The 57,671-nt window shown below is 66.8% G+C and carries 38 protein-coding genes (1 of these 38 running past the window's edge); 24 read left to right on the forward strand and 14 right to left on the reverse strand.

Going from position 1 to position 57,671, the window contains the following annotated elements:
• Positions 1-345: 345 nt before the first annotated feature.
• Genes JW958_02005 through JW958_02020 form a run of 4 tightly spaced genes read left to right on the forward strand, consistent with a single transcriptional unit; the run spans position 346 to position 8,653 of the window.
• A complete protein-coding gene (locus tag JW958_02005) occupies positions 346-1,548 on the forward strand; it encodes a DNA polymerase IV (protein MBN1825009.1) in 1,203 nt (400 codons plus the stop codon).
• Entirely contained in the window at positions 1,511-4,588 is a 3,078-nt protein-coding gene (locus tag JW958_02010; protein ID MBN1825010.1) for a DNA polymerase III subunit alpha, read from the forward strand. The genes JW958_02005 and JW958_02010 overlap by 38 nt, the downstream gene beginning before the upstream one ends.
• 49 nt (positions 4,589-4,637) lie before the next feature.
• The gene (locus JW958_02015) at positions 4,638-6,683 is read left to right on the forward strand and encodes a tetratricopeptide repeat protein (protein ID MBN1825011.1); all 2,046 of its coding nucleotides are present in this window, start codon (positions 4,638-4,640) and stop codon (positions 6,681-6,683) included.
• Positions 6,680-8,653 (forward strand): tetratricopeptide repeat protein, encoded by a 1,974-nt coding sequence (locus JW958_02020; protein ID MBN1825012.1) that lies wholly within the window; start codon positions 6,680-6,682, stop codon positions 8,651-8,653. The genes JW958_02015 and JW958_02020 overlap by 4 nt, the downstream gene beginning before the upstream one ends.
• 4 nt (positions 8,654-8,657) lie before the next feature.
• Here JW958_02020 and larA read toward each other — a convergent pair whose 3' ends face one another.
• Complete coding sequence (gene larA / locus JW958_02025) at positions 8,658-9,917, reverse strand: nickel-dependent lactate racemase (GenBank protein ID MBN1825013.1); 1,260 nt, start codon at positions 9,915-9,917, stop codon at positions 8,658-8,660.
• 107 nt (positions 9,918-10,024) lie between these two features.
• On the opposite strand from larA, the gene JW958_02030 reads away from it, so the two are divergent.
• Positions 10,025-12,103: a tetratricopeptide repeat protein gene (locus JW958_02030; protein ID MBN1825014.1), complete on the forward strand. Its 2,079-nt coding sequence runs from the start codon at positions 10,025-10,027 to the stop codon at positions 12,101-12,103.
• Here JW958_02030 and JW958_02035 read toward each other — a convergent pair.
• Positions 12,100-14,964 carry an FAD-binding protein gene (locus JW958_02035; protein MBN1825015.1) on the reverse strand — a complete coding sequence of 955 codons (2,865 nt, stop codon included), beginning with the start codon at positions 14,962-14,964 and terminating at the stop codon, positions 12,100-12,102. The genes JW958_02030 and JW958_02035 overlap by 4 nt on opposite strands.
• Before the next feature lie 117 nt (positions 14,965-15,081).
• Here JW958_02035 and JW958_02040 point away from each other — a divergent pair, with 117 nt between their 5' ends.
• From JW958_02040 to JW958_02065, 6 genes are all read left to right on the forward strand, one after another.
• A complete protein-coding gene (locus JW958_02040; protein ID MBN1825016.1) occupies positions 15,082-15,555 on the forward strand; it encodes a PTS sugar transporter subunit IIA in 474 nt (157 codons plus the stop codon).
• Positions 15,556-16,929 (forward strand): tryptophanase, encoded by a 1,374-nt coding sequence (locus JW958_02045; GenBank protein ID MBN1825017.1) that lies wholly within the window; start codon positions 15,556-15,558, stop codon positions 16,927-16,929.
• A 224-nt stretch (positions 16,930-17,153) separates the two neighbouring features.
• A complete protein-coding gene (locus JW958_02050) occupies positions 17,154-17,966 on the forward strand; it encodes a M48 family metalloprotease (protein MBN1825018.1) in 813 nt (270 codons plus the stop codon).
• 67 nt (positions 17,967-18,033) lie between these two features.
• A complete protein-coding gene (gene dsbD, locus JW958_02055; GenBank protein ID MBN1825019.1) occupies positions 18,034-19,845 on the forward strand; it encodes a protein-disulfide reductase DsbD in 1,812 nt (603 codons plus the stop codon).
• 525 nt (positions 19,846-20,370) lie between these two features.
• Positions 20,371-21,315 (forward strand): MBOAT family protein, encoded by a 945-nt coding sequence (locus JW958_02060; GenBank protein MBN1825020.1) that lies wholly within the window; start codon positions 20,371-20,373, stop codon positions 21,313-21,315.
• An 11-nt stretch (positions 21,316-21,326) separates the two neighbouring features.
• Positions 21,327-22,211, forward strand: coding sequence for a hypothetical protein (locus tag JW958_02065; protein MBN1825021.1), 885 nt, complete (start codon positions 21,327-21,329; stop codon positions 22,209-22,211).
• A 207-nt stretch (positions 22,212-22,418) separates the two neighbouring features.
• On the opposite strand, the gene JW958_02070 is transcribed toward JW958_02065, so the two are convergent.
• The 5 genes from JW958_02070 to trpS are packed head-to-tail and all read right to left on the reverse strand — an operon-like array spanning position 22,419 to position 28,596.
• Entirely contained in the window at positions 22,419-24,533 is a 2,115-nt protein-coding gene (locus JW958_02070; GenBank protein MBN1825022.1) for a hypothetical protein, read from the reverse strand.
• Positions 24,512-24,994 carry a hypothetical protein gene (locus JW958_02075; GenBank protein ID MBN1825023.1) on the reverse strand — a complete coding sequence of 161 codons (483 nt, stop codon included), beginning with the start codon at positions 24,992-24,994 and terminating at the stop codon, positions 24,512-24,514. Before JW958_02075 ends, JW958_02070 begins: the two co-directional genes overlap by 22 nt.
• A complete protein-coding gene (locus JW958_02080) occupies positions 24,988-25,470 on the reverse strand; it encodes a sigma-70 family RNA polymerase sigma factor (GenBank protein ID MBN1825024.1) in 483 nt (160 codons plus the stop codon). The genes JW958_02075 and JW958_02080 overlap by 7 nt, the downstream gene beginning before the upstream one ends.
• 55 nt (positions 25,471-25,525) lie before the next feature.
• Positions 25,526-27,580 (reverse strand): hypothetical protein, encoded by a 2,055-nt coding sequence (locus tag JW958_02085; GenBank protein ID MBN1825025.1) that lies wholly within the window; start codon positions 27,578-27,580, stop codon positions 25,526-25,528.
• A gap of 41 nt (positions 27,581-27,621) precedes the next feature.
• Positions 27,622-28,596, reverse strand: a complete 975-nt coding sequence (trpS, locus tag JW958_02090; GenBank protein ID MBN1825026.1) for a tryptophan--tRNA ligase — start codon at positions 28,594-28,596, stop codon at positions 27,622-27,624.
• A gap of 123 nt (positions 28,597-28,719) precedes the next feature.
• On the opposite strand from trpS, the gene JW958_02095 reads away from it, so the two are divergent.
• Positions 28,720-29,985: an SPOR domain-containing protein gene (locus tag JW958_02095; GenBank protein ID MBN1825027.1), complete on the forward strand. Its 1,266-nt coding sequence runs from the start codon at positions 28,720-28,722 to the stop codon at positions 29,983-29,985.
• Positions 29,986-30,000: 15 nt separating this feature from the next.
• Here the strand turns inward: JW958_02095 and JW958_02100 are convergent, their stop codons facing one another.
• A complete protein-coding gene (locus JW958_02100; protein ID MBN1825028.1) occupies positions 30,001-32,037 on the reverse strand; it encodes a glycosyltransferase in 2,037 nt (678 codons plus the stop codon).
• Between the two features lie 220 nt (positions 32,038-32,257).
• Here JW958_02100 and JW958_02105 point away from each other — a divergent pair, with 220 nt between their 5' ends.
• The 3 genes from JW958_02105 to JW958_02115 are packed head-to-tail and all read left to right on the forward strand — an operon-like array spanning position 32,258 to position 37,767.
• The gene (locus JW958_02105) at positions 32,258-33,337 is read left to right on the forward strand and encodes a DUF4931 domain-containing protein (protein ID MBN1825029.1); all 1,080 of its coding nucleotides are present in this window, start codon (positions 32,258-32,260) and stop codon (positions 33,335-33,337) included.
• Between the two features lie 25 nt (positions 33,338-33,362).
• The gene (locus tag JW958_02110; GenBank protein MBN1825030.1) at positions 33,363-36,389 is read left to right on the forward strand and encodes a hypothetical protein; all 3,027 of its coding nucleotides are present in this window, start codon (positions 33,363-33,365) and stop codon (positions 36,387-36,389) included.
• A gap of 40 nt (positions 36,390-36,429) precedes the next feature.
• The gene (locus JW958_02115; protein ID MBN1825031.1) at positions 36,430-37,767 is read left to right on the forward strand and encodes a nucleotide excision repair endonuclease; all 1,338 of its coding nucleotides are present in this window, start codon (positions 36,430-36,432) and stop codon (positions 37,765-37,767) included.
• Here JW958_02115 and JW958_02120 read toward each other — a convergent pair.
• Genes JW958_02120 through JW958_02135 form a run of 4 tightly spaced genes read right to left on the reverse strand, consistent with a single transcriptional unit; the run spans position 37,736 to position 41,353 of the window.
• Positions 37,736-38,932: an O-antigen ligase family protein gene (locus tag JW958_02120; protein MBN1825032.1), complete on the reverse strand. Its 1,197-nt coding sequence runs from the start codon at positions 38,930-38,932 to the stop codon at positions 37,736-37,738. The two genes, JW958_02115 and JW958_02120, sit on opposite strands and share 32 nt — an antisense overlap.
• Positions 38,929-40,026: a glycosyltransferase family 4 protein gene (locus JW958_02125; GenBank protein ID MBN1825033.1), complete on the reverse strand. Its 1,098-nt coding sequence runs from the start codon at positions 40,024-40,026 to the stop codon at positions 38,929-38,931. The genes JW958_02120 and JW958_02125 overlap by 4 nt, the downstream gene beginning before the upstream one ends.
• Positions 40,023-40,946: a histone deacetylase gene (locus JW958_02130; GenBank protein MBN1825034.1), complete on the reverse strand. Its 924-nt coding sequence runs from the start codon at positions 40,944-40,946 to the stop codon at positions 40,023-40,025. Before JW958_02130 ends, JW958_02125 begins: the two co-directional genes overlap by 4 nt.
• Entirely contained in the window at positions 40,943-41,353 is a 411-nt protein-coding gene (locus JW958_02135; protein ID MBN1825035.1) for a hypothetical protein, read from the reverse strand. Before JW958_02135 ends, JW958_02130 begins: the two co-directional genes overlap by 4 nt.
• Before the next feature lie 185 nt (positions 41,354-41,538).
• On the opposite strand from JW958_02135, the gene JW958_02140 reads away from it, so the two are divergent.
• The 5 genes from JW958_02140 to JW958_02160 all read left to right on the forward strand — a co-directional run bounded on the left by JW958_02140 (position 41,539) and on the right by JW958_02160 (position 51,041).
• The gene (locus JW958_02140) at positions 41,539-45,342 is read left to right on the forward strand and encodes a putative Ig domain-containing protein (GenBank protein MBN1825036.1); all 3,804 of its coding nucleotides are present in this window, start codon (positions 41,539-41,541) and stop codon (positions 45,340-45,342) included.
• 69 nt (positions 45,343-45,411) lie between these two features.
• Positions 45,412-45,534: a lasso RiPP family leader peptide-containing protein gene (locus JW958_02145; protein MBN1825037.1), complete on the forward strand. Its 123-nt coding sequence runs from the start codon at positions 45,412-45,414 to the stop codon at positions 45,532-45,534.
• 160 nt (positions 45,535-45,694) lie between these two features.
• Positions 45,695-47,893 carry a hypothetical protein gene (locus JW958_02150; GenBank protein MBN1825038.1) on the forward strand — a complete coding sequence of 733 codons (2,199 nt, stop codon included), beginning with the start codon at positions 45,695-45,697 and terminating at the stop codon, positions 47,891-47,893.
• Positions 47,894-48,199: 306 nt separating this feature from the next.
• On the forward strand, positions 48,200-49,252 hold the full coding sequence (locus tag JW958_02155) for a tetratricopeptide repeat protein (GenBank protein ID MBN1825039.1): 1,053 nt from the start codon (positions 48,200-48,202) through the stop codon (positions 49,250-49,252).
• A complete protein-coding gene (locus tag JW958_02160; GenBank protein MBN1825040.1) occupies positions 49,242-51,041 on the forward strand; it encodes a tetratricopeptide repeat protein in 1,800 nt (599 codons plus the stop codon). The genes JW958_02155 and JW958_02160 overlap by 11 nt, the downstream gene beginning before the upstream one ends.
• 27 nt (positions 51,042-51,068) lie before the next feature.
• On the opposite strand, the gene lepB is transcribed toward JW958_02160, so the two are convergent.
• Entirely contained in the window at positions 51,069-51,680 is a 612-nt protein-coding gene (lepB, locus tag JW958_02165) for a signal peptidase I (protein ID MBN1825041.1), read from the reverse strand.
• Positions 51,681-51,873: 193 nt separating this feature from the next.
• Positions 51,874-52,755 (reverse strand): LysR family transcriptional regulator, encoded by an 882-nt coding sequence (locus JW958_02170; protein ID MBN1825042.1) that lies wholly within the window; start codon positions 52,753-52,755, stop codon positions 51,874-51,876.
• Positions 52,756-52,876: 121 nt separating this feature from the next.
• On the opposite strand from JW958_02170, the gene JW958_02175 reads away from it, so the two are divergent.
• From JW958_02175 to JW958_02190, 4 genes are all read left to right on the forward strand, one after another.
• The gene (locus JW958_02175) at positions 52,877-54,187 is read left to right on the forward strand and encodes an inositol-3-phosphate synthase (protein MBN1825043.1); all 1,311 of its coding nucleotides are present in this window, start codon (positions 52,877-52,879) and stop codon (positions 54,185-54,187) included.
• Between the two features lie 439 nt (positions 54,188-54,626).
• Positions 54,627-55,190: a hypothetical protein gene (locus tag JW958_02180; protein ID MBN1825044.1), complete on the forward strand. Its 564-nt coding sequence runs from the start codon at positions 54,627-54,629 to the stop codon at positions 55,188-55,190.
• Between the two features lie 352 nt (positions 55,191-55,542).
• Positions 55,543-56,133 carry a hypothetical protein gene (locus JW958_02185; GenBank protein MBN1825045.1) on the forward strand — a complete coding sequence of 197 codons (591 nt, stop codon included), beginning with the start codon at positions 55,543-55,545 and terminating at the stop codon, positions 56,131-56,133.
• A gap of 53 nt (positions 56,134-56,186) precedes the next feature.
• Positions 56,187-57,671, forward strand: partial view of an SPOR domain-containing protein gene (locus JW958_02190; protein ID MBN1825046.1) — the 5' portion only. The gene runs 81 nt beyond the window's last position; 1,485 of the gene's 1,566 nt are visible here — the first part of the coding sequence; the start codon lies at positions 56,187-56,189; the stop codon falls past the right edge of the window.

The raw sequence follows: 57,671 nt of genomic DNA on the forward strand, positions 1-57,671 counted from the left end.
CCTTCCGCGAATCCCGCCCCGGGAGTGCATGGGAAAGGGGGAGAGGGAAGAGGGGGAATAAGGATAGAGAAAAGAGAAAAGAGAGAAGAGGACCTTCCGCGAATCCCGCCCCGGGAGTGCATGGGAAAGGGGAAGAGGGAAGAGGGAAGAGGGAAGAGAGAAGAGAGAAGAGAGGGGAGAACCTTCCGCGAATCTCGCCCCGGGAGTGCATGGGAAAGGGGGAGAGGGGGAAAAAGAAGAGAAAAGAGAAAAGAGAAAAGAGAAAAGAGAGAAGAGGACCTTCCGCGAATCCCGCCCCGGGAGCGGGCTGTGAAGGGATATATGGAAGAAGAAGGGATAAGGCGAATGAGCTGGGTTCTGCACGTGGACTTCGACGCCTTCTTCGCCTCCGTGGAGCAGGCGCGGAATCCCGCGCTCCGGGGGCGGCCGGTGGTGGTGGGGAACGGGGTGATCGCCAGCTGTTCCTACGAGGCGAGGAGGCGGGGCCTTTTCAATGGAATGCCCCTCTCCCGGGCGCGGCGCTTCTGCCCGGAGGCGGTCTTTCTGGACGGCTCGCACAACACCTACCGGCCGATCGCGGAGACGATCTTTCGCTTCTGCCGGGACGTCTCGCCGAACGTGGAGACCTTCTTGGACGAAGCGTACGTGGAGCTGACCGGCACACGACGTCTGCACGGGCCGCCGCTTCGCGTGGGGCGACTGCTCCGGGAGAGGATCCGCCGTGAAACCGGCCTTCCGGCCACGGTCGGGATCGGCGGGAACCGGATGATCGCCAAGATCGCCGGCAAGCGGGTCAAACCGGACGGGCTCGGCGTGATTCGGCCGGGCGAGGAAGCGCGGGCCATCGAGAATCTCCCGGTCCGGGATCTCCCCGGCGTGGGCTACCGGTACGGCGCGGTGCTGGAGAGGCTCCGGATCCGCACGGTCGCCGATCTCCGCCGCCTTCCGCCCGGAGCGCTCTCGAGCCTCTTCGGGAGTAGCGGCGCACTCATCCACCGGCGCGCCCTGGGGGAGGACACGGCGGTCGTGGAGGAGAGGGAGATCCCCCGTTCCGTCTCCCGGGAGACCAGCTTCCATCGGGACACGGAGGACCGGCGGGAGATCGAAGGGATGCTCTTCTATTTGAGCGAGCGGGCGGCCCGGGCGGTTCGCTCGCTCGGCCTGGAGGCGCGGACGGTGCACGTCCGGGTTCGCTACTCCGGCGGGGGATCGGCGGCGGTGTCGCGCGCCCTCTCCCGCCCGACCGGGCTCCACGGCCCGATCTTCCGGACGGCGCGTCTTCTGCTCGACCGGGTTCACCGGCGCCGGGAGGGGCTCCATCTCGTCGGCGTGGCCCTCTCCCGGATCGGACGGCCCGAGCCGCGGCAAACCGATCTCTACGAGGAAAGCGCCACCCTCCGCGAGGAGGGACTTTCGCGCGCCCTGGACCGGGTGCGGGACCGTTTCGGTTTCGGGGCGGTGGTGGTGGGGAGGAGCCTCGACCTGACGGAGCGTCTCGAACGGGACAGCCATGGATTCGTGCTACGTACCCCTTCACTTACAAAGTAACTACTCCCTTCTCCGCGGGACCGCGACGATCGACGGACTGGCGGAGTTTCTTCGGACGGGCGGGTTCGCCGCCGCCGCTCTGGCGGACCGGAACAACCTGTACGGCGCGTTCCTCTTTCACGAGCGGGCGCGGGAGGCGGGGGTCCGCCCGATCGTCGCGGTGGAGTTGGACGGCCCGGAGGGAGAGGTAGTGGTGTTGCTCGCCCGGAACCGAACCGGTTACGGCAACCTATGCCGTCTGATCACGCTCCGGATGACGGAGGAGCGTTTCGACCCGATTGAGCGGATCCCGGAGCACGCGGAGGGGCTTTTCGTCCTCGCCGCCCGCCCCGCGGACGCGGAGCGGCTCCGCCCGGGGCTCTCCCCGGGCGTTCTCTGGATGGAGATCCCCCTCTGGGCCGGACCACGGAAGGTACGGGAACTCCGGCGGGCGGCGCGCCGCCTCGGCGCGGGGGTCGTCGCCGGAGGGGCGGCGACGCTCGCCGAAGGGACAGACGCGCCGCTCCAGAGGATGCTCGCCGCGATCCGCCTCGGCGCTCTCGCCGCCGACACGCCGCCGGAGGAGCGGGCCGATCCGGCGGGTCGTCCGCATGATCCCGGCGAGGCGTCCGCTCTCTTCCGGGAGTTTCCGGAGGCGCTCGCCAACACCCGGGTTCTCGCGGAAGCTTGTGATCTAAATCTATTGGAGGGGGGAACCATCTTCCCGCGCTATCCGCTGCCGGAGGGAGAGACCGCCTATTCGCTCCTCCACCGGCTCGCCCAAGAGGGGCTTCGCCGCCGTTACGGCTCGTCGGTCACGCCGGAGGTGACCCGCCGCCTGCAGACGGAGATGGAGGCGATCCACCGGCTCGGTTTCCCCGACTACTTCCTCGTCGTGGGGGATCTGGTCCGCTTCGCCCGTTCCCGGGGAATTCCGACTGTGGGGCGCGGCTCCGGCGCCGGTTCGCTGGTCGCCTACGCCCTCGACGTCACCAACGTGGACCCGATCCGCTACCGGCTCTATTTCGAACGCTTCCTCAACGAACTGCGCGGCGACGACTGGCCCGATCTGGACGTGGACTTCTGCTGGCGCGGGCGGGACGAGGTGATCGATTACGTCTACGATCGGTTCGGCCGGGACCGCGTGGCGATGATCTCCACCCACAATCACTATCACCCCCGGTCCGCCTTCCGCGACGCGGCGCGCGCCTTCGGCGTGCCGAGCGAGACCGTGAATCGGGTGAGTCGCCGGATCCCGCGGCGCGACGACCGATCGCTCCCGGAGATCTTCCGGACCGGCGGCCTGCTCCGGGACTACCCGGCGGACCGCGAGCCCCATCGGACCGCGCTTCTACTCGCGGAACGGATCCGCGGATTCCCGCGCCATCTGGGCGTGCACCCCGGCGGGATCGTGCTGACCGACGGACCGATGGACCGCCACGCCCCGTTGGAGGAAGCGGTCAAGGGGATCATGGTCACCCAATTCGAGATGGAGGCGGCGGAGAAGGCGGGGCTCGTGAAGATCGACCTGCTCGGCAACCGGGCGATCTCCACGATCCGGGAGACGCTCGATCTGGTTCGCGAGGGGGGAGGCGGGACGATCGACTTGGATGAGATTCCTCACGACGATCCGGCGACGGCGGAGTTGATCCGGGAGGGACGGACCCTCGGCTGTTTCCAGATCGAGTCGCCGGGAATGCGGAACCTGCTTCGCATGATCGGGTCCTCGTCGATGGGGGAGACCATCGCCGCCCATTCCCTCATCCGCCCCGGCCCCGCCTCTTCGGGCATGAAGGAAAAGTTCATCCGTCGCGCCCACGGCCTGGAGCCGGTCGACTATCCCCATCCGGAGCTGAAGGATCTCCTCTCGGAGACGCTCGGCGTTCCTCTTTATCAGGAGGACGTGATGGCCGTGGCGAGCCGGATCGCCGGAATCTCCCTCGCCGAAGGGGATTTGCTGCGACGGCGTATCGGCGCGGCCCGGGACGAGGAATCGATGCGCGCGCTCGCCGGCCCTTTTCTGGCGCGGGCGGTCGCGCGCGGCGTCCATCCAAGGGCGGCCAAGGAGGTGTGGGGGATGATCGCCCGTTTCTCCGCCTACGCCTTCTGCAAGGCTCACGCCGCCGGCTACGGCGTCCTCGCCTATCAGACCGCCTACCTGAAGGCGAACCGGCCGGCGGAACACGCGGTGGCGCTTCTGAACAACCACCAGGGGATGTATCCCTCCCGGGTTCACCTGGAGGAGGCGCGCCGGCGCGACATCCCGATCCGGCTCCCCTGCGCGAACCGCTCGGCGGAGGGATTCACCCTCGACGAGGGCGCGATCCGGATCGGTCTGGGCCGCGTGCGAAACCTCTCCGAGCCGGTGCGGGAGCGAATTCTCCGGGAGCGCCCCTTTCTCTCCCTCGCCGATTTCCTCCGCCGGACCCGGCCGCCGCGCCGGGAGGCGGAGAACCTGATCCTCGTCGGCGCGTTTGATTGGACCGGTGAAACGAGGACCCGCCTTCTCTGGGAACTCTACGGAACCTACGAGGAGCGCCGGAAGGGGTGGGGCGCGCCGGAGGGAATGTTCGACGAAGAACCTTCTCGATCGATCCATACGGACCTGGACGATTTTACCCTGGAGGAACGGATGCGGCACGAAATGGAGATCCTCGGCCTCGCCGTCTCCGCCCATCCGATCGCCCTTCTCCGGGCGAAGAATGGCGACGGCGGTCGGGACGACACCCGTACGCTCCGCGAACGCCGGGGAGGGACGGTCCGGCTCGTCGGTCTCGCCGCCGCGTCCCGCCGGGTGCGGACGGCTCGGGGCGCGGAGATGCTTTTCCTCACTCTCGAGGACGAGTTCGATCTGGTCGAATGCACCCTCTTCCCCGCCCTCTTTCGCCGAAGCCGGCCGGCCCTGCGCGGCGCCGGTCCCTTCCGTCTGGAGGGGCGTATCGAGGAGCAGTACGGCGTCCGCACGGTGAACGTGTCGCGCATCGAATCCCTCGCCGCCGAGGAACCCCTTCTCGGCGTTCTCGATCCGCCGGAGGAGGACCGTTTCTTCTTCGCTGTTTGACCCGCCTTCCGCCCGCCCCGTACAATCGACGGCGGGAGGATCCGGAAACTTGCCCGACAGGGAGAACAACCAAAACGAGCGGGGCCGTTCGGGATTTCCCGGCGCGCCGTTGGCCGGGGCGGTGGTCGTGTTCGTGCTCTTCCATGTCGCCGCGTCTCTCTTTTTTCCGGAGCGCGTCTGGAGCGCGCACCATCTGCGATTTCTCCCTCCCCCCTGGATCGCGGTTTGGGCCGCCGTCCTCGCGATCGTTCTCGCGCCCCCGCTCCGACGGCGCGCGGCGGATGCAGCGGACGCCCTCTTGGACCGTGCCGGCCGACTCGGCCGCCCGGGTTCGTTCCTTCTCTTCACGGCGACCGTTCTCTTCCTCTATCTCTTCCGAACGCAAAATCTCTTCCTGGGCGACGGCTGGCTCCTGACGTCGGTGGTCCGGAACCCGGAGGAGACCGGCCTGGGGAGCGCGGGCTACCTCTCTCTCGCCATTCATCGGGGCGTTCTCGCCGCCCTCCGCGTGGTCCGGCCCGGCGCGGGCGGCGCCGCTCCCTTCCGCGTCACCGCTTGTCTCGCGGGCGGCGCGGCGGTTTGGATCGCCCGGGCGCTCGCCGCCGAGTTGGGCCGCACCCCCCGCGCGCGGCGCCTGCTCTTCGCGACGCTCCTCCTCTCCGGCGGATCGCTTCTCTTCTTCGGTTATGTGGAGTACTACCCGCCGATGCAGGCGGCGCTCCTCCTTTATCTGTGGCTCGGCGTCCGTCGGCTCCGGGGGAGGGGAGGACTCATTCTCCCCACGGCGGCGCTCGGTCTCGCCGCGGTGTTTCATGTCTCCGCCGTCGTCTTCGCACCGACCTGGATCGTACTCGCTCTTCGCGGGAAGGCGCCGGGACGGCGCGCGCGCCCGCTCCTCGCCGTCGCCGCGGCGGCCGCCGCCGCGGGGGGATGGGCGCTGCTGCACTTCACGGAGAGAGCCTATCGCGGGTGGGAGGCGTTCCTCCCGCTCGGCGGCGCGGGAGACCAAAGCTACGGGTTCTTCTCCGTGGCCCACGCCGTCGACGCGGCGAACCTGCTTTTCCTCATACTCGGAGGCGCGCTCCTTCTCCCCCTGCTCCGGTGGGGCGCGGAGGCGCGCTCCGGCGTCCCGGACGATCAGGCGGTCGAGGGGAACGACGGTGAGGAGGGCGATCGGACGGATGGCGGCGGCGACCGGGCGGCGGCCCTTTTTCTCGCCGTCGCGGCGGCGTTCGGTCTCGCGGCGTTTCTCTTTTTCGATCCCAAACTGGGCAGCCGCGACTGGGATCTGATGGCGCTCCCGCTCTTTCCCTTCCTTCTCTTTCTCGCGCGTCCGCTTTTCTTCGGGCGCGTCGAGCCGAGGAAGGACGCGGCGGCCCTCCTCGTCGGGGCGATGATCCTTCACACCTTTCCTTGGGTCGCCGCGCAGCTCGATCGGGACCGGGCGGTGCGGATGACCCTCGCCATGGTCGCCGAAGACCCGCATTACGACAACCCGGCGGCGCGCGCGCCCAAATCGTTCGGGGTTCTCTTGGCGAGGCGCGGGTACGACCGCGAGGCGGGTTTGCTCTTCGAGCGGGCGGCGGAGAAGAAGGAGGACCCGCAGAACCTGTTCAACCTGGGAACCAATCGGGCGCGGCGGGGGGATCTCCTCGGCGCCGTCGGTCCTCTGGAGGAGGCGATCCGTCTCGATCCCGGTTATCGCGAGGCTTACGTGAACCTCGCTACCGTCCGTGTCCGTCTGAATGAACCGGCCCGCGCCGAGTCGACTCTCCGCGCGCTGATCGCGGCGTCGCCGGACTATGGGAAGGGATACCGCCTTCTCGGCACGCTCCTCGTCGACGAGGGACGCGTCCCGGATGGGCTTGACGCGCTACGGGAAGCGGTCCGCCTCGATCCGCGGGACGGCGACGGATGGACCCGCATCGGGATCGTGCTCGCGGGGCTCGGCGGGCGCGAAGAGGCGAAGAGCGCTCTCGGGCGCGCGCTCGAGATCGACCCGGCGAACGAGAGGGCGCGGAACGTGCTGAACGCCCTGGAGAAAAGGGACGACCCGGAGAGGGGCGCGGCGTCGTCCGGAGGAGATGGTCGATGAGCGCTAAGCGCGCGAAAAAAACGGCGCGCGGCGGTGAGCGGGACACCGGCGGTTTTTTCTCGGCGATGTGGTGCGTTTTCCTTCTCCTCCACGTCGCGGCTTCCTATCTGTGGCCGGATCGGATCTGGGGGGCGCACCACCTCGGTTTTCTCCCCGCCTGGTTCGCGGCGGCCTGGGTCGCCGTCGCCGCGGCGTTCCTCGCGCCGGCTACGGGAGAGAAGGCCGGCCGCCTGCTGGAGCGAGGCGCGGAAAAGCTCGGCGGGCGCGCCGTCGCCACCGTCGCCGCCTCCGTCTTCGCTTTTCTTCTCTTTCTTCTTTTCCGCTCCCGAAATCTATTCCTCGGCGACGGCTGGCTTCTCTCCGGGATCATCGACAGGGGGGACGCCTACGATTTCGGACACGCCGGATTTTTTACGGTTCAATTGTACGAGGGGGCTCTCGCGCTGTTTCGGGCGGTTCGTCCCGCAGTCGGCGCCGCCGCCGCGATGGCGTTGGTGAACGCTCTCTTCGGCGTGCCGGTTCTTCTGCTCGCGCCGCGGATCGCGGCCGAATTGGTCGAGGAGCGGCGCGCCCGCGTCGTCGTCGCCGCGTCGATCCTCCTCTCCGGCGGGATCTTCTTCTTCTTCGGCCACGTCGAGAACTACACGCCCATGCAGGCGGCGGCGCTCCTCTTCCTTTGGGCGTCGATTCGTTTTCTGCGCGGCCGATCGGGAGTCGCCGCGCCGACCGCCGCGCTGGTCCTGGCCGTTCTGCTCCACCATACCGCCGCCGTTTTCGCGCCGGCATGGTTCGTCCTTCTGCTGACCGGTCCGCGGCTCAGCCGGAACGTACGAGTCCTTCTCGGCGCGGCGGCCGCCGCGGCGGCGACGGCGGGCGCGCTTCTCCTCCGCCGGGCGGCGGGCGTTTATTCAGACGGTTCCCCCTTCCTCCCCCTCCTCGAGAAGGGGAGCCACTCCTGGACCTTCCTGTCGCCGGACCATCTCTCATTCCTCGGTAACCTGCTCCTCCTCCTTCTCGGCGGCGCGCTCCTGTTCCCCTTTCTCCGCTTGCCGCGGCGGTCCGCCGCCGGAAAGGGAGGAGCCGAAAGGAGGATCGTTCTTTTCCTCGCCGTTTCCTCCGGGGGAGGGCTCCTCTTTCCGCTCCTCACCGATCCGCTTCTCGGCGCGCGGGACTGGGATCTGATGGCGCTTTCCCTCTTCCCTCTCCTTCTCTTCCTCGCGGCGTTCTGCCTCTCCGGAAGGAGGCCGCTTTCGACGCGGGCCACGTCGCTTCTCGTAGGCGCGATGCTCCTCCACACCGTTCCCTGGATCGCCGTCAACACGGGCCGGGATCGGGCGGTGCGGATGACCCTCGCCATGGTCGCCCGGGATCCGCACTACGCGAACCCGGAACTCCGTGCGCCCACCGCGCTCGCCGTCCTTCTGAACCAGGCCGGTTACGCTGAAGAAGCGGAGGTTTACCTGCAAAGATCCTTGAAACTGAAGTCGCGCGCCGTGGACTACGTGAATCTGGGAAAGAGCCGCGGGGGGAGCGGGGACATGGAGGGGGCGATCGCCTTCTTCCTGCGCGCGCTGGAGTCGGACTCGACCTACGCCGACGCCTGGTTGAACCTGGCCGTGGCGCGCGTGCGCTCCGGCGACTCGGCCGGAGCGGAGAGAGATCTCCGGCGTTTGCTCCGGATCGAGCCGGACCACCTTCCCGGCTGGATGATGCTCGGCAATCTTCTCGGTGAGCAGGGACGGATCGATGAAACGGAGGCGGTCTTCGAGCGGTGCGTCGAGTTGGACGACGGAGACGCCTCGTCCTGGGAGAAGCTCGGCATTCTGCGCGCCCGGGCCGGGAAGAGGGGGCCGGCGATGGAGGCTTTCCGCCGCGCGATCCGGCTCGATCCGAAACGCGAGCAGGCCCGGTCGCTTCTCGCCGAACTGGAGAGGATGGGGGAAGGGGACGGTTCCGCGCCGAAGGATTGATTCGTTAATCTTCCGGAACGACCCAAGTGTAGGGCCCCTCGGGTAGGACGACCACCCGGGGGCGCCCGATCCCTTCGAGCGCCCTCTCCACGCCTTCGGCGACGCCGGCCGCCGGCGTGATCCCGAAGGAGCGCGTCCTTTCCGGGTCGAGGCCCTCCGAGAAGAGGAAGATTCTCCGTTCCGCCATCGCCTCCCGGAGGTGTTGCACCATCCACTGGTCCTTGCGGAAGGAGCCGGGGCGGCGGGCCCAACGCAAAAAGGCTTCCAGGTCCGGCGTCTCGCCGAGAAGCTCGACGAAGGGCGCGCTCCCCCACCCCTCGTCGCAGGAGGCGGCGAGAAGCACCGCGCCGCCGGGACGGACGATCCCTTCCGCGCCGACGATTCCCTTGACGCTTTGATAAAACGTGGCGTCCAGCGGAGCGCCGCCGCCGCACGTGACGGCCAGGTCGGCGCCGCCGGGTACGGCGCGGCGCGCGGAACGGATCAGGGCGCGGCATGCTTCCAGATGAGAGTGCTCCAGTTCGCCGGCGAAGACTCCCGCCGGGACGCGCCCGCCGCCCAGAATCACGTTCACCGTGAAGTCCGCGCCGGCGGCGCGGGCGATCTCCAGCGCCTCCTCATGGAACGGGTTTCCCTCCAGGATGCCGGTCCGGGCCCGGCGGTGGCCGATCATCTCCGGCCCGTGGAGGATCGGCATCGCGTCCAGGCCGATGACGCCGGGGGCGACCATCTTCCGTCCCCCCGAGAAACCGGCCAGGAGGTGCGGTTCCACGAGTCCCACCAAGACGCGCAAGGAGTGCTCCAGGTAGACGCGGTCGATCCACATCGGGGTGCCGCGCGAAGCGACGCCGATCCGTTCCACCCGCGCGGGGTCGTGGGAGAGGAAGCGGAAGCGCGCCGCGACCTCTCCGCCGAGGAGCCGCCGCGCTTCTTCGTCGCCGACGGGGCGGTGCATGCCGGTGGCGAAGAGAATGGTGATCCTCTCCTGCGGGATCGCCGCGGCGAGAGTGTCCAGAATCGGCGGGAGGACGATCGGGAGCGGGAGGGGGCGGGTGGCGTCGGGGACCACGACCACCGCGGACCCTTTCCCTTCGGCGACGCGCGCCAGGGGCGGTGAATCGATCGGTTTTTCCAGGGCGAGGAGGACCGCGCCGCCCGGATCCGGGAGGGGTTCCGGCTCGGCGGGGGTCACCACGCGCACCTCGGCCCGCGCGGGTAGAGGAACATCGATCCATCCTCGGCCGTATCGGATTCCGGGAACCAAAACGCCTCCTTCGGAGCGGTTTTTTGTCGCCCAACGAGAATAGGGTGGACGGGCGCTCTTGGCAACCGCCGCCGCGGTCCTTACAATCGGCGGCGAAGGGGGGAGGCATGCGAAACAAAGCCGCCGCGGCCGCTATCGGATCGGTTCTTCTGCTCGCACTCGTTCTTCGCGGCGCCTATTTTTTTTCCTTGGCGGACCACCCCGAATTCCGCACCCCCATGCTGGACGCGCGCTGGTTCCATCAGCAGGCTCTGTCGATCCTGGACGGGCGGTGGGAAGGGGCGGAAGCGGTCTTCCGCGCTCCCCTCTATCCTCTCTTTCTCGCCGGCGTCTATCGCGTCCTCGGAGCCGATCCGGCGGCCGCGCGCGCCCTTCAGCTTTTCCTCGGCTGCATCGCCGTGCTGCTGTCGATCCGTCTCGGCGGGCGGATCTTCGGGCGGACCGCAGGTCTGATCACGGGGGTCCTCGCCGCGGCCGACTGGATCGTGATCCACTTCGAGGGGGAACTGCTGATCGCGTCGATTCTCCCCCTTCTCGCGACGGTTCTTCTTCTCGCCCTTCTGCGCGCGGAGCGCTCCTCCCGCGCCCGGACGAGTCTTCTCGCCGGCGCCCTCCTCGGCCTCTTCGCCGCCGCCCGTCCGAACGTGCTCCTTTTCCTTCCGGCGGCGGCCTTCCTGCTCGGCCGAGTCGAGAGGAGAAGGGGGCTATTCCTGATCGCGGGCGCTCTCCTCCTGATCGCGCCGATCACCGTGAGGAACCGGATCGTCTCCGGCGAATGGATCCTCCTTTCCTCCCAAGGGGGATTGAACTTTTATATCGGAAACAATAGGGAGGCGGACGGTATGCACGCCGCGTTTCCCGGACTCCCCTCCTGGGTGAACGAGGACGTGGAGAGAGTGACCGCCGTCAGGATCGGACACCGACCCTCGCCGAACGAGACGTCCCGGTACTGGCTCGGCGAGGCGCTCCGGGAGATCGGCGGCGATCCGGTCCGTTTCGCCGGGCGGTTCGCGCGCAAGGCGTACTTCCTTCTCTCCTCGTATGAAGTGGGGAACAACCGCGACCTCACCCTTTTCCGTCAAAGCGATCCGGTCCTCCGGCTGCCTCTCCTCTCCTTCGGCGTCCTACTCCCCCTCGCGCTGACGGGGATGTTTTTTCGGCGGCGCTCCGGCCCGGGGCGGTACCTGCTCGAATCGTACCTTCTCTTCTACGGCGCGTCGGTGGCTCTGTTTTTCGTCTGCGCCCGATTCCGGGTCCCCCTTCTCCCGGCGCTTTTCCCCCTCGCCGCGCGGGGACTCCTGGTGCTGTCCGCGCCGATCCGGGAACGCCGTTTCCGCGCCGCCGCCGCGCCGCTCCTCTTCTTCTTCGCCCTGCAGGCCGGAATCTCCGTCGATCCTTTTCACGCGAAGCGTTCCGCCGTCGGCCAAGACGCCTTTCATCGCGGGAATGTTCATGCACGAAGAGATGAGCCGGAGAAAGCCGTCGCCGCCTACCGGGAGGCGATCGAGAGAATCCCCGATTTCCCCGGCGCCCACTATCACCTCGGCGTGGTGCTTCTCGGCATGGGTCGGGAGGAGGAGGGGATTCGCGAGCTCGAGGAGGCGATGCGGCTCGATCCGTCGAACCCGCGGGTGCCGGTCGGCCTCGCGGAGCACCTCGCTTCCCAAGGGGAGCGGCGGGAGGCGGAACGCCTCTACCGAAGCGCCATCCGCGCCGATCCCTATTTCCCCGGCGCGGTGATGGGGCTCGGCGGCCTTCTCGCCGAGGAGGGGAGGGCCGAGGAGGCGGAACCCCTTCTCCGGCGCGGGCTCGATTTGGCGCCGGGGGAGCCGGCCGCCCTCCTCAACCTGGGGAAGTTTCTCGCCTCCACCGGGAGGGAGGAGGAGGCCCGGCCTCTCCTGGAGCGGCTGACGCGTGTCGCGCCGGACCGGAAGGAGGGGTGGTTCGAGTTGGGCCTGCTTCTCCATCGCGGCGGAGACCCGGCGGCCGCCGCGAAGGCGTACCGGAACGCCGCCCGCCTCGACCCGGCGGACCGGCGTTCCCGGATGAACCTCGCCCTCGCGCTTCGACAGATCGGCGACGGCGAGGGGGCGGCGCGGGTGCTTCGGGAGGTGATCGCCGCGCACCCGGAGGACGGGGAGGCGCGCCGCCGCTTGGAGGACCTGCGGGGGGAGGCGGGCGACTAGAGGGCGGGACCGCGCACCGTCTCCACCCAGTGAACGGCGCGGCGGCCGGAAGCGTCGGCGATCTGATGGCGGCAGCTGAACCCGCAGGCGACGATGACGGCGTCCTCGGGCAGTCCGCGGAGCGCCGGGAAGAGCCGGTCCTCGCCCACGCGCATGGACAGCTCGTAGTGTTCCTTTTCATAGCCGAAGGATCCGGCCATCCCGCAGCAGCCCGAGTCGATCTCCCGCGTCCGGGCGCCGGGCGCGAGGGCCAGGATCCTTTTCATCGACTCGGTGCCGAAGAGCGCCTTCTGGTGGCAGTGGCCGTGGATCCAGATCTTCTCCGCCCTAGCGGTCCAGGCGCCTTCGATTCGTCCCTCCCGAACCTCATTGTCCAGGAAGACGTCGATGGGGTGGACGCCGGCGACGATCCGTTCCGCGAGGGCCGCGTCGTCCATCAGGTCGGGGAGATCGTCCAGGAGCGCCGAGGCGCAGCCCGGTTCGCAGACCACGACGGGGATCCCGTCCCGGACGAGACGATCCAGATTGCGGAGCGTGCGTTCCCCCTCTCGTTTGGCGTCCCGGAGGAAGCCGTGGGAGATGCGGGGGCGCTGGCAACAGCCCGCGCGGGCGAGAACCACTTCATACCCGCATGATTCGAGCAACTCCACCGCGGCGACGCCGACCCTCGGTTCGTGATAATTCATGTAGGTGTCGTCGAAGAGGGCGACCACGCGGCCGCCGGATCGCCCGCGCCGCCGCCGAAACCACTCCGGGAAGGGGCGGCGCGCGTAGGCGGGGGCGACGCGGCGGCGGTCCAGGCCGGCGAACCGTTCCAGAAGGAGACGGAAAAGGGGATTTCTCTGCGCGGCGTTCACGATCGGGGCGAGCGGGCCGGAGGCGAGCGCCGCCGCGCGCGGCGAGAAGGCGACGATCCGGTCCCGGAGCGCCGTTCCGTGCCGGTCCCGGTAACGTTGCAGGAACTCTCCCTTCAGCTTCGCCATGTCCACGCCGCTGGGGCACTCGGTCTTGCAGGACTTGCAGGAGAGGCAGAGATCGAGCACGCCCTCCAGATCGTCTCCGTCGAGGGCTTCCGGCCCGAGTTCGCCGGCGAGGGCGAGCTGCAGCGCGTTGGCCCGCCCCCGGGTGGAGTGGTCTTCATCCCGGGTGGCGATGTAGCTCGGGCACATCGTCCCCACGCCGGTCTTGCGGCAGGCGCCGACGCCGACGCACAGCTCCACCGCTTCCAGGAAACCGCCGGCGCTCCGGTAATGGTAGACCGTGACCGGGGCTTCCGGCCGCGGCCGCCCGCCGGCGCGGAGGTTCCGATCCATCGGAGGCGCATCCACGATCTTCCCGGGGTTCATCCGGTTCTCCGGATCGAAAAGGCGCTTCACCTCCCGGAAAGCGCCGTACACTTCGGGTCCGAAGAATTCCTCCAGATAGGCGCTCCGCACGAGCCCGTCGCCGTGCTCACCGCTCCACGAACCGCCGTACCCGCGGATCAGGTCGAAGGCGGCCCGGGAGATCGTTTTCATCGTCTCCACGTCCTCCGGCCGGTGGAGGTCGAGGAGAGGGCGCACGTGGAGAACGCCCACGCTGGCGTGTCCGTAAAGGACGGACCGCGTTCCTCTCTCGCGGCAAACCCGGTCGATCCTCTCGATGTACTCGGCGAGATGCTCCACGGGAACGCAGGCGTCCTCGATGAAGGGGATCGGTTTCCTGTTTCCGCGGATCGACGTGACCAGGCCGAGGCCGGCGCGGCGCACCTCCCACACCCGCGCCTGCTCCTCGCGGGTCTCCCGAACCGGGCATGCTTCGGCGGGGCCGGCGCGGAGCGTCTCCGCGGCGAAGTCACGGGCCCGCCTGCAGGCGGATTCCCCGTTTTCGTCCAGGAACTCCACGATCAGAATCGCCCGGGGGGTTCCTTCGAGGAAGTCGCAGAGAGAGGCCGTGCTCGGGCTGGTGCGGGCGCGATCGATCACCGTTCCGTCCAGCACCTCCACCGCCGAGGGATGGTGTCGGAGGACGGCCGGCACGGCCCGGAGCGCGGCGTCGAGGGAGCCGTAGTGGGCGACGGCGAGGGCGGTGTGCCGCGGAAGAGGCTCCAGCCGGATCTTCGCGTCTAAAAGAACTCCGAGCGTCCCCTCGCTTCCGGCCATCAGTTTCGCCGGATTCCAATCCGTCGGATCGAGCAACTCGTCCAGGCAGTACCCGGCGACGCGTCGCATGACCTTGGGGAAGCGGGCGCGGATCGCGTCGCCGTTCTCCCGCACGATCCGCCGGAGTCCGCCGACGAGTTCCCCTTCCCGGCCGCCGGCGACCGCGGCGCGGGCCGCCTCCTCGGGCGCGAGCTTCCGGAGCGTCACGATCTCTCCGTCCGCCAGGAGGACCCGCGCCTCGAGGACGTGGTCCACCGTTTTCCCGAAGACGAGGCTCCGCATGCCGGAGGAGTTGTTGCCGATCATGCCGCCGATGGAAGCCCGGTTGGAGGTGGCGGGGTCGGGCGCGAAATGGAGCCGTCTCGCCGCGAGGAGAACGGTCAGCTCGTCCCGGACGAGACCGGGCTGCACGCGCGCCCAGTGTCCCTCCGGGTCCGTCTCGACGAGCCGGTTCAGGTGCTTCGAGAGGTCCAGCACGAGCGCCTCGCCGGTGACCTGTCCGCCGAGGCTCGTGCCCGCCCCACGGGGAATCACCGGGATCCCCTCCTCGGCGGCGGTCCGCACCGCGGCGACCACGTCCTCCTCGTCCAGGGGGATCGCAACGGCGACCGGCGTGATCCGGTAGACGCTCGCGTCGGTGGCGTAGAGACCGCGGCCGAGCCGGTCGGTTCGGACCTCCCCCCGGAGGCGCGCGCGCAGATGCCCGGCGAATTCGCTCATGCCGGCCAGTATACTCCCTGCGCCCGGTCCCCTCCAGGGGCGCCTCTCTCTTTGACAGCCCGAGGGCGCTTTGCTACCATTCGCCCGCGAGAATCACAAACCCGGTCGTGAGCGACGATGACACCGCTTCTTTCCGAACTCATCGGTCCGGATCACGTCCTCCTTCCGCTCGAAGCGGAATCCAAGGAGGAGGTGCTGGACGAGCTTATCCGTTTCCTGATTCGCCTGATCGGGCGGGAGGACCTGGAGGAAGCGGTGCGGAAGGGCGTCTGGGCGCGGGAACGGGAGATCTCCACCGGTATCGGGAGGGGGGTGGCGATTCCCCACGCCGAGCTGGACGCGGACATCGAGCCCGCCGCGGTGCTGGCCGTCTCCCCGGCGGGAGTTCCCTTCGACGCCCTCGATTCCGAGCCGGTTCACATTCTCTTTCTCCTGATCTGCTCCGGCCGACAGCCGGAATTCCGGCTCGGCGTGCTCTCCCGCCTTTCCGGACTCCTCGGGGACCGTTCGATCCGGCAACGGCTCCGCGAGTCGGCGACGGCGGAGGCGGTGGTGGACGTCATTCGGGATTATGAAGGGAAGGAAGCTTAGATGGACTACCCGATGGAACCATACAAGATCAAGGTGGTCGAACCGATCGCCGTCACCAGCCGGGAGGAACGGACGGCGATCATGCGGAAGGCGGGATACAACGTGTTCAACGTGCCCGCCGAGAAAGTGACCATCGATCTGCTCACCGACTCCGGAACGTCGGCGATGAGCGATTACCAGTGGGCCGGCCTCATGCTCGGCGACGAGTCCTACGCCGGGAGCCGGAACTACTTTCATTTCGAAAAAACGATCCGGGATCTCTACGGTTTTCGGAACGTCATCCCCGCTCACCAGGGACGGGTGGCGGAGAACCTGCTCTTCAGCACGGTGGTGAAGCCGGGAGACACGGTCCCGAACAACATCCACTTCGACACCACCCAGGCGAACGTGGAACACAACCGGGGGATCGCCGCCAACTGCGTGATCGACGAGGGGCTGGATCCGCGCGTCGAGCATCCCTTCAAGGGGAACATGGACCTCGGCAAGCTGGAGCGCCTCATCCAAAAAGTGGGAGTGGAGCGTGTCCCGATCTGCATGCTCACCATCACCAACAACTCCGGGGGCGGCCAGCCGGTCTCGCTGGAAAACATCGCCGCCACCCGAGAGCTGTTGAACCGCTACGGGATTCCGCTCTACTTCGACGCCTGTCGTTTTGCCGAAAACTGTTATTTCATCAAGAAACGGGAGCCCGGTTACGCGGACGCGGATCTCCGGGAGATCGCGCGGAAGATCTTCTCCTACGGCGACGGTTGCACCATGAGCGCCAAGAAGGACGGCCTGGTGAACATCGGCGGTTTCCTCTGCACCAACGACGGGGAACTGGCCGAGAAGATCACCAACATGTTGATCCTGATCGAGGGTTTCCCCACCTACGGGGGCATGGCGGGGCGCGACCTGGAGGCGATCGCCCGGGGTCTCGAAGAGGTGATGGTCGAGACGTACCTCGAGTTCCGGATCAACCAGGTCCGCCAGCTCGGTGAAATGCTGGAGGCCGAGGGCGTGCCGATCCTGAAGCCGGTGGGGGGGCACGCCGTCTTCCTCGACGCCAAGGCATTCCTTCCCCATATCCCGCCGGAGAAGTTCCCCGCCCAGGCGCTCACCTGCGAGCTCTACACCGAGGGGGGAATCCGGGGTGTGGAGATCGGCGGCTTGATGTTCGGCCACAAGGACCCGGAGACGGGCAATCCGATCTGGCCCGAGCTGGAGATGGTTCGCCTCGCCGTGCCGCGGCGGGTCTACACCACGGCGCACATGCAGTATGTGGCGGAGATGATCGGCGCGATCTACCGGCGGCGGGACTCGATCCGCGGGCTCCGGCTCGTCCACGAGGCGCCCCAGCTCCGGCATTTCACCGCCCGTCTGGAACCGCTTTAGGGGGGAATCGACCTCCCCTCCCCATGGAAGAAGAAAACGCCCGGGCGGGCGCGTCCGGGCGTTGCCTTGTTCCACCCGCCGAGGAAACCTTTCGGAAGGGGCGGTGCGCGATGGTATCATGTGCCCGATAGGGTCGGCGGCGGGCTCCCCCTCGCTTCCGGCCGCCGTGAATCGCCGCGCCCCCCGCGCGGCTCCGGGGGCACGTTTTCCATGAGAGGTGCGCGATGACCGAATCGACCCTTCGTAGACGAATGGGAGCGGTGGTCCTGCCCCTGCTTCTGCTTCTCGGCTGCGCCGCCGTCTCCCAGATCAACCTGATCCCCACCGAGGACGAGGTTCGGATGGGGGCGCAGTTCGCCCAGCAGATCGAAACGGAGCTGAAGATACTCGATGATCCGGTGGTGACCGCCTACGCCGACAGCCTCGGTCAATTGTTGGCCGCCCACTCGGCGAGGACGGAGATCGCCTACCGTTTCCGGGTCGTCGACAGCGACGAGGTGAACGCCTTCGCCCTGCCCGGCGGTTTTGTTTATATCAACAGAGGGTTGATCGCCGCGGCGGACGACGAGGCGGAGCTGGCGGCGGTGATCGCGCACGAGATCGGCCACGTGGTGGCCAAGCACGGCGCCAAGCAGCTGACCCGGCAGTACGGTCTCGCCGCGATCGCCACCGCCGCCCTCGGTGAGGATCCGGGGATGATCCAGTCGACGGCGGCGAACATCCTGGTCACGGGCGCGCTGATGAAATATTCCCGGGACGCGGAGAACGAGGCGGACCATCTCGGCGTGGACGAGCTGGTTCGGTCCGGAATCGAGCCGGACGGCATGGTCCGTTTCTTCGAGAAGATCCGGGAGATGCAGGGCCGGGAGATGTCATCTGTGGAGCGCTTCTTCTCCACCCATCCTCCGACGGAGGAGCGGATCGACTACACCCGCGCGTACATCGCCTCGATCCCCGGGAGGGAGAGGCTCACCCGCGACTCGGATCGGTTCCGCCGCATCCGGGAGCGGACCGGCGGGATCGGGGAGAGCGATTAGACTCGGAGCGACGCCGCTCCGGCGCGGCGCAACTTTCTGAAGAAAGCCTCACGAGGAGCATCGAGCGATGTGGAGAGATACGGTACGGCACGCCGCGGCGATCGTGTTGGGGACGGCGATCGCCCTCCTGATTCCGGCGTCGGGCGTTCTCGCTCAGGAGAGTCCCTTTTCGACGACCGCCGAGGCGGTCCGGCCCGCCGGCGACGCGAACCGCGGCGAGGTGATCTTCCGGGTCGCCGTCCCCGCCGGCCACTATCTCTACCGGGACGAGGTGTCCGTGGAGTTGGAGGACGGGGAGCCCTTCCTTCTCGGTGAGACGGCCTACCCCGCGGGCAAGGTGAAGTACGACGCTTTCCTGGAGGAGGAGGTCGAGATCTACAACCGATCCTTCTCGGTGCGGGCGCCCCTCTCCCTTCGAGAGGGGGAGGCTTTTCCGGAGAGCGTGAGCGTGGTGATCGGGTATCGCGGTTGCACGAGCGAGGCTTGTTTTTTCCCCGAGCGGATTCCCTTCACCCTCGCTTGGCGCGAAGGCGCGGCGGCCTCTTCCGGCGCGTCGGCTACGGTCGCCATCGGCTCGCCGGAGAAGGGCGCCGCCGAAGAGGCCCCTCGCGGAGCGGCCGGCGGCCTCAACTTGGCCGATCGAATCGCCTCCCGCGGGCTCTTCTGGGCCTACCTCTTCGTCTTTGTTTCGGGGATTCTCCTTTCCTTCACACCTTGCGTGTTCCCGATGATCCCGATCACGCTCAGCGTGATCGGCGCCCGGGGCGAGAAGAACCCGGCCAAGGGCTTCCTCCTCTCGCTGATCTACGTGCTCGGCATGGCGCTGACCTACAGCGTCCTCGGGCTGCTCGCCGCGAGCGGCGGCATGATGATCGGGTCGTTCATGCAGAGCCCGATCTTCATCGGCGCGATCGTCGCGATCTTCGTCGCCTTGGCGCTCGGCATGTTCGGGCTCTACGAGCTGCAGGTCCCCTCGGGTTTCGCCGCCCGGCTGAACCGGGTCGGCGGCGGCGGCGGGTGGATCGGCATCTTCCTGATGGGGATCGTGGCCGGCCTGGTCGCCTCTCCCTGCGTCGGACCGGTGTTGGTGGGCCTCCTCGTCTACATCGCCCAGACCGGCAACGCGTTCCTCGGCTTCACGCTCCTCTTCACCCTCGCCATGGGGATCGGCGTCCTCTTCCTCGTCATCGGCACGTTTTCGGGCCTTCTGGCCACGCTACCCGGCGCGGGAGGCTGGATGGACGGCGTGAAGCGCGTCTTCGGTTTCCTTCTCCTCGGCGTGGCGCTCTATTTCGCGGCGCCCCTCCTGCCGGATCGGCTGGTGCATCTCGCCATGGGGGCGCTGCTGACGATCGCCGCGTCCTTCTTCGGTCTCTTCGAGACAATGCCGGAGGGGGCGGGCGCCCGGCGCCGAGTCGTGCGGGCTGTGGTGCTTCTTATCGGCGCCGCCGGAGTGGCGTTCTTCCTCGGCGCGGCGGTGCTCCCCCTCCTGCCGATCGGCACCGCGGCGGGACCGGCGGGGGACGGCGCGGAGATTTCCTGGATCCGCGATCACGACGCGGGGCTCGCCGCGGCGCGCGAGGCGGGCCGCCCGGTGATGATCGATTTCACCGCCCAGTGGTGCGCCGCCTGCAAGGAGCTGGAGCACGTGACCTACAGGGACCCGGCGGTGATCGCGGAGAGCCGGCGTTTCACCATGGTGCTCGTCGACTGCACCAGGAAAGACGCCGTGATCGAGGCGCTCCTGGATCGATACCACGTGAAGGGGCTGCCGACGATCGTCTGGATCGATTCGTCCGGTGAGAGAGTGGACGAATGGACCGTCACCGGTTTCGTCGAGCCGGACGATTTCGCGGCGATCATGCGGCGGGTTCGCTAGGGGAGTCCGCGGGGCGGCCGGTCCCGGATCTCCATCCGGATGAGGAGCCGAGGTCGATTCTTTCGAGTCTTGCGTCCCCCGACGGCGTGCTATAGAATCGATCGCCAAGCACCATGTTATTCAACTCGTTCCATTTTTTAATCTTCTTTCCCGTGGTGGTAATGCTTTATTTCGCAATGCCTTCCCGGTTCCGTTAGTTTCTCCTTCTGGTCGCCAGCTACCATTATTATGCCTGCTGGAAGCTGGAATACCTTCTTCTGATCATTACGTCCACGCTGATCGACTATGTCGCCGGAATCCAGATCGGGAAGGCGGACACTCGGCAGCGAAAACGGCTCTTTCCCGTTCTCAGTCTCGTGATCAATCTGGGGCTCCTCTTCGCGTTCAAGTACTTCGGCTTCTTTGCGCGGTCCCTAAGCGAACTGCTCGGCTTGTTCGATGTCGCGTACACGCCGCCCATCCTCAAGGTATTGCTCCCGGTGGGGATCTCGTTCTATACGTTCCAGACCTTGAGTTACACCATCGATGTCTACCTGGGCAGGCGGCAGCCGGAGAGGCATTTGGGCATCTTCGCGGTTTACGTCTCCTTCTTCCCCCAGCTCGTCGCCGGACCGATCGAGCGATCGACCCGACTTTTGCCCCGGTTTTTCGAGGAGAAAGGGTGGGATTGGGATCGGGTTCAATCCGGATTGCGCCTACAACGGCGCGGCGCTCTTCCTCGCCACCTTCTTTTTCGCATTCCAGGTTTACTGTGATTTCTCCGGTTATTCGGATATCGCGATCGGCGCCGCCCGGGTGATGGGATATGAACTCACCATCAACTTCCGCCAGCCCTTCTTCGCCCGCTCCATCCGTGAGTTGTGGGAGCGCCGGCACGTGACCCTCACGACGTGGTTCCGCGATTACATCTACATCCCCATGGGGGGGAGCCGTGTACGGACCTTTTTTCAATACCGTAATCTTTTCGTGACTTTTCTGATCAGCGGGCTCTGGCACGGAGCGAACTGGACGTTCGTGGGATGGGGGGCGCTGAACGGCGTTTATCTCGTCATCGCGCGCCTGACGAGCAAGCCGCGCAGGCGGCTCATCGAGACCTTCCACCTCGATCGGGTGAATATCCTGCTGAACCCGCTCCGAACCGTTTATATCTTTATCCTCTTCCTGACCGGCCTGGTCTTCTTCCGGTCGCCGAGCGTGAGCGATGCGTTCCGGATTTTTCCGCGCATCGCGACCGATCTCTTTCGGATCCCCTCGCTCGGTTCCCTGCCGGCGCCTTACGACGTCACCCGGGATATGTACTTCCTTTTCGGGTTGATCGTTCTCTTGAATCTTTATGACTGGTACATCAACCGGGAGTGGACGTTTTTAGAAGGCCCGATCGCCAGGACTCTCGTGACGTCGTTTCAGTTCTGGGCGATCATGGTGTTCGGAGTGTTTCATAATCAAGAGTTCGTTTACTTCCAGTTTTAACGAAGCGCGGAATGAAAAAAAGAATCCTGTTCCTTCAGTTGGCGATCGTGATCCTGATGGGCGAGGCGTTTTTCCGCTTTGACGAAGCGACGCTTTTCTTTCAGGGCGCGCGGTTCGAGTTCCTCGAGAGCGAGCCGCGGGTGAGCGCCTTGCGGACGGATCTCGATGAAGGAACCTTCGATCCCGATTCGGCGGCGCTCCGCGTGATGATGGTGGGCGATTCGTTTCTTTTCGGGGGGAAGGCGAACGAGGACTATATCTTTTCGAACCAGCTGAGGGAAAAGCTCCGTGCGGAGAATTGCCGCGGAAAGGACGGCGTGTACGTTCTCGACCTCAGCAGTCCCGGCGCGAACACAGCAGTTAACTTCCGAAATTTCGAGAGTTATGTGGAGCGTTTCCGGCCCCAGATCCTCCTGTGGGTGTACAGCCGAAACGATGTGTACGAGGGAGGGGAGGAGGATCCGGGAGGAGTCGGCGGCGGGCGGGAAAAGGTCCGGTCCGAGGACGGATCGCGCGCCGTGGATCGCCTGAACCGGATCGTGAAGGACACGCAGGGGTTTTTCTTCCGGCACCTGAAGACGATGCGCTGGGCTCTCAAAACGATCAACACCGAGCTGAAGCTTCGGGGTGTTCTCGTGCCGGGGACTCAGCACTACCACCTGATCAAACGCTCTCACGCGCCGGACTTCGGTCCTTGGAAAGAGTCGCAGCGGCAGTTGGAGGCGATGGTCCGCAAGTGCGAGGAAGAGGGGATCTTCGTTCTGGTCTTCAATTCACCCTATCTTCTATATGTTGAAGAATTATGGCATCTACGACGAGCAGGACCGGGTGATCGCCGATTACTTTCATGGACTCGGAGTGAACTTCGTCAACGGCGTGGACTTTTTCCTCGATGATCGGGATGGAGAATACGCCATATCACGGTTCGACCTGCATCCCAACGAAGCGGCTCACACGAGAATCGCCGACGGGATTCATCGGTATCTTGTCGAAAACTACCCGCCGGAAAACGATGCCACCACGAAATAGGCCGGGGTCGTGGAATTCGCGCCCTCGGACACGGGAGGCCGGCGGAGGCCCGGCGAGAAGCGCAGGCCGGGCGATCAGCCGCCCGAGCCCGGACCGGGACCGCCCGGTTCGTCGCCGCGCACCCGCACGGGCACGACCACCGATCCGGTGATCGGCCATCCGGGAACGCCGGCTCGAATAACGATCGTGCCCACCCCTTCCCGTTCCGCGAGGAAAACGCCCGTCCCGGCCTGATACTCCCCCAGATGAGAGGGATGGACCTTGCCCGTAACCTCGAGACGGCCGAGATCGACCGGCTCTCCTCCGCTCGTGGATGCTTCGACGACGATCCGCGCCTCCGATCCCACCGGGAGATCGAGGTTGGCGGGCGTCGCCTTGACGTTGAGCCGCAGGTTCTCCCAGGCGATCCGGATCGGGGCGACCGCGCCGATCCGCCGGCCGTTCGGCTGCACCAGCTCGGCGACCAGGTTCCCCTGGTAGAGGAGGGCGGCGTTCGCCGACGCGTCGTTCCCCGCCCAGACGACGGAAGTCCGGTCGCCCACCGGCGGTTCGGCGCGGACCCGGCCGGAGGGTTCGAGCCGCCACTGGACCACGGCCGGCGCTTCCGCCGCGGACGTGGCGATCCGTGCGCGGAAGGGGATCCCCTTGCCGGAGAGGGCGGCCTCGATGGTGACCGCGCCGGTCCAGGAGGGTGGATCGATAAACAGCCGCGCCGTGCTTTCTTCACCGCCGACCAGAACACGCGCCCTTCCCATACGCGCCCGCCCCGCCCCCTCCGTTCGCACCAGCACGCTCCCCTCGCGGCGGTTCGACTCGCGCCCCGCCAAATCGGCGAAGACGCGGTTCGCCGTGAAGAGACCGTCGGGCGTGATGGTGCCCAGATTCGGCGGGTCCAGGTCCCAACGGAGAAGCTCGTCGGACGGCCCGTTCTCCACCGTGAAGCGGACCTGCTCTCCCGCGTCGACGGTCACCACCGCCGGGCGCACCCGGAGCGCTTCCCCGGAAGGATCGCCTAGTATGCGCACCCGCGCCGAAGCCTCGGCCGCGGCGCCCGTTCCGAGATCCATGAAGCGACCGGTCACGCGCGCCTCCAGGACGGAGTGGTCTTCTCGATCCGCCGCGAGGAAGAGACCATCCGGGGTGATCCGGCCCGCCTCGGGCGGGTCTACGGTCCAGTCGACCGGTTCCGGAACGGCCGAGCCGGGGGCGCCGATCGAGACGAGACGGAACCGGACCTCTCCGCCGATGCGAACCGTTGCGTTCTCGGGACGCACCGCCACCGTCGGGAGTCCCGCGCCGGAGACCCGCACCCGCGCCTCGTCCCGGGCGAAACCGTCGTCGGTCAGGAGGGAAGCGATGATCCGCCCTTCACCCGGAAAGGGACCGGCGCGGAAGAGACCGTCCGCGATCGCGCCGATTCTCTCCGGGACGGCCATCCACTGCACGGCGCCCGCCGCGCCGGGTGGGTTTATCTCGGCGCGAAAGAGGATCTCGCCGCCCGGCGCCGTCTCCGCTTCCGCCGGCGCGACGCGGATCACCGCCGGTTCCGGCGCTTCCATCCCGCCGATTCGCACCCGGGCGTAGCCGACTCCGCGCATCTCTCCGGCGACGACGATCGCCGCGATCCTCGCGTGCCCCGCTTTCCCGCCCGCGCGAAAGACGCCCTCGCCGTCGATGTCGCCGGCACCGGACGGCACGATTCTCCACTCCGTCGTTCCCGTAGCCTCCGTTCCCGTGGAGGGATCGAATGCGCGGGCGCGGAAGGCGATCTCTCCCCCCGGCGTCGTTGCCGCCTCGGACGGTTCCACGCGAACCGTGAGCGACCGCATCCCCCCCTCGACGATACGGATCAGCGCGTGGCCGACCGCCCGCCGCGCGCCGGAGCGGACCTCGACGCGCAGGATCCCCCTTCCCGGCTCGCCGCCGGCGACGAAGGAGCCGTCCGGGCCGACGACGCCGAGCCGGCGGGGTATCACTTCCCATGTAAACAGAGGATTCGCGCCCTCCCAATCCGCCGGCAACTCGGCGCGGAAACGCGCCCCATCCCCGGCGAGGAGGACCGCACGGTCCGGAGAAACGCGCAGCGCCGTCTCCGTCCGCGCCGCCGGGGCCGCCGCCAGAAGGGCGATAAACGCCGCCGCCGGCGCGAGCAGCCGGAGCGTTCGGGTCAGAGCGTGACGATCAGCCATGACGGTTCCCCCACGATCCGGCCGCGCCGGTCGGTCAGTTCGAGCCGGAAAAAATGCGACCCGGGCCGGACCGGTCCGGGAGGATCGAGGATGACGAAGTGGTCGTTCCATTCGGCGAGGGCGGTCACGTCCCTCTCGTCGAAGAAGACCCGGACCCGCCCTCCCGCGAGGGAAGGCTCGAGCGCCGCGCAGAGAGGATCCCCGGCGGCCTGAATCGGTTCCTTCTCCGGTGGGGCGACCAGCGCCGCGCGGACCGGCGAGACCCCGGAGCGGCGGAAGGACTCGTCGGCGAGCGCCGCCGCCAGGATCGCCGCCGCGGCGAGCGCCCCGGCGATCCTACCGAACCGAGCGCGCCTCCCCGGCGCCGCGCGGAACCCGCCCGTCCGGCAGCTCGGATAGCGCTCTTCTCGAAGCCGCTTCCCGTCGCCGGCGAGCCGCTTCTCGATCTCTTGGTCTAGCAACGTTCCACTCTCCTCTTCAGGATCTCCCGCCCCCGCGCGAGCCGGGACTTGATCGTCCCCTCGGCGACCCCCAAGTCCCGCGCCATCTCCCGGACGCTCCGGTCCGCGTAGTAGTGGAGCAGAAGCGCCTCCCGGTACGGTTGCGGGACCCTCTCCAGCTCCCGGCGCAGGGCGCGGTCCTCCTCTTCATGGGCGGCGGGCGCGCCGATCCGGCGCCTTCCCATGAGAAACGCCGCCCCCCTCCGGAGTCGCTCCTTCCGCCAATGCCGCCGAAGCACGTTCCGGGCTATGGCGTAGAACCAGGTGAAGGGATCGCTCTCTCCGCGGAAACGTTCCCAGCCGCGAAAGGCGCGCAGGAAAGTTTCCTGCGTCAGATCCCGAGCCGTCTCCTCATCGCCGGCGGCGCCGGCGAGGTAGGCCCAAACCGGGCGGCCGCACCGCTCCAACGCCTCCTCGAAGGTCGGCTTGTCCGACACGTTCGATCCTCCGGAGCCGGAAAAGGTTCCTGAAAAACGGGCCCGCCGCCGCCACCTAGAAGCGCCTCCCCACGGTGAGGGCGAAGAGGTGTTCGGTCAGCCGTTCTTCCTCGGCCCGATCCTCCTGATCGATTCGCTCGTACTCGGCGCGCCACTCGAGACCGCCGGCACGCAAAGTCGTTTCGGATGTAAAGGTCCAGCGGTCCTCATCGGAGAGGATTTCCTCCGTCCCGGCGCCGCTGGTGTCCTGCGTCGTTTCCGACGCGCCCCACCGCTCTCCCACCCTCCAGGAGAGAATCCCCGCCGCGCCGCTCCAGTAGACGCTTCCGTTCCAGCCGTCCGTTTCGGCGCTGGATCTCGACAGGCTCCGCGAAAAGTTGAGGGAGAGCGTGTGGGCGTCGCGACGCAGGTAGATCCCCGCCGTGCCGTAGCGGCTCCGATAGGGGTTCTCTTCGTAGGGGATCTCGTAGCTGCGAAGAAGGGCGTAGAAGTTCCAGGCGATTCCCGCGCCCTTCACGTCGACGTCGGTTCGCCCGTACAACTCGAGGATCTCGCCGCCGGCGCGGATCGGCTGCGAGGATTCGCGGTCCCGCACGATCTCCACGCGGGCGGTTTGGCGGAGGAAGCCCCAAGCGCGGATCGATCCGTCCAGCAAGAAGCCGTACTCGCCGCCGTCCACGGTCGGGTTGCCGAGGGTGGAGAAACCGGAACGGTAGTCCCTCGCTTCGAGGGAGAGGGTCCGTTCCGAGCGGTCCGCGTAGGCGAGCACCGCCCGCCAGGCCGGGGCGCCCGTCGTGTCGTCCCCTTCGGATTCGCTCCAGCCGGCCTCCATGTCGAGCCGGATCCGTTCGGTGAAACGGAACCGAATGTCGGCGGTGTACACCAGATTCCGGATCGGCAGAAGAAAACGGATGGTGTCGGGAACCGACGATTCCCGCTCCCAACCGTAGGCGGCGTTCAGGCCCGCTTCCCATCGGTCGGCGCGCCGGGCGATCCGTCCGCCGGTGATGTACTGCGAGTAGATGCCGAAGCCGCCGGTGGTGTCCGCCTCGACGGTGCGGAGGAGAAACGCCGCCGATCGCCACCGCTCCCCTTCCCAGGAGAGAAGCCCCCCCTCGCCGGAGAGCCAGGAAACGGAGAGTTCCGTCAGCGTGGGGAAGATGTCCCCCGCCTCGAGGGTCAGCCGCTCGCCGGAGAGACGCGCCGACGCTCGGATCTCGTCGTCATAGATCGGATCGCGGGAGGCGGCGAGATAGAAGGACCGCTCCCGCCAGTTTCCATAGGCGTACATGTCGAAGGCGAGCGAGGACGTCTCGTCATAGGGGAGATAGGGATCGCCCCGCACGTCGCAGGCGTTCACCACAGCGTACCCCGCCTCCGCCTTCCCCGTGAAAACGAAGCGAGAAGCGGCGGCGCGCTTCTCGGCGCCGATGGAGAAACGCCAGCTCCGTTCGGCGCTTCCCCCTCCCTCGTTCAGCAACACGACCGTCGCTTCGTGCCCTCCCTCGGCGGGGGGGAGTTCCGGCGCGTAGAGAAGGTAGTCCTCGGTTCGTTCCACCCCCTCGGCGATCTCCGCGCCGTCCAGGTAGAGCACCGCCTCGGCCGGGGGCAGGAGTGGAGGGTCGAAGAGGACGGAGAGGAGAAATTCCCCGCCGTCCGGGAGGCGCTCCTCCGGTTCGGGCGAGAGGACCACCACCCGGTCCGCGCCTTCTTCTCCCGCGCCGGTGTCCCGTACCACGATCTCGTGCGGCGCCTCGGCGGGGAAACGGTCCGGGCTCGTCGCCTCCGATCCGTCCTCCGTCCGGACGACGAAAGCGTACTCGAATCCGGGAGGGGCGGCGTAGCGCGCGGGGACCTCGACGCGCCAAGCGCCGGGTCGTTCCTCCAGCGGGAGGCGCGTGAAGAGGGTGTCGCCGATCGCGCGGATGCGCAGCTCCGCCGTGATCGCCCGACCGTCACCGTTCCAGGTGAAGAGCAGGACGGTGGATTCGCCCGGCCGCGGCGGCGCGGGTGGGGTGTGGCGGATCCGCGGGGTTTCGGCGCCGGATCGCGACGCCGTGCAAAAGATCGCGAAGAAAAATACGAGGAGGATCGGGAACCGTCGGTCCACCGGTCGGTCTCTCCTCGGCGCGAAGAAGGGGAGGGAGTTCCTCAGCGGAGGCCCATCACCCGGCGGACCTCGTCCATGGTCTCTCGGGCGATCGCCCGGCACCGCTCCGCGCCCGTCCGGAGCGCGTCCCGGACATCGTCCGGGTGCTCGCGCAGGTAGTGGTACCGCTCCCGGATCGGGTCCAGCTCCTTCAGCATGTTGTCCGCCAATAGCTTTTTGCAGTCCACGCACCCGATTCCGGCACGGCGGCACTCTTCGTTCACCGTCTCCACGTTCTCCCGAGGAGAGAAGACCTTGTGGAGGGTGAAGATGTTGCAGATGTCCGGATTCCCCGGGTCGCTCCGGCGCTTCCGGTTCTCGTCGGTCATCGCCTTGGCGAGCTTGGCGCGGATCGACTCCGGCTCCTCCACCAGGCCGATGTAATTATCCATCGATTTGGACATCTTCGTCTTGCCGTCCAGACCCATGATGCGCGGCGTCGGCGAAAGCTTCGCCTGCGGTTCCGGAAAGACGTCGCCATAGCGGGCGTTGAACTTGCGGGCCACGTCCCGCGAGAGTTCGATGTGCTGCACCTGGTCCTCGCCCACCGGTATCAAGTCCGCCTTGTAGAGGAGGATGTCCGCCGCCTGCAGCACCGGATAGCCGAAGAGGCCGACGTTCACGTTCTCCCGGTGCCTTCTCGACTTCTCCTTGAACTGGGTCATCCGCGCCAGGTCGCCCATGGGGGTCACGGTCATGAAGTACCAGGAGAGCTCGGTGTGTTCCGGCACCTCGCTCTGCACGAACAGGGTGCACTTTTCCGGATCGAGGCCGGCGGCGATGTTGACCGACGCCGCCGCGAGGATCTTCTCCCGCATCTCCGAAGGTTCGTAGATCACGGTGATGGCGTGCAGGTCGACGACGCAGAAGATGGAGTCGTGCTCCTCTAAAAGGGCCACCCAGTTCCGGATGGCGCCGCAGTAGTTTCCAATGGTGATCTCGCCGCTCGGCTGAATTCCGCTGAAGATGCGTCCCACGTTCCGCCTCCTCGGTCCCCACAGCCTTCGGGGGACACGTCGGGCGCAGCGTAGCAACAGCAGAGAAGGGTGTCAAGGGAGGGCCCCGAACACCCGATGATCGGTACGGAGAGGGAGAAACCGATGTTGCGACGATTCTGCGCCGCCGTGCTCGTTCTCGGTCTGATCGCGCCCGACGCCTGCGCTTCCGCGGCGGAGGAGCCGGTACGCGATTCGGGCGGGCTCGGGGGGCGGCTCTTCTGGAGCGCCCTCACGCTGGTGAACGGCGTGATCCTCGCCTCCAGCGTGAGCGACATGCGCCTCTATCAAAGCCGCGCTCGAGACGCGGAGACTTCCGGCGGGGACGCCGGCGAGTACTGGGACGCCTCCTCACGCGAGAAGGTGATGGTCGGCCTTTCGTCGGCTTCCCTTCTGGTCAGCCTCGCCGGGCTCAGGAAGGCGTTCGGCGGCGGCGGGACCGCCGCCGCGGTTCCCCCCGAGGGGGATTTCGCGACGATGCCCGCCCGCGCAAGAGATGGGGGCGCTTTCCAGGTTTTCTCTCTCGAACAGCGGATCCGTTACGACACTCTCGCCTGCGCCGGCGCGCCGCCGGCCGGCGTCGGTCGGGATCGGGAAGAGGAGTGGTCCGTCCAAACGGGGGCCGGTGCGGATCCGCTCGACATCGCCTTTCGGCGCGCACTGGAGGGGGCTCCGGATGGATGTACGGGCGGCGGAGAGGCGGAGAATGCCGGCGCGGGCTTGCCGTCCTCACGCGAAGGCGGCGTTTTCCCCGCGCCGGTCCTGTCCGCCGGCGGCGAGAAGGAGGATTGGACCGTGGACTCCGGGTCGGAATGGGAGGCGATCCTCGCCGCGCGCCGGGAGGCGGGGATGACGGCGGCTTTTCCGCCGGAGGAGGAGACCACCCCTTCGCTCCCCTCGGAAAACGACGAACCGGAGACCTCGGGCGCGCCGGCGAGCCCGGCCGAGGACTCCGCCGCTCCCGACGACCCGGTCGCCGATCTTCTGCGCGCCCTGGATGAGAGCGCCGCCGCGCTCTCCTCACCGCGCGGCGGTGTCCGCCCGATCCCCGGAGCGGTCGCTCGCCCCGCCCCCCTCGTCGCCGCTCCTCCCGCCGAGGAGGAGGGGATCGCCGATTTCGCGTTTCTCCCCTGGGCGGTTCACGTCAGTTCCTTCCAAACCTTCGCGAGGGCGGAGAAGGACGAGGCGATCTGGACCGGTCGCGGGGAGCGGGTCATGATCGAGGAGGCGGAGATCCCCGGCAAAGGGACCTGGTACCGCGTGTTGGTGGGGAACTTCGCCGATCGCGTCGAGGCGGAGGCGCACGCCGCTTCGGTTCGGAGTCGTTTCGGTCTGGAGTACGTGCAGGTGCGGCGTCGATCCGGTCTCTAATCCGCCCTTCCCTTCCTACTTGTTCGCGATCTCCAGGTAGAGTTCGGAGGTCTCGCGGGCGATCCGGTCCCAATCGTAGCGCCGCCGGATCCAGTCTCGCGCCTTCCCGCGCATCGTCTCCACTTCCGCCGGGTTCTCCAGAAGGTGGGTCAACCGCCGGGAGAGATCCTCCACGTCCCCCCGCCGGAAGCGGAAACCGTGGGGCGGACCCTCCGGGGAGGGGGATGCGTCCCAGACGGCGGCGGGGAGTTCCTCTTCTTGAAGGGCTTCCAGGTTTTCCTCGATGTCCGAGACGAGCACCGCCGAACCGAAGCTGAGCGCCTCGAGGAGCGCGATGCTGAGCCCCTCGAGGTCGGAGGGCTGGATGTAGAGATAATTATGGGCGTAAAGCTCCTCGAGCGTTTCTCCATAGACGTATCCGAGGAAACGGATCCGGTCGTCGCCGGATGCCATTCTCTTCAGATAATCCAAGTAGTCGTCGGAGTGACTCGAGCCGCCGGCGATGACGAGTTCCATCTCCGTGTCCAGCTTCCGGAACGCCTCGATCAGATAATGGCAGCCCTTCTCCGGCACCAGCCGCCCCACCAGAAGGAGGAAACGCCTGGGCTTCAGGCCGAACTGCCGCTCCATCTCTTTCGCCGGCGGGATTTTCTTCATCGGGATCCCGTTCGGTATGTACCGAATCTCCCGCCCGTAGTGGTGCCTGTAGTAATTCTGCAGCGACCGGGAGACCGCGATGGTCCTGTTGGGGAGGCGGGCCGAGGCGAGTTCGCCGAGTCGGATGCAGCGGGTCGCGAAGCGCCCCCATTTTTCCCGCTTCCAGTCGAGTCCGTGCACGGTCACCACGGTTCGGATACCGAAGAGGCGCGGGATCCAGCTGAGCACCGATGGGCCCTGCGCGTGGTAGTGCGCCACGTCCACCGGCTGGATCAGGGTGTGCAGAGTGGCGAACAGGCTGTGGGAAATCGCGTCGAGGTGCTTGGTGTGGACCGAGGGGAGGCGGGTGACCTGCACGCCTTGGAAACGCCCCTCCATGTTGGTGTAGTAGTGCCTCGCGTAAACCTGGATCAGGAACCCCTCCCGCGCGAGCCGATTGGTCAGCTCCGCCACGTGTCTCTCGATCCCTCCGAAAGTGGCGGGAATCCCCTTGGAACCGATGACCGAGACGCTGGCGAGTTCCAACGGAGGGCCGAGGGAGAGGCGCTGGTACAGCTCGTACACCAGGTCTTCCTTGGTCCGATCCTGAACGGGCGGCGTCTCCGCCATGAGGAGGTGGCTCACCAAAAGCTGAAAATGGTCGGGAGTGACGCTGGCTTTCGCGCCGGTGGAGCGCACCGCTTCCACCGTTTCGAAGAGCTGGGCCAAGTCACCCGGCGGCGCGGCGACGAACAACTCCCGGCAATGACTCTTGCGGATGAGCGCGGCGAGGGCCGCCCCGTCGGGGAGGATCTCCAGTTCCGGATCTTCCTCCGGCGGCGGACCGCTTCGGACGGCGATCCTGCCGATCACCCGCGCGCCGAACCAGATGTTGTGCCTGAGTCGCCGCTCCAGATCGGCGAGAGGCGCCCCTTCACCGACGAGTAGGATGGGCCTCTGTAGAAACCCCTTGCGGAAGAAGGCGATCTGCAGGAAGCCGAAAAGAAAGCGGCCGAGGCAGATCAGTCCCGTCGCGAGCACCCAGAAGGCGACCAGCGTGGGTCGGGAAAAATGGAACACGTAGCTCGTTCGGGAGAGCCCCTGGGAGAGGAAGATGAGCATCACCGAGGCGAGCATGGTGAAGAACATCATCTTGATCACCCGGGGGACGACGAAGGGGGGCTTGAATCGGCGCGGGAACCTCCACTCCTTGTAATAAAAGAGCAACACGAGGTAGATCAGATTCGTCGCCAAGAGCAGATTGAAATAATAAGTGCCGTACTTGCCGATCCAGTCCGACCAGTTGTGGTAATAGAAACGGAGGTAGAGCGCCGTGAAGAACGCGAGATTCAGGCCGACCAGATCGGACAGAAGCAGAAAGAAAGGGAGAAAGATCTGAGGTCGGGATATTCGCAATGCCTTGTCTCGGAATAGATTGCCCTGGTTTTGCCGCGCGGGGGAAACACGTTTTCCACCGCTCCGGTATTCTAACAGGATTATCGGGAGGAACGCCGAGGAAATTGACCCCCTCGGGCGCGCTCCTTTTGCGGTTGCGTTCCGCCCCCGGGCCGCCTAATCTGAAACGCTCATACGCCTCGTCCCGGGCCGCGTGGCCGGGATCGCGGGGAGAGAAAGCATGTCGGAACTCAGACACGATCCGATTCAGGGGCGCTGGGTGATCATCGCCACCGATCGGGGACAGCGTCCGGATAGTTTCGCCGTTGAGCCGGAGAGGATCAAGGCGGGCGCCTTCTGTCCCTTCTGCTCGGGCAATGAATCGTCCACGCCTCCCGAAATCGTGGCGATCCGAGAGAGGGGCTCGTCGCCGAACTCGCAGGGCTGGAAGATCCGCGTCGTGGCGAACAAGTTCCCCGCCCTGCGGATCGAGGGGGAATTGGAACGGCGGGGGATGGGGGTCTACGATCGGATCAACGGGATCGGCGCCCACGAGGTGGTGATCGAGAGTCCCGACCATTACAAATCCATCGTCGGCCTCGAGCAGGGACACGTGACCAGCGTCTACCGCGTGCTCCAGGAACGGCTCATCGATCTGATGCGGGACGGACGCTTCAAGTATGTGCTTCTTTTCAAGAATCACGGCCGGATCGCCGGCGCCTCCCTTCCGCACCCGCATCACCAGGTGATCGCCGTTCCGGTTACGCCGAAGACGGTGGCCACCGAACTCCAGGCGTCGCGCCAGCACTTTCTCCGCAAGGAACGTTGCGTCTTCTGCGATATTCTCCACCAGGAAATCGAGTCGGGCGAGCGGATCGTCTCCCTCACCGATCGGTTCGTGGCGTTCTGTCCCTACGCGAGCCGTTTCCCCTTCGAGATCTTCGTCGCCCCGCGCTACCACGAGCACGCCTTCGCCGAGACGTCGCCGAACGATCTCTCCGGTCTCGCCTGGATCATGCAGGACGTGCTGAAGCGGCTCCGCTTCGGACTTCGGAATCCTCCATATAACTATATATTTCACACCACACCGAACACGCAGACCTCGCCCAAGCGCCCCGCTTACTGGTCGACGGTCCGCTACGATTATCATTGGCACATCGAGATCCTCCCACGCCTCACGCGGGTGGCCGGTTTCGAATGGGGCACCGGGTTCTACATCAATCCCACCCCGCCGGAACAGGCCGCCGAGTATCTGCGCAGCGTCGACACCTCCCAAGAGATCGAAGAGCCCGCTCTTGACGAATCGGCGCAGCAACAATAAGTTACGGACATAGGAGGAACTGATCGTGCGAAGCGCCTTCCCGACGCCCGCCGTCCGCCCGCGGATACTTCGGCTCATCCGCGTTTTGCCCGCCCTGCTGATTCTCCTCTCCGGCGAGGGGGAGGCGAAGAAGCCCGTGCCGACGGCGGTGAAGACCGCCGGTGATCGAGGGGCGCGGGTCCCGGAGTACCGCCTGGAGCAGAGCGGCGATTGGCGCGTCTGGCGCTCGGCTGAAACCGGTCTCGTCCGCCGGGCCTCCCCCGCGGGGCCGGAGGCAGCCGGTCCGTCTCCCGCGAAAGGAACGTTCGCCGTCGACGCCGCCCGGGCGTTTCTCGATCGGGGGGCGGAAGCGCTCGGGCTCTCGCCGGTGCTGCGCGAGCTGGAGCCGTGCCTCGTGAAGAGGGGGCTCGCCTCGACGCACGTGACGTACCGCCGCGTCGTGGACGGAGTGCCCGTCGAACCGGGGCGGGTGGGCGTGCACGTCGACCGGGAGGGGCGGCTTCTCTACGTCGACGGCACCGTGGATCCGCGGATCCCCTCGACGGGGGCCGCCGGAAAGAGCGCCGCCGCCGTCGATCGGGAGGGAGCGATCCGAATCGCGGTCTCCGGGTCGGACGACCGGGAAGGGCCGGCGCGGGCGGAACTGCTCTATCGAGAAACGGACGGGGAACTGCGGCTCTTCTGGCGCGTGCGCTATCTCTCCCGGGATCCGATCGCGGAATGGGAGGTCTGGATCGACGCGGTCCGCGGCGTCGAGATGGAGCGGATCGACAAGACGGCGCGGGTGACCGGCACCGGCACCGTCTGGAGTCCCAATCCGGTGAACGCGCTTCAGAGGACCGATCTCTACGACATGGACGACGCGGATCAGGCGGTTTTCGACGACGCCTACCTGACCGTGGATCTTCTCGACCTCGACCCGCCCGTCGGCGGACTCTACCGTCTCTCCGGTCCCTACGTGGTCATCGGCGACTTCGAGCCGGACTTTTACGGGGACACGATCATTTGGATTCCCGAGGTCGCTCATCCGGACGACTTTCAGACGACCCGTTCCGACAGCCTCTTCGAGGCGGTGATGGCCTATTACCACATCGACAAGGTGCAGCGTTATCTGCGGCGCATCGGCTATGACGGACAGACGGCGGACAGCCTCGTCGTTTCGCCGATCTCCGTCGACCCGCACGGCGCCGACGGAGACGACAACTCCCATTACCTGAACATGACGAACCAGCTCGCCTACGGGGACGGGTGCGTGGACGACGCCGAGGAGGCGGACGTGATCGTCCATGAATACGGCCACGCCATCGAATACAGCCAAGTGCCGAACTGGGGCTATCCGGGCGGCTACATGGGGCCGATGGCGGAGGGATTCAGTGATTACTGGGCGGAATCCCACGCCGCCCGCTCCGGCGTGACGGTCAATCTCGGCCAGGTCTTCGACTGGGACAAGGGGCCGATGGACGACTGCTGGCCCGGAAGGCGGGTGGACAACGATAAAACAGTCGCCGATCTCTATATGCTCGGCGACGTTCCCAATCCGCATCGCTATTACGACAACAGCCTCATCTGGAGCGGTTCCCTCTGGGACATCCATCAGGCGATCGGCGGCGCCGCGTCGGATTCGATCGTACTCGAGAGCCACTTCTTCCTGAACGGGACTTCCCCGCTCTCCACATTCGAGGACGGCGCCTTCGGCATGCTCCAGGCGGATCGGGAACTCACCGGTTGGCGCAGCGGCCTCGCCGTTTATGACGCCTTCCGCGATCGCGGGATCTTCACGCCGGCGAACACGCCGCAGCCGGCGCTCGTCTCGGCGGCGACGACGGACACCCTCTTCGGCGGCGGAACCCTTTCCTGCACGCTCACGGTGGACACGGACGTTCCCCTGCGGGCGGCCCGGGTGATTTACGGCGCCGTCGAGGCGGCGGGGGACACGGCCCTTCTCGCCGAGGCGGTCGGCGCTTCCGGCGTGTGGACCGCCGCCGTCGATCTGGAGGGGGCCGAGTCGTTTCTTTACTTCTATCAGACCGAGGACGCCGCCGGCCGTCTGAAGACTCTACCCGCCGGCGCGCCGGCCGCATCCTACAAAGTGGTGGTAGGCGTCGACACGTCGCCTCCCGTGATCGAGCACACGCCTCTTACGGACCTTTTCGACAGCGAGTTGCCTGCGGTCCTCACGGCGAAAATCACCGACAACTTCGGCGTCGACCCGGACTCGGTTTTCGTGAGCTTCTTGTTCGAAAGCGATGCGAATCCCGTCGTCGTCGCCGATTCCTTCCCGTTGGTCTACCGGGAATCGGATTCCCTCTGGATCGGCGAGTTTCCCTTCCCCGAGGGCGATCAGGGGGAGTTCGAGTATTCGATTTACGCAACGGACCTCTCGGCGGCGGCGAACCGGGCCGTCGAACCTCCGACGGGACGGCACGAATTCCATGTGACGTCGGATCGGGAGGCGCCCGTGGTGATCCACACGCCTCTCGGCGACCGGATGGAGAACGGCGATCCGCCGGCGGTGCAGGCGACCATCACCGACAACGGTTCCCTCGACCCGGACTCTCTCCTTCTGGAGTACATCTTCACCGGTCTCCGGAAGAACGCCTCCGGTTCGATCGTCATGGAAGCGCGGGGCGGCGGCGTCTACGCCGCGTCATTCCCCGCCTTCCCCGAATCGGTGGGGACGGTGGAGTACCGGATCCGAGCGGTGGACAGGGCGAACGACAAGAACGGCGTCTACGATCCGGCGACGGGCTATCATCGTTTCGAGGTCTATCCCGCCTCGGTGCGCGTCGCCGTGCTCGGGCCGATCCCCTTCCGGGACCGCGTCGACTTCTCCCTCTTCCAGACGCAAGAAGGACCGGTCCGTTTCGAGGTGTACGACGTCGCCGGGCGGCGGGTGCGGACGATTCACGACGGCGTTCTCGACCGCGGCGCCCATTTGCTTTTCTGGGACGGCCGGACGAACGACGGGCGCCGGGCGGCGCAGGGGATCTATCTCTACCGGCTGGAGACGGCCGGAATCGAGGAGAGCGGCCGTATCGTTCACATCCGTTAGGCGGCGACCGGGCGCCGCCCCGCGGCCGTTTATTTCGACCATGAAAGACTCCGCCGACCTACTCGATCGGATCGCCCGTTTCCTCGAACGGCGGCCTTCCGGCGCGGCCTCCACCGAGATCGCCCTCCGGGTTCTCCGCGTCGCCGACCCGAGCCCCCGGACCGCCGGCCGGGTGGTCGATTCCCTGCTCGAAAAAGATCCCCGCTTCCGGCGCCTCGGCGTCCAGTTCTGGGCCTTCGCCCCCCCGGAACCCTTCGTCGAAAAGGCTCTCCTCTACGGGGCCTGCCGCGCGTCTCTTTCCGACCCCCGCCTTCACCGAATCGCGCTTCTCCGCGTCGAGGCGGGGGAGGAGAAGGGGTCGGCGACCTTCGACCGCCGGGCGGGGAGCGCCGCGCCTCTTCCGGAGAGCGCCCGTCCCCTCGCCGCGAACGCCCGCCTGGTCCTCTTCTCCCGCGCCGCTCCCTTCGCCGTCCGCCGAGACGACGGCCACCCCCTCCTGACCGAACCGGAGCCGCTCCGTATCCGGCGCCGTCTCGCGCCGCATCTCCCCGCGACGGATCTCCGTTCGCCCGAGCGTCTCGCCGCCCGTCTCGGCCTGGACTGGCGCGAATCGGAGGATCCTCTGGACGAGGCGCGGCTCCTCCATCGGATCGTCGAGGAAACGGCGGCATGGCTCGCCGGTGGGGGGGAACGCGGTCCGGCGGGAGGGGAGATCCCTTTTCTCCGTGAAGGGGGATGGGAGGAGCTGGAGCGGATTCCCGATTCGCCCGGTGTGTACCGGTTGAGCGATGGGGGCGGCCACCTTCTCTACGTCGGCAAGTCCCGGTCGCTTCGCGCCCGCGTGGAGAGCTACTTCTCCGGATATGGAAACCTCTCGGAGAGGAAAAGGGCGATGGTGCGCCGCGTGACCCGCGTCGACGCGATCCCGCTCGGCTCCGAGGCGGAAGCGCTCGTGGAGGAGTGGCGCGCCATCCGTCGTCGTCGCCCGCCTTACAACGAGAAGATCGAGGTACGAAGTGAACCCAGCGCCGACCTGGACGGCCGAAACCGCGTTCTCTTTCTTCCCGCCGCCGATCCGAAACGGGTGACGCTTTTCCTCTTTCGGAACGACGGCGCAGTCCGCCGCCTCTCGGCGCGGCGAAACCCGATCCGGACCGCCCGGCTGGGAGACGCGCTCCTGAGTTTCTTCGGCGGCCGGGGGGGCGGGCGCGACGAGGGCGCCCGCGCTCTCCTCGGCCGGTGGATTCGGGAGAATCGGGAGAGAATCACGCTGCTCGACGCCGACCGCTACGCCGGCGCCGAGGATCTTCTCCGCGTGGTCGTCGAATGCCTCCGCGACCCCGAACTCACATCCGGGACCGGTTCGGAGAGGATCTGACCGCCGCCGCGCCCGCACCTCCCGCGGCGAGCCCGAGCCCGATCACCGTGTAGAGCGCCGTCGCCACCTCCGAGTCCCCCCAATTCCATTCAAAGAGTCCGTGCACCAGGAAGGCGATGAGCGCCGCCGCGGCCCCGTCGGCGAGGGCGGCGCCGAAGCGGTCCTCCGCGCGCGTCGCGGCCCGGCGGAGCGCCGCGAAGAGGCCTGTGGCGAAGAGAGCGAGCGCCGCGAGCCCCACCGCGCCGGCGGAAACGGCGGTCTGCAGATAGAGGCTGTGAAAATGGGTGATCCTCTCCCGCGCCGCGCCGTCGCGCGAGGCGTCGATCAAGGGGGTCAGATCGTGAAGGCCCCGGCCGAAGAGCGGCCGTTCCCGGAAGGCGCGCCAACCCGCCTCCCAGAGATAAATCCTTTCACGGTTGAAGTGAAAATCGGGATCGAAAGAGGAGAGGAGCCTCTCCCTCGCCGCCGGGTGGAGCAGCATCGTCGCCGCGACCGCCGCCACCGCCGCCGGGAGGAGTCTCGGTCGCCTTCGCGCCGTGAGCCACGCCGCCCCCGCCGCCCATCCGAACCAAGCGCCCCGCGTGTAGGTGAAGAGGAGAGCCGCCGCGAGAAGGAGGAAAGCCGCGGGGGCGAGCCCGTGGAGTCGTTCCCGCTCCAGGAGTAGGGCGAGGGGGGGAAGACCGAGAAGGAGAAATACGCCGGAGGTGGTCATGTAGAAGCCGAGCGGGCCATCCAGACGTGTCGGGTGGTTCCCCGCTCCCCGAGCCTGCTCAATCAGGCCGAGGAGCGCCGCGACGAACGCCGCGAGCAGAAGAAGCTCCGCCGCCGCCCGGAGATCGCGCCGGTCCCGCACCGCCGCGGCGGGAAGAAAGAGGGCGGAGAGGAGTAGGAGCTTGCGCAGCTCCCGCGCCCCCTCGGCCGCCCTTCCCGAGAAAAGGAGCGCCAGGAGGAGCGCGCCGATCCACGCGGCGCAGCCCGCCGGGAGGAGCGGCCCGGTCCGATCCGGGGCGAGACGCGCCCGGGCGCGTCGCCGCGCGTCGCCGGCGAGAAGGGCCGCCGCCGCGCCTAGGGCGAGTCCGATCTGCTGGCCGGCGATACCGAAGGGGAGAAAGGCGAGAAGAACGCCGAGGCCGGCGAGGGCGAGGGCGCCGCCGATTCGGTTCATCGCTCCGTCAGCGAGAGGTAAACCGCCTCCGCCTTCTCCACCGTGCGGTCCACCCCGAAGCGGGCGAACACCTTCTCCCGCCCCCGCTCTCCCATGGCGCGCCGGAGGGCTTCGTCGCCGAGGAGGCCGCGGACGGCGGCGCCGAAAGCGCCGGTGTCGCCGGGCCGGAAGAGATGGCCGTTCACCCCCTCCTCCACCGCCTCGGCGTTCCCCCCCGCGTCGGTGCAAACCACCGGCAGTCCGAAGGCCATCGCCTCCAGGATGGAGAGGCTGAATCCCTCGATGGTCGAGGGAAGAACGAAAACGGAGAGAATCGGATAATAGGGGAGGACGTCGTGCCGGAACCCGCCGTAGATCACCCGGTGGGGGAGGCGGAGGGAGCGCCGGATTTCCTCGAGCCCCTCGTCCCGGTCGATCCCGAGTAGGAGGATCGTCGCCGGCTCCTCCACGAAGGCCATCGCCCGGAGAAGTTCGTCCTGCCCCTTCCGGCGGGCCATCATGCCGACCACGCGCTCTCCTTCGGCGATTCCCAGATCCTCCCGCGCGGCGCGGACCCGCTCCTGCGGAAAGTCGCGGTAGCGATCGAGGGGGATCCCGTTGTGGACCACCGCGATCCTTTCCCGGGGGACGCCGCCCCGGACCATTCCCTCGGCGACGCCGCCGCTCACGGCGATGATTCTGTCCGTGCAGGCACCGTAGTACCATCCCTGCAGGCGGCCGCCGGAGGAGAGCGGCGCGTTTCTTCTTGTGTGAACCAAACGGAAGCGACCCCGAAAGAGGCGCCGAGCCTGGATCGTCAGGTGCCGGTCCAGGGAGGCGTGGGCGTTCACCACGTCGACGCCGAGATCCGTGCAGAGGCGGGCGAGGCGACGGCTCCGGCCGAGGTGAATCAGGGAACGGCCGAAATCGAATGGAACGACGCGGACCCGCGGGTGTTCGGCGAAGCGTTCCGCCAGGAGCGATTCGGGCCGCACGCAGAGGAAGAGTGCGTGCCCGCGACCGGAGAGGCCTTCGGTCAGCCAGGTGATGGAGTTGGTGGAGCCGCCGAAGTCCCCCTGATGGGTGATCTGCAGGATCCGGAGCCGTCCCGTCATCGTTCTTCATCCCTTTTCGCCCCCCGCCGGGAGGCTCGGATCGCCTCGAGACAGGTGCGCGCGTGGATCGCCACCGTGTCCGCCGGGTTCCGGGCGTAGCCGCCGGCGAGGCAGGCCGCCGTCGGGATCCCCGCCGCGGCGAATTCATCGAACACCATCCGGTCCCGCTCGGCGAGCCCCTTCCGCGTGAGACCGAGGCCGCCGAGACGGTCCTCCGCGAAGGGGTCCGCGCCCGCCACGTAGATCACCAGATCGGGGCGGACCGTCTCCCGGAGGTCGGGCAGATGGAACCGAAGGAAGGAGAGATACTCCTCGTCATCCGTGCCGTCGTGGAGGCCCACGTCCCGATCGGAACGCTTCTTGGGCGGATAATTATCCTCCTGATGGATCGAGAAGGTGTACACCGCCGGGTCGTCCCGGAAGATCGACGCGGTTCCGTTTCCCTGATGGACGTCCGCGTCCACCACGAGCACCTTTTCCGCCCAACCTTCCCGGAGCGCGATCCTCGCGGCGATCGCCACGTCGTTGAAATAGCAGAACCCCTCGGCGTGGTCCGGAAAGGCGTGGTGGAAACCCCCGCCGATGTGGACCGCGGTGCCGCTTTGTCGAGCGAGTCCGGCCGCCAGCGCCGTTCCGGCGGCGGAGAGACGGAACGCGCCGATCACCTCGCCGGTGACGGGGAGTTCGGAGCGGGCGGTTCGGGGGGTCAGGCGGGCATGCTCCAGATCGTCCAGATAGGCGGGGGTGTGGACGAGGAGGAGGTCCTCCCGGTTCGGCTCGGCGGGTTCGATGAAATCCTCCGGCCCGCAGGAGCCGTTTTCCAGAAGGGCGAGTCGGACGAGGCGGTACTTCTCCGTCGGGAAAGGGTGGCCGGCCAGATCCACCTCGTACCGATCGGAATAGACGAATCGAGGGCTCAACGCTCCGTCCCGGGTCGTATGTGAAATGTTTCGTCCGGAGCCGCCTGGGAAACGCCGTCGGGGAAATGCGCGGTCACCCGCCAGCGGTAAACAGAGCCCTCTTCGAGCGGGATTCCCTCCGGTAGAAGGATCGTCGTGTCCCGTGAGACGCCGGACCAGATCCGCCCGCCGCCGGACCCGAAGAGGTCGACGGTGAAGCGGGACGCCCCCGCCTGCCGCCGCCAAACCAGTTCCCGAACCGGCCCGTCGACCGGACCGACCGGCGAAATGGGGATCCGCACCGTGTCCGTCCGCCCCGCTCCCCCCGTCCGGAGAAAGAAGAGCAAGAGCAGGAGAATCCCCCCTCCCGCCAATATGGGCGGCAGCGTGGTCCTCGCCCGGGAACGGCCTTTCTTCTCTCGGCTCATCGCGGAGCCGAGGGTACGACGGGGAAAAGGGCTCGTCAAGCCGCCCGGGCGCGCGAAAGGGGAATCCGGGGCCGCGGAAAAGGGAGCACAATCCTCTATAATTTAATGTAGATTTGTGATATCCTATACGGACTTACAGACTTGGGCCATTCCAGACTTTTCAATTCAACTCGCAGGAGGTCGTCATGAACGGTATGCGGCTGTCCCTCATCGCGATGGTCTGTTTCGCGGTGCTCGCCTTCGTCCCCCCCGCGGCGGCGGATTTCGTCGGTCTCGACGCGGACGGGGATCTGTCCTGTGATTCGACGGACATGCAGGTGATCCTGGAAGCCGGCGACATCGGAACCCTCCGAACGCTGGATTTGTATTTCGACGATGTTCCCGATCTCCAGTCCTGGGGATGCACCTTCTGCGTCAAGAACGGGGCGTTGGTGACCAATGAGTCCTTCGCATACTCCGTCCCGGCCGCCTGGGCGAGCGTGTCCATGAAGGACTCCGACGGCGATAACCTCACCATCTCGGAGTTCATCACAACGATGTATCCGGATTACCGCTGCTACCTCGTCCAAGCCACGGACTGGACCGGCGCGTCGCCGATGTCCTTCCCGGCCAAAGTGGGCACCTTCTCTTATGAAGTGGCCGACGAGGGATGTCTCGGCTTCGTCATCGACGGCCCGACCTCCGGCTGGTTCAGCATGATCGTGGGCCAGGGCGATTTCGGCGATCCCGGCGAAGCCTGCGATACCGTCTCCTGTCCGAGCCAGGTGGAGCCGGTGGTGATCGGAACCGAGACGCCCGCCTGCCCGATTCCGGACGCGATGCTCTACGAGAACTACGACCTGGGGATCCAGTTCACCGCCGCCGGCGGCGTTCCTCCCTACGGCTGGGACGTGGATGTCCTGCCGGCGGGCATGCGGATCGTCCCCGAGACCGGGGTCGTCGAGGGGATGCCGACCGAGTTCGGCGGCTTCGCGTTCCAGGTCCGCGTGACCGACGACATCGGCCAGTTCGACGTGCGCCCCTGCTCGATCTACGTGGACAAGCCCAGGATCGACCAGACCACGCCTTCCTGCCCGGTTCCGGCCGCCACCTACGGCGTTTCCTACCCGGCGGGAACGGTCTTCCAGCTCGCCAACAGCCCGACCCAGAGCCTCTCCTGGACCGCCACCGGTCTTCCCCTCGGCATGGGGATCAACCTGACCACCGGCGAGTTGTTCGGCACGCCGACCGAGTGGGGTTGGGACATTCCCTTCACGGTCTTTTTGAACGGAATCGGTCCGACCAAGGTAGTCCTCGACCAGAGGGAGTGCAGCATCACCGCGCTGCCCATCGCGATCGACGACGCCGATCCGGCCTGCCCGATTCCGAACGCGAACCAGGGGGTCGAATACGCGGCTCTCGTCCAGTTCCGGCCGGACGCGCCGGCGGGCTACAACAACGAGCACCGCTGGGATGTCTCCGGCCTGCCGAACGGCATGTCGATCGACGAGAAGACCGGTTCCATCAGCGGAACGCCCACCGAAGCGGGGGACTTCACCTTCACCGTCGCCCTCTTCGCGGATCCGTCCAACAAGGCGGTCGAAGATCCGATGGACACGCGGGAATGCTCCATCACGGTCGGCGAGGCGGCGAGCATTACCGTCGCTACACTGCCGCCGGGCCAACTGTCCGCCGCCCCGGGAGCGGCCGCGACCCACTCCTTCGAGGTGGAGAACGTCGCCGGAACCCGGATCGAGCTCTCCGCGCAGGCGCGCTCCGAGAACGGCTGGGACGCGCTGGTCACCTCCTCGATGTTCTTCTCTCTCGCCCCGGGAGAGATCGAGACGGTCTACGTGGACCATGTCGTTCCCGCCGGCGCGGAATGCCCCGGCCAGAGCGATCCGGTGCCGGGCGACACGCTCTGGCTCGACGTTTTCGAGTCGCAAATCAGGCCGCAGGAACCGCTCGCCTCGGATTGGGCGTTCACCACCGCCGAGTTCTCCGCGGGGGTCGTGGTTTCGCCGCCCCAGTATCCCGCCGAGTGCGCCGATCCGGGGGATTCCATCTACGTACAGATCGATGTGCATAACACCGGCGCCTGCCCGGAGTGGTTCGACATCGATCTGACCTTCGACAAGCCCGGTTGGTCGGCGGAGGTCGCCATTCTCACTCCTCCGATCTGGCTCTCCGCCGGAGCCCTCGGGAGCGTGCCCGTCTGGGTGCACGTGCCGGAGGACGCGGAATGCGGCGAGCAGGTGACCATGCAGTTCAAAGCCACGGGGACGGTCTTCGGCGCCGCCGATTCCACGGAGACCGACCACTGCGCCAACAACATCTATGAAGTGAGCATCCGCGACATCTCCGGGTTGGGCGGCGAACCGGGCGATTCGGTGACCTACTGTTTCGAGGTGAAGAACGAGGGGAACTGCGACGTCATCGCCTATCCGGAGGCTTTTTCCGGCTGGCCGGTGAACTTCAACTCGGCCGAGCGCCTCATCCCGGTGGATCAGTCGGACACGATCTGCGTCCGCCATCTGATCCCGGCGGGGACCGCCGTCGGCGCGATGATGAACCTCACCTTCATCGTCTCACCGGGCTTGATTCCCGAGAAGGATCGCGAAGCCGTCTTCCGGCCCGACACGCTCGTCGTGACCACAACCGCCCTCGAGGGCTGCGACGCGGGCGTGGAGATCACCCCTCCGGCAGGCGGCTCCTCCCATTTTCCGAATGAGTTGTTCCAGATCGCATTCAACGTTTCCAACACGGGCGGCGATCCGGACCGTTACCTCCTCTACGCGGATTGCCCGCAGGGGTGGATGGTGGATACCGAGGAGGACACCACGCCGGTGATCGATCCGGGTAACGACTACGACGCCGTGGTGAACGTGCAGGTGCCGTCCAACGCGCTCTGCACCGACCAGGGTTGGGTCCGCCTCTACGCGCTCTCCCTCTGCGACCCGCAGACCATGGATATCGACTCCGCCGCCTACGGCGTCATGCCTGTCGTCAATTACGAAGTGGTCGGTTACCCCGAGGATTCCACCGGCGTGCCCGGACAGAGGATGGAGTACTTCTTCCGGATCACCAACAACGGGAACTGCGCCTTCCCGACGGGGCTCATGCTCCTCAGCACGCCGGCTTGGGAGATCGACCACGGCGGCATGGACGAATTCGAACTCGGGCCGGGCGAATTCAGCGACTTTCATCTCGGCGTGCGGATTCCCGACGACGCCGTGCAGGGGGACGAGCACAAGTTCCTTCTCTGCGCCGACGCGGCCATCAACAAGGACAGGCAGGGAGGGGCGTGCGACTCCATCATCACCCGCGTGCTGAGCGGCTGCGAGCACGTGCAGCCGATCCTCTCCCTCGGCGACTATCGAACGGTGAATTACACCGGACCGGGAGGACTCTGGACGGTGCAGGTGCAGCTCCGGAACAACGGTCCCGGCGAGGCGCGGAACATCTCCATGGAGATGCACGAGAACCTCAGCTGGCTTCTGATCCCGGACGCGGTCGCTTCCTACGGGAACCTGCCGCAGGGGTCGGCGAGCTACGGCGACGGGGACGGGGAAACCTTCACCTTCGATCTCTCCGGCTATCCGGGGGGGAGCTTCAACGTTTGGTTCGACGTCTCCTACGAGGACGCCTGCGGCGCGCCGCCCACCTACCAGGTGCGGCTCGACCCGACCTTCCTCGACCCGGAGGCGTCCGCCGGCGCGCTTCCCTCGCCGACCGCCTATGTGCTGCACGGCAATATGCCGAACCCGTTCAACCCGTCGACGACCATCGGATTCGAGCTGCCGGTGGCGTCGCGCGCGGAGCTGACGATCTACAACACCGCCGGGCAGAAGGTGAAACGGATCTGGAGCGGCGATCTCCCCTCCGGCGTCCACACTTTCCAGTGGACCGGCGAGGATGATCGCGGAAACCCCGTTCCCTCGGGCACTTACTTCTACAGCCTGAAGAGCGGCGATTTCCGGGCCACCAAAAGAATGGTGCTCGTCCGATAGAGGATGAGTTGACGAGCCCTCGGGGTTGTGATACACTTCTCCTGTTCGAGAAGTGGAGGGTACATCTCGATGGAACAGCAGAAAGCGAAACTACCGTACGAGAAGCCTGAGGTGGTTCGGCACGGCAACCTGAAGGAGATCACCATGACTTCCTTCACGCCGCCGGACAACCAGATGAAGCACAGCGGATAAATCGGCTCGCTCTGTCTTTGGAGGGCAGACCGGAGGAGGGGTCCAACCGGATCCCTCCTTCTTCTTTTCTCCCCCGGATCGCCATGCCTGTCTTCCGAATCGTCTATTTTTCCTGTATAATATAACGCACGATATTTCCCCCATCCGACGAGAGAAAGCCATGATCGGACGCCGTTTGCTGCTCGCCGTCCTCGCGGGGACGGCACTTCTAGCGCCCCCGTCCGCACGGGGCGGGTACGAACGGTGGACCGTGGAGGATGGTCCCTTCGGGGGTCGTGTCGAGGCGCTTCTCGCGACGGACGCGGGCGTTCTCCTGGCGGGAACCGAGGAGGGGGGCGTCTTTCGCTCCTTCCGGAACGGCGCCGGATGGTCGGCGGGGAACGACGGCCTCTTCTTCACCGACGTGCTCTCTCTTGTAGCGAGCCCCACCGCGCCGGAGAGCCTCTTCGCCGGCACCAGCGGAGGCGGCGTCTACCGGAGCTCCAACGGGGGGAGGAGCTGGTTCCCGGTGGTGAACGGCTTGGGAGGCATGACGGTTCGGGATCTGCGTTTCCGCGCGGACCGGGACCGGCTTCTCGCGGCGACCACGAGCGGGATCTACCGCACCGACGACCGGGGAGCGGCCTGGCATCTCTCCGGCACGGGTCTCACGGAATCCTCGATCCACGCCCTCGCGTCCGCCCCTTCCGCCGACTCCGTCTGGTACGCCGGCACCGGAGGCGGCGTCTTCCGCTCCGCCGACGGCGGTTCCACCTGGACCGCCCGCTCCTCGGGACTCGACTACGCGATCGTCTCCGCTCTGGCGGTGCACCCCGGCGACCCGGAACGCGTCTGGGCCGCCACCCAAGGCGGCGGCGTCTACAAGACCATAAACGGCGGCCTCGCCTGGAGCCCCGCCCGAGTCGGGATGGGGGAGGTCTATGCCGAGGCGCTCGCCATCGATCCGGACGGGCCGGACACCCTTTGGGCGGCGACCCGGGCGGGACTCTTCGAGACCTTCGACGGCGGCGGTCTCTGGACCGTCCGGAACGCCGGGCTTCCGGACACGGTGACCCAGGAAGTACTCCTCGCGGGAGACACCCTCTTCGTCGGCATGTACCACGGCGGCGTCGCCGCCTCCGCCGATCCCGCATCGGGATGGACCGCGCGGAACGAGGGGCTCGCCAATCGCTTTGTCCATGAAGTGACTCTCTCCCCCCACGACGGCGGCGTTCTTTGGCTCGCTTCGTACGGGGGGCTTTTCACGAGCGCCGATACCGGTTGGACCTGGACCGCCGCCGGCCCCGGCGTCGATGCGCGGGATCTCATGAGCGTGGCGGTGAGCCCCGACGACGGCGAAGACCTCCTTGCCGGCGCCTTTTACGGCGGGATCTGGCGGAGCGAAGACGGCGGCGCCTCCTGGACCGCTTCCTCCGCGGGCATCGGATCGATGGCGACGGTCACGTCGATCCTCTACCGCCCGGGCGACGGGACGACCGCGCTCGCGGGTACCTACGGCGGTCCCTGGCGGAGCGCCGACGGCGGCCTCTCCTGGACGCTCTCCGACTCCGGGATCGGTTCCCGGAACGTCTGGGGGATGGCGACGTCGGCCGCCGCGCCGGATCTCGTCTACGCCGGCACCTACGGCGACGGCCTCTTCCGGAGCCGCGACTTCGGCTCCACCTGGACGGGTGTTTCCTCGATGAGCGATAACTATGTACGAGCCGTGGCGGTCGATCCCTCCGACACGTCCGTCGTCTACGCCGGCGGCTACTACAACGGCGGCGTCTACAAGAGCGTGAACGGCGGCGCCTCCTGGACGCGGAAGAACACCGGGCTTACCGACCGCAACGTCTGGTGCATCGCCGTCGATCCCTTCGATTCGAGCCATCTCGCCGCCGCCACCGGGAGCGGCGTCTTCGAGTCGTGGGACGGCGCGGACAACTGGGAACTCTTGGACGACGGGCCGGCGCCGCGGGATACGCACTGGGTCCTCTTCGCGGGCGGGCGCCTCGTCGCCGGCGTGTCCGGCGGTTCCGCCCCCTGGTTCGAACACGCGGAGATCGGCGTCGCCGCCGGCGGACCGCCGCCGCCTTCCTCGGCTCGTCTCGCGGCGGTTCCCAATCCCTTCAACCCCAAAACGTCTCTTCGACTCGTCTCCGCGCCCGCCGGCCGGTGGGACCTTCGCGTCTACGACCTGCGGGGCCGGCTCGTCCGCGTCCTCGGCGCCCCGTCCCTCCCGAGCGGAGGGGAGGGGATCATCGCCGACTGGGACGGCGCCGACGGGGACGGCCGTCCGCTCCCCTCGGGCGTCTACTTCGGCGTCGCCCGCCATTCATCCGGAGCCCGCGCCTCCGCCCGTCTCGTTCTCGTCCGCTAGCCGGGATCCTTTTGCCGTTCCGCGCCGCGCGCTTCGGGCGGCGGGAGGGCCGGTTCTTGACAGGTTCCGGCGCGGGGACTATGTTGGTCGCCGAGGCGATAGGATGGACGAACTGCAGGAGTGCCCGCATTGCGGGAAGAAAACCCCGGAAGAAAACCTCCGATGCATTTTCTGCGGAGAGAGGCTCCCCGTCCGGGGTGGGACCGTGGGTGGGCTCCGGTTTGGTGGGGGAAGGCGGATCTTCCTCCTTCTCATCGCCGTCCTTGTGGGAATCTACGCCGCGCGAATTTTATGGAATCTGCTTCGTTGATTCAGGACCGCCGCTCTTCACGCCGCCCGCGTTGCGCCGCGGTTTTCACGCTTCTCGTCCTGATACCGATCGTTTTCTCCTGGACGCTTTCCTGTTCCGCGCTCGGCCGCGGCGCTTCCTCGCCCGGTCCGGCGGAGAATACGGCTCGGGGTTTCCGTTATCTCGAGGAGGAACGCTGGTATCGGGCCATGGGAGCGTTTCGGGAGGCGTTGGATCGGGACCCGGACTACGCCCCGGCGCGCTACGGTTTGGGCCGGGTTTTCACGGAAACCGGTTTCACCGACGGAGCGGAGGAGGAATTCCTCCGGGCGATCGCCATCGACTCCACTTACGGTGAGGCTTATCTGGGACTCGGCAATCTCTATTTACGCCTCGACCGGCCCGAGGAGTCGGAGGAGCGGATCCGCCAAGCGGTCCGCCACGGCGCGGGCCGTTCACCGGAGACTCTCTATCTGCTCGGCCTGTTCGCCGAGCGGCGCGGGGATGCCGAGGAGGCGGAGATCCGCTACCGGGAAGCGCTCGAGAGCGACCCGAGCGGGGCGCGGACCCGCTTCGCCCTGGTGGATCTGCTCCGTTCCCTCGGACGTTATGACGACGCTCTGGCCGAGTTGGAGAGGGAGCGTTTCCCCCAAGGGCGGGAGAACGAGGTGCGCCGCCGGTTGGGCGACTGCCGGCTGAACTTGGGACAGGACCTGGAGGCGGAGAGGATCTTCCGCCAACTGATGAACACGGACCGGAGCGATCCGGAGCCGCGTTGGGGTCTGGTGCGCTTGGCGCTCCGGCGAGGGGATCGTACCGAAGCGGCGACGCGGCTCGCCGAAATCGCGGAGATGCTTCCCGAGCAGGAGGGGAATCTGGTCGCCTCGCTCGTGGACGCCCTCGACTATCCCGACCCTTTCTTCATCTTCCTCTGCCGTTGCCGGAAGATTCTCCCGCTGGCCCCGCGTCCTCTTGCGGTCCGGATCGAGGAGATGATCGCGGAACTCTCCGCAGGCGAACGCCGGGACGGTGAGGAACCTTGCGCCGAGGGCTCTGCCGTTGAGGAGTAATCTGCTTCTCTTTCTCCCCCCCCTCGCCGCCGGTGCGATTTTACGGGCTTTTTCCCTCGTCCGTTTTCTGAAGGGGAGTCCTTTCGCCCACCATCTCTTCTCGGACGGGCACGCCTACTGGGAACGGGCGGCGGCGATTCTCGCGGGCGACGCGCCGCGGGAAGCGTTCTATCAAGCGCCGCTCTACCCCTATGCGCTCGCCCTCTTCCGTGCCGTGGCGGGGGCGAATCTCCCGCTCCTCTACGCGGCGCAACATCTCTGCGGTCTCTTGTCGGTTTTTCTCGTCACAGCGATCGCGCTTCGCGCCCTTCCCCGGCGGGCGGCGGCCGCCGCCGGAGTGATCTACGCCCTTCTTCCCTACCCGGTCTATTTCGAGCAGAAGCTCGCCCCCATCTCCGTCGCCCTCCCCATCGCCCTCACCGCCCTTCTGCTTCTCGACAGGGCCCGGACCGGCCGAGGGTGGGTCGCTGCGGGCGCGGCGACCGGGCTCGTGACCCTCGCCCGAGCCAACCTGCTTCTCTTCGCGGCGATCACCGCGATCTGGATCGCGCGGCGGGCCGGCGCGCGCGCGGTGCTTCTCTTCGCAGCATCCGCGGCTGTTGTCGTTCTTCCCGTGACGGTCCGGAACGCCGTCGTGGGGGGCGGGTTCGTTCCCGTCGCCGCGAACGGCGGAGAGGTCTTCTACCACGGAAACAACGGAAACGCGGCGGGCGCGATGGGGAAGGTTCCCGAGTTGGGCGCCGACATCGTGTCGCTGGCCGCGGAATCGCGGGCCGCGGCGGCGCGCGACCTCGGCCGCTCCGTGAACGCCGCCGAGGCGTCTCGATATTGGTTCGGCCGAGGACTCGCCTGGATCGCCGGTCACGGCGCGGATTCTTTTCGCCTCGAAATGCGCAAGGCGCGGATCCTCCTTTCCGGACGATTCACGCCGATCAGCAACTTCTTCGATTTCGAGACGGAACGCTTCCCCGGCGTGCCGCGGCCCTTCATCTACCTGCACTACCCGCTCCTCTTCCTCGCCCTTCTCGCGCTCTTCGACGGCGCCATGAGGCGCCGCGTACCCGCGCCGGCGCTCCTTTTCGGAGCCGCGCAGATCGTGACGGTGCTCCTCTTCTTCGGTTGCACCCGCTACGTGATCCCTCTCGCTCCGATCGCGGCCCTTCTCGCCGGCGCGGCGATTGCGGGGGGGCGTCCCGGCCCGCGCGCCGCGGTGCCGATCGCCGCGGCTGTTCTTCTTCTTCTCGCCGCCGATCTCGGCTGGAAACGCGAATGGGCGACCCCCTACGCGCAGCTCGGATCGATCCGCCTGGAGGAAGAGAAAGGAGACGAGGCGGTCGCCCTCTTCGAGGAAGCGGTCCGGATCGCCCCGATGGAGGTGATCCACGCGCAGAACCTGGCGCGGGCCGAGTGGTTCGTCGGGCGCGTGGACCGGGCGGCGGCGACGATCGTCGCGGCGGTCGAGAGGGGAATCGCCGACGGCCGAACCTTGGGCTATCTCGGGACGCTCTACTTGCAACTGGAGCGGTACGACGAGGCGGAGAAGGTTCTCGACGAGGCGATACGGCTCGAGCCGAACCGCGCGCTCTCGCATTTCATGCTCGGGCGGGTTCTGGTCAGACAGCGGCGGTGGGAAGAGGCGGAGCGCGCCTTCCTGCGGGCGGTGGAGTTGGAGCCGGACATGCTCGACGCGCACCGCCATCTCTACAGGATCTATCAGGGGCCTCTGCCCGATCCGGAGAAGATGGATCGGGAGATGCACAAGGTGTTCGAGCTGCACGGCTGGGAGTGATGGGGGAGGAGGCGGGGGCGCTTTCCATCAGAGAAGGTCGCCGATCCGTCCGAGACGGGGGCGGTGTTTTCCCGTGTCCCAGGACCAGTGGATCACCTCCGCGCGCCCCCGGAGCAGGCTCTCGTCCAAGAACCCCCAGAACCGGCTGTCGTAGCTCTTGTTCCGGTTGTCCCCGAGCACGAAGATGTGCCCTTCCGGCACGGTGACCGGCCCGTAGAACGCCTGGGGCGGATTCCCGCATCCGTCGAGGTGTACGTACGCTTCGTCGAGCGGTTCCCCGTCGATGAAGACGCGGTTTTCGCGGATTTCCACCGTTTCGCCGGGCAGGCCGATCACCCGCTTGATGTAGTCTTTGTCGTCCGCCGGCGAGCGGAAGATGGCGATCTCGCCGCGGCGGGGCTCCCGCCCCTTTATTTTATGTTCGGTAAAGGGGATGTGCGGTCCGTAGATGAATTTATTGGCGATCAGGAAGTCGCCGACCAGAAGGGTCTCCTCCATGGAGCCGGAGGGAATCTGATACGCCTGCACGACGAAGGTGCGGAGGAAGAGCACCGCCGCGATCATGAACACGACGTCCTTCAAACGGTTCCAGGCGCGTCTCCGAAGGGATGGGGGGGAAGGCGTCGCGGTCTCGTTCATCGTAGGCTCCCTTGTTTCCATTCCCGGCTCGGCTCCTTGATCTTCTTTACGCTACCGCTTGTCGTTTGGTTCCATCTCCCGCTTGAGATTACAGCGGCCCGCCTCCGAGCGCAAGCCCGGGCCGGAAGTGGCGGTCGATGAATTAGATGTGATGCAATCCCGCTCCGCGCCGGGCGGGATCACCTCAGCTTCCCTAATCCGATTCCAGGATCGAGAGAAAAGCCCGGGCCGCCGGCGAGAGGTAGCGCCCCCGCGGGCGGATCACGCCGATCCTCCTTTCGAGACGAAGGCCGGTGAGGACCGGGGAGGCGAGGCGACCGGCATGGATCTCGGCGCGCACGGAACGCTCGGGCAACACGGCGAACCCCAGACCCACCTCGACCAGTTTCTTGATCGCCTCCGGGCTGGAGATCTCCATCGCCACCCGGGGGCGGACCCCCGCCGCGCCGAAGGCGCGGTCCACCTCGCGGCGCGTCACCGAGTTCTCCTTGAAGGTGATCATCGGCGTTTCGGCGAGTTCCTCCGGACGGATTCTCTTGCGCCCCGCCAGAGGGTGGCGGCGGGGAAGGATGGGGAGGAGTCGATCCCGCTCGACGACGGTTGACTCCAGATCGTCGCCGGAGACGGGGAGGGTGGCGACGGCCAGCTCGATCCGTCCCGCCCGGAGGGATTGGAGGAGAGGGAGAGTTCCGTCCACCGTCACCGACAGGTTCACCGATGGGTGGCGTCCCAGAAAAGTCCTGTACGCCCGGGGGAGGACGTAGATGCTCGCCACGTCGGTGGTCCCGATCTGGAGATCGCCGCCGTGTACCTCACGCAAATCCCGGGCGGCGTCGGCGAGGTTCTCCGCCGCCCGCACCACCTCCTCGGCCCGGCCGATCAGGTGAAATCCCGCCGGCGTGGGGCGCGCCCGCTTGCCCGTTCTCTCGAAGAGGCGCTCGCCCAGCTCCTGCTCGAGGCGCCGGATCTGCATCGAGATGGTCGGTTGGGTCAGATGGAGCGCGCGGGCGGCGGCGGAGAACCCGCCTTCCCGGGCAACGGCGAGAAAAGCGCGGAGCGGGGCCAGGTCGTTCATTGTTATCAACTCTCCTTATGGATCTTATCAAATAGATTCATGATACTTATAAGCGCGCTTCTGGTATTTTTCCAGGGAATTCGCGAAACCCGAGCCGCCCCCGGGGCGGAAGGAGAATACGATGGGCAAAGCAGACATCGCGGCGCCGAAGGGGAAACTCGGCGTGCTGATCCCCGGAATCGGGGCGGTTTCCACCACTTTCATCGCCGGCGTGCAAGCGGTCCGCAAGGGCTTGGCCGAACCGGTCGGTTCGCTGACCCAGATGGGAACGATCCGACTCGGCAAGCGGACCGAAAACCGCGTCCCGATGATCAAGGAGTTCGTCCCTCTCGCCGATCTGGATGACCTCGTCTTCGGCGGTTGGGACATCTTCGAGGACGATGGTTACGAGGCGGCGGTCAAGGCGGGCGTGTTGGAGCGCACCCTCCTCGACTCGATCGAGAAGGAGCTGCGGGCGGTGAAGCCGATGCCCGCGGTTTTCGACAACCGGTACGTGAAGAAGCTGCACGGAACGTATGTGAAGAAGGGTAAGAACTGGCGGGATCTGGCCGACCAGCTGGGCGAGGACATCCGCCGGTTCTGCGAGGAACACGGCTTGGACCGACTGGTGATGATCTGGTGCGCATCCACGGAGATCTACATCGAGCCCTCCGACGTGCACGCCTCGCTGGCCGCTTTCGAGAAGGGACTCGACGCGCACGACGAGCGAATCGCTCCGAGCATGATCTACGCCTACGCGGCGCTCAAGGCGGGCGTCCCCTTCGCCAACGGAGCGCCGAACCTGACGGTGGACATCCCCGCCCTGGTCGAGTTGTCGAAGAAGACGGGCGCGCCCATCGCCGGCAAGGATTTCAAGACCGGCCAGACCCTGATGAAGACGATTCTCGCCCCCGGGTTCAAGTCGCGGATGATCGGTGTTTCGGGTTGGTTCTCCACGAACATTCTCGGCAACCGGGACGGCGAGGTGCTGGACGATCCGGAGTCTTTCAAGACCAAAGAGGCGTCCAAACTCTCGGTGCTCGAGCACATTCTCCAGCCCCGGCTCTATCCGAGTCTCTACGGCAACCTCTACCATAAGGTACGGATCAACTACTATCCGCCCCGGGGAGACAACAAGGAAGGCTGGGACAACATCGACATCTTCGGGTGGCTCGGTTACCCGATGCAGATCAAGGTGGATTTCCTCTGTCGCGATTCGATCCTCGCCGCGCCGATCGTTCTCGACCTTGCGCTTTTCCTCGACCTCTCCGCCCGGGCGGGTCGCCGGGGTATCCAGGAGTGGCTTTCTTTCTACTTCAAGAGTCCCATGACCGCGCCCGGCCTCTATCCGGAACACGATCTTTTCATCCAGCAGATGAAGATGAAGAACACCCTTCGGGACATGATGGGCGAAGATGTGATCCACCACCTCGGCTCGGAATACTACGACTAGGTTCCGCGGTTCGGCGGAAGGAACACAGGGGCGGGCCCGAACGGGTCCGCCCCTTCTTTTTCGCAAAACGCCTTTTCTCGGCTCGCAGAATGAGGGCCCGCCGGATGAGAACGCGTGGCGCAAGCGAATGGGTGCTCCCACCCGGGGGAAAAGAGAAAACGCGGCGCGGGAAGCAGCGAGCGCCAATCTTCTTCTATTCCAAAGATTTATCAGATTCGAGTCTCCGCCGGGCACCCCGGGACAATTGAAGAGAACGGAGGTTCATTCCGATACATGGAATGAAGAAAAAAGCGATTCCCCTGGCAGGTTTTTTGCAAATTCCCCCCTTGTCTACAACGCCCCGGATGAAGCTTCTCCACCGCGGAAAACCGTGGAGGGAAGAGCGCGGGTCTCTGTAAGCGTGGCGGGTTTACTCGCCGGAGAGCAAAGGAGAAGAAAGTTGAGTTGGAGAAAGACGGGCATAAAGAGCTTGGGTCTCGCGTTGCCGCTCATCCTTCTGTCCGCCCTGGTTTGGGCGGCCGACGAGTCGGACACGGGAAACAGCATCGTGGGAGGTACGATACCCGAATTGTGCCAGATCGGAATCTCCGGAGACGTCTCCGGATTGTTGACCCTTACCCAGGACGGCACCGGAGAAACGGCATACGACGCGGGATACGTCGAGTCCGCCGCGGACGCGGTGACGGTTCGAGTGGACGCGAATAAACAGTGGAAACTGAGCGTTCATTACACCGGCGGTGGCTGGAGCTGTCCCGGTTCCTATGATAAGGACGAAGCGGATCTGGACCTGCGGATCACGAACACGCCGACCGGCACGATCCAGAACGGCGCCGATTCCTATTTCAGTCCCACGTCGAGCGCCACGGAGATCCTGAGCCACACCGTGGGCGTGCAGGACAACGACGTGGAGGTGCAGGTTCGGGTCGACCTGGATTGGACCGCCGATATTCCCGGCGCGTACAGCATCACGACCGTGTACACCATGGAGACGACCACGGGTTAAATATTCTCCCGTCGCTCCGGCGCCGGCCCCTTTCGGCGATGACGCGGAGTGACCGTGAGAGCGGCGCGGCGACTCCACCGCGACGGAAATAAGGCGGGCGGGCCGGTGATCGGTTCGTCCGCCTCCTCATTTTCTTTTTTTTCCGATGCCCGTTCCCGTTCGATCGTCCCGAGTCTTAACCTACATAATTGCAATGAGATGGTGTCGCTCGTCGCCGCCGCCCCCCCCCGCGTTCCCCGTTCCCCGGAGGTCCGTTTTCGAGAGGAACGTCTTTTTTTTAAAGATTTGTTCAGAAATCCCGAAAAACGGATGGAAAGGGTCTCGTGGCTCGGAAAAGGAGCGGACCGGAACGATGTGGCGATCTGCGAAACAGGTCGGTCCAGGGCAGGGACCGCTGGGCGGCCCGCGTTGCCTGCCCTATTTGCTGCTCGCCGCCGCGTTCGCCGCGGGCGCGCTCAGCGCGCGAGGCGAGGAGACGCAGGCGTCGATCGGAAGGATGCTTGTTCCCATGCTCAGCCAGCTCACGCTGATGGGGGACATGTCCGACCTTCTCACTCTGACCGCCGACGGCGTCGGCGAAAGCGCGTACGACGCCGGGCAGGTCGAATCGGCGGCGGATGCCACGGTGCTCACCATCAACGCCAACGCGCCTTGGGATCTCTCGGTGAAGCTCGCCGGTGACTGGACCTGCCCCGGCGCCTACGACAAGGACGAGGACGATCTCGCCATACGCATCACGAACACACCGACCGGAACGATCCAGAACGGCGCCGGATCCTACATCGACTTGGACGGCTCAGACACGCAGATCCTGAGCCACACGGAAGGCGTGGCGGATAACGCGGTGCACGTGCAGACCCGCGTGCTGTTGGACTGGGCCGGGGACATCCCCGGCACGTACGGAATCACGATCACCTATACCCTGGTCGCCCACGTCGAGTGACCGGAAAGAGCGGGGCGGCGCGCGGCCGGCCCGCGGGACGGGAGAACGAAACGATGACGCGTCGATGCCTCTCCTACGGGGTCCTCCCGGCGCTTCTGTTCGCGGCGCACCTGATCGCGGTGCCCGACGCGCGGGCGTCCTTCGTGGTGTCGCCGATGGAACTGCACCTCCGGGCCGGTCCCGGCGGGCGCGCCGAGGAGCCCATCACGATCAAGAATACCGGTACCCGGCCCCTTTCGGTCCGTCTCTATCCGGGCGACAGCCGCTTCGGATTGGACGGCCGGGAGGAGAATCTCCCCGTCGGATCGCTGGCGCGGAGCTGTGCCGACTGGCTCACCGTGGACGGACGCGTCATCGATCTGGAGCCGGGCGAGGTGAGGCAGATCCCGATCCTGCTCGAGGCACCGTCGCCGGCGGTGGGAAGTTATTGGACCAAAGTCTATCTCGAAGAGGTGAGCGCCCCCGAACCGTCGGTCGTGAAGGAAGGGGAGCGGACCTACCGGGTTTTCATCAAGCAACGGGTCGGCGTTCGGATTTTTGAGGACGTGGAAGGGACGCTCCGGCCCGCCGCCCGGGTGACCCATGTCGGCGTGGAGGCGCCGGAGATCCGCGAGGCCGCGGTGACGCCGGAAACCGTTTCTCCGAAAGACGCGGCGCCGGGCTCTTGGCGCGCCCAGCTCCTCGCCACCCGGGACGCCGGCAAGGCGCGGGGGTTGGCCGAGTCGCTCGCGGGGAGATTCGACGGCCCGGTTCACGTGGTGTTCGATGATCCCTTCTATAAGGTGCAGGTCGGCGAGGAACGGACGCGGGAGGAGGCGGAGGTCCTGACCTCCCGGCTCGCCTCCACCGGTTTCGGTTCGAGCTGGATCGTCCGCGCGTCCGTCGCTTCGCCGGCGGGCGCGAAGGCCGAGAGTCGCGCCGACGCCCCGGCGCCCGCCGCGCGGACCGAGACGGTCGACGGGTTCCGCGTGCAGCTCCTCGCCTCCGCCGACGAGAAAAAGGCGCGCGCCCTGGCGGAGCGAGCGGAAGCGGTTCTGGAGACCGCGGCGTACGTGGAACGGAGCGGCGCCCTCTTCAAGACGAGGGTGGGGAACTGCGAGGAGAAGGAGGACGCCCTCCGTCTCGTGGAGCGGGCGAAGCGATCCGGTTTCGGCGGGGCTTGGTTGGTGCGCGCGGAGGTGACGCGGGAGGCGCCCCTTCTCGCCTCGGTTCCCGAAACGGGGATTCTACCGCCGACGGCGGAGGAGCCCGCGGCGTCCGCCTCACTCGACCACGGGAGAAACGCCGCGCCGTGGACCCCGGTGGTTACGGTTCGCGTCGAGAACACGGGCAACAGCATTCTCCGTTGCACCGGCCGCGCCGAGATCCGCGACGGCGGCGGGGCGGCGTTGGACACCCTCGCCCTCGGTGTGGAGGGTCGGTTCACCCTTTTCCCCGGTGGGACGCGGGAACTGCGCGTCTCCGGGGATCGGGACCTCGCGCCGGGAACCTATACCGCGCTGGCGATCGTGGATTTCGGCGGTGATTATCTTGTGGCG

Source organism: Candidatus Eisenbacteria bacterium (genome assembly GCA_016930695.1).
In the GTDB taxonomy this organism is placed as follows: Bacteria; Orphanbacterota; Orphanbacteria; order Orphanbacterales; family Orphanbacteraceae; genus JAFGGD01.

Bases quoted from the DNA above. Each gene is read 5' to 3' on its own strand.
- JW958_02005 (MBN1825009.1), top strand. From the start codon at position 346: ATGAGCTGGGTTCTGCACGTGGACTTCGACGCCTTCTTCGCCTCCGTG.
- JW958_02010 (MBN1825010.1), top strand. From the start codon at position 1,511: ATGGATTCGTGCTACGTACCCCTTCACTTACAAAGTAACTACTCCCTT.
- JW958_02020 (MBN1825012.1), top strand. From the start codon at position 6,680: ATGAGCGCTAAGCGCGCGAAAAAAACGGCGCGCGGCGGTGAGCGGGAC.
- JW958_02030 (MBN1825014.1), top strand. From the start codon at position 10,025: ATGCGAAACAAAGCCGCCGCGGCCGCTATCGGATCGGTTCTTCTGCTC.
- JW958_02035 (MBN1825015.1), bottom strand. From the start codon at position 14,964: ATGAGCGAATTCGCCGGGCATCTGCGCGCGCGCCTCCGGGGGGAGGTC.
- JW958_02040 (MBN1825016.1), top strand. From the start codon at position 15,082: ATGACACCGCTTCTTTCCGAACTCATCGGTCCGGATCACGTCCTCCTT.
- JW958_02045 (MBN1825017.1), top strand. From the start codon at position 15,556: ATGGACTACCCGATGGAACCATACAAGATCAAGGTGGTCGAACCGATC.
- JW958_02050 (MBN1825018.1), top strand. From the start codon at position 17,154: ATGACCGAATCGACCCTTCGTAGACGAATGGGAGCGGTGGTCCTGCCC.
- dsbD (MBN1825019.1), top strand. From the start codon at position 18,034: ATGTGGAGAGATACGGTACGGCACGCCGCGGCGATCGTGTTGGGGACG.
- JW958_02060 (MBN1825020.1), top strand. From the start codon at position 20,371: ATGTCTACCTGGGCAGGCGGCAGCCGGAGAGGCATTTGGGCATCTTCG.
- JW958_02065 (MBN1825021.1), top strand. From the start codon at position 21,327: ATGAAAAAAAGAATCCTGTTCCTTCAGTTGGCGATCGTGATCCTGATG.
- JW958_02070 (MBN1825022.1), bottom strand. From the start codon at position 24,533: ATGGCTGATCGTCACGCTCTGACCCGAACGCTCCGGCTGCTCGCGCCG.
- JW958_02095 (MBN1825027.1), top strand. From the start codon at position 28,720: ATGTTGCGACGATTCTGCGCCGCCGTGCTCGTTCTCGGTCTGATCGCG.
- JW958_02105 (MBN1825029.1), top strand. From the start codon at position 32,258: ATGTCGGAACTCAGACACGATCCGATTCAGGGGCGCTGGGTGATCATC.
- JW958_02115 (MBN1825031.1), top strand. From the start codon at position 36,430: ATGAAAGACTCCGCCGACCTACTCGATCGGATCGCCCGTTTCCTCGAA.
- JW958_02120 (MBN1825032.1), bottom strand. From the start codon at position 38,932: ATGAACCGAATCGGCGGCGCCCTCGCCCTCGCCGGCCTCGGCGTTCTT.
- JW958_02125 (MBN1825033.1), bottom strand. From the start codon at position 40,026: ATGACGGGACGGCTCCGGATCCTGCAGATCACCCATCAGGGGGACTTC.
- JW958_02135 (MBN1825035.1), bottom strand. From the start codon at position 41,353: ATGAGCCGAGAGAAGAAAGGCCGTTCCCGGGCGAGGACCACGCTGCCG.
- JW958_02140 (MBN1825036.1), top strand. From the start codon at position 41,539: ATGAACGGTATGCGGCTGTCCCTCATCGCGATGGTCTGTTTCGCGGTG.
- JW958_02145 (MBN1825037.1), top strand. From the start codon at position 45,412: ATGGAACAGCAGAAAGCGAAACTACCGTACGAGAAGCCTGAGGTGGTT.
- JW958_02150 (MBN1825038.1), top strand. From the start codon at position 45,695: ATGATCGGACGCCGTTTGCTGCTCGCCGTCCTCGCGGGGACGGCACTT.
- lepB (MBN1825041.1), bottom strand. From the start codon at position 51,680: ATGAACGAGACCGCGACGCCTTCCCCCCCATCCCTTCGGAGACGCGCC.
- JW958_02170 (MBN1825042.1), bottom strand. From the start codon at position 52,755: ATGAACGACCTGGCCCCGCTCCGCGCTTTTCTCGCCGTTGCCCGGGAA.
- JW958_02175 (MBN1825043.1), top strand. From the start codon at position 52,877: ATGGGCAAAGCAGACATCGCGGCGCCGAAGGGGAAACTCGGCGTGCTG.
- JW958_02185 (MBN1825045.1), top strand. From the start codon at position 55,543: ATGTGGCGATCTGCGAAACAGGTCGGTCCAGGGCAGGGACCGCTGGGC.